Genomic DNA, 56,520 nt, shown 5'->3' with positions numbered 1-56,520 from the left:
GTCAGGCGAGAATTCGGCGATGAAGGTCGCGGCGCCGCCGTATTCGCCACCCGTCGAGAAACCCTGCACGAGGCGGGCGACGAGCAGCAGCACGGGCGCCATGATGCCGATCGACGCATAGCTCGGGATCAGGCCGATCGCGAACGTGCCGACGGCCATCATGATCATCGTCATCGCAAGCACGCGCTGCCGGCCGATCCGGTCGCCGAGCGGGCCAAATACCATGCCGCCGAGCGGGCGCACGAGGAACGCGGCCGCGAACGTGCCGAAGGTCGCGAGCAACTGCGCGGACGGGCTGCTGGACGGGAAGAACACCTTGCCGAGCGTGACGGCGATGTAGCTGTAGACGCCGAAGTCGAACCATTCCATCGCGTTGCCGAATGCCATTGCGCCGACCGCACGCTTGAGCACTGCGTTGTCGACGATCGTAATGTCGCTCAGCGCAACGGACGTGCGCGAAGATTGTGGGTTGCGTTTTCGCGAAGAGCTCAATGGACACACTCCTGGTATGGCACGGCCAATCCGCCGGATGGAACACGCAGGCGATCGGCCGCATGCGGATCGGCGGTGGGGGCTGGGGGTCTCTGGGGCGCCGCCGTGTCGAAGCGTGCATGGCGGTCGCTCGGCACGGGGCGCAATGTGCAAGGTGAGTGTAGAGATATGCCCGGAATCGACCATCACTCATGCGTCCCGAACACGGTCGTAAACGACAACGGACACAGGCTTGTGCACTTGCTGGCGCAACGCAGTGCCGCATACACTACGTTGGATTTCGAGCCATTCCGCGCGATAGCGAACGAGCGGCAAAGGCGGAAAGTCCGGTCGACTATCGGAAACTCAACGAAGCAACCAACGGCCCCGACGACAATTTCAGGCCGCCGCTTTCCGCGACGGTCATCGGATCGGGACGCGCGTATTTCCACTAGAAGGCGGGCTTGCCCGGCAATCCGGACGCGACTGGAATCGTGCCCGGTCGTCAATTCAAAGCGGAGCGGCAGCACCATGAACAGGGTTCCACGCGTGTCCGTCGTGATCCCGGCGTTCAACGCCGCGTCGTTCGTCGAGGAAGCGATCGAATCGATCCTCGCGCAGACGTTCAGCGCGTTCGAGGTGATCGTCGTCAACGACGGATCGACTGACGCAACGGCGAGCGCGCTTGCGCACTACGCTGCCCATCCGCAGGTGCGCACGATCACGCTCAGCGATAACGCCGGGGAAGCGATCGCCACCAATCTGGCGATCGTCGCTGCGCGTGGCGAATACGTCGCCCGCCTGGACGCGGACGATATCGCGCTGCCGGACCGGCTCTCCCGCCAGGTCGACGTGCTCGACTGCAATCCATGGGTGACCGTGTGCGGCGGGCAGGCGGTGATCTTCGAACACGCATCGTCTGCGGAACTGGGGCGATCGCGCGCGTTGCAGTCCGACGCGGATATCAAGACCGCGTTGCTCGAAGGCGGCGGGCATTTCATCACGTCGACGACGATGTGGCGCAAGACGTGGTTCGTCGAACGCAATATCTGGTGGCTGCCGCATTTGCGGTCGTCGCGCGATCATCGGTTCTGGGTCGATGCAATGCTGGCGGGCGCGGGTTTTGCAAATCTGGACCGCGATCTTGCCCGGCATCGGCGGCATGCGAGCAATGTCAGCCTGGACAGGGACGCCACGCGCGAGGCGACGCGGCTGAATCGCGACATCGTGCTGCAGGCGTTCTACCCGACGCTGACGAGCGACGACCGGGAAGTGCTGTTGCCCGTGCTCGAGATCCAGCATTTCGGCGCCGGGCATCTCGACGACGCAAAGCGCCTGTCGCAGGCAGTCGCGTTGCTCGCGGACATGGCCGGATGCGCCGAATCGCGCGTTGGTGAAAATCGCGCGATGCTGGCCGATTTCGTGCGGCAATGGATCGACCTCGCGTTGGCGCGGTTGCGTGACTTGTCCGGGGCGGCGTAATCGGCCACGTTCCCATTCGACTCGACGCAAGCTGAATTCGTTATCAGCGTGCGGGGGTGATGCATTGCAGCAATCGGCATTTTGCGTTCGGTCCAGGTTGATTAAGATCAAACCCTCAGGCGGACGCCCACCTCGATAACCGGTCCGCCTCGGCACGGATCATGGACAACCGCACAGACTCCCCCCCGCTCATTTCGCTGCCAGAGAGCGAGCACCGCCCGCTGTCGGTGCGTGCGAAGGCGCTCGTATTCGCGGATCCCGTGTCGCGCGCCGTGCTGCGCTTCGTCGAGCAGATCGGGCCGAGCGCCGCGCCGGTGCTGATCCTCGGCGAGACGGGCACCGGCAAGGAACTGGTCGCGCGGCACATCCATCACGTCAGCGGCCGCAAGGGCGCGTTCATCGCAGTCAACTGCGGCGCGATCAGCCAGCAGCTTGCCGAGAGCGAGCTGTTCGGCCACGAGGCCGGCGCGTTCACAGGCGCGCAGGGCCGCCGCGTCGGCTACTTCGAGGAAGCGCACGAAGGCACGATCTTTCTCGACGAGATCGGCGATCTCGCGCCGCCGCTGCAGGCGAAGCTGCTGCGCGTGCTGCAGGAGGGCGAGGTCACGCGCGTCGGCGCGACGCGCGCGCGGCCGGTCGACGTGCGGGTGGTCGCGGCGACCAACGTCGATCTCGAACAGGCCGTGATGGCCGGCAACTTCCGCATGGACCTGTTCTACCGGATCAATCTCGCGCGCGTGCGGCTGGCGCCGCTGCGCGAGCGGCCGCAGGACATCCTGCCGCTCGCCGAGCATTTCCGTGCGCGCTACTGCGCGCAGCTCAAGCGCGCGCAACCGATGCTGTCCGAGGGCGCCGTGCAGGCGTTGCACGCGTATCCGTGGCCCGGCAATATCCGCGAGCTGGAAAACGTGATGCATCTCGCGCTGCTCGTGTCGAACGGCAACCTGATCCGGCCCGAGCACCTGAAGTTTTCCGAAGCGCTCGCGGGCTACGTGCGGACCGACGACGCCGCGACGTCGCTGCCGCAGGACGACATCCGCGCGGGCGTGCGCCGCCTGTTCCGCGCGCCCGGCGAAAGCCTGCTGCGCGACATCGAGGCGCTGGTCGTCTGCGAGGCATTCGAGCATTGCCGGTTCAGCCAGGTGCGCACGGCCGCGCTGCTCGGCGTCACGCGCAACACGATGCGCACGCTGCTCGCGCGCCACGGGCTGCTCAGCGAGCCGCGTCCGGAATCGGCGTTCGACGACTGATCGCGCGGCGCGGGCACGGCTCAGCACGGCTCGACACGGCAAGGCAAGGCAACGCAAGGCTCAGCGCAGCAGGGCACGACCCGTGACCGGGGGCGCCGTCAGCGGCCCGTCACAGCAAGCTCGCGCGCGCGAGCAGCGCGCGCACGCGCGGCAGCACGTGCGTGCCCACGCGGGTCGCTTCCTCGAGGTTCGGATACGACGACAGCAGGAATTCCCCGATGCCGAGCATCCGGTACTCGTGGATGCGTGCAGCAACCTGATCGTAGCTGCCGACAAGCGCGGTGCCCGCGCCGCCGCGAATCAGCCCGACGCCGGCCCACAGGTTCGGGTACACCTCGAGTTCGCGCAGCGAGCGCAACGCGCCGCGGCTCAGCGCGGTCTGGCGCCGCTGGCCGACCGACTCGTATGCGGCGAGCTGGCGCTGCGCGTCGACATAGGTCTGGTCGGAAATCCCGCTCAGCAGCTCGTCGGCGCGCGCCCACGCGGCGCGTTCCGTCGCGCGCGCGATCACGTGCACGCGCAGCCCGAACCGCATCCGGCGGCCGTACATCGCGGCCAGCGCGCGCAGCCGCGCGACACGTTCGCGCACGACGTCGGGCGGCTCGCCCCACAGCAGGTACGTGTCGGCCTGGCTCGCGGCCACCTGCTCGGCGAGCGTCGACGCGCCGCCGAGATACAGCGTGGGCGGATCCGCGAGCGGCACGCCGGCATGCGCGGGATTCAGCATGTAGTAGCGCCCGGCGACCGAATGGCCGGCGCCCTGCCACAGCCGGCGCAGCACCCGCAGGCATTCGGACGAACGCTGGTAGCGCCGGTCGTGGTCGAGGAAATCGCCGAGCGCGCGCTGCTCGTAGGCGCTCGATCCGTTCACCGCGAACAGGCGCAGGCGGCCGCCGCACATGCGCTGCAGCGTCGCCGCCTTGTGCGCGATCTGTTCCGGTTGCTCGAGCCCTGGACGAAACGTGACGATGAACGCGATGCGCCGCGTCGCGCGCGCGAGCTGCGCGCCGACGAGCCACGGATCTTCGAAGCCCGCGGCCATCGGCAGCAGCAGGCTGCCGAAGCCGGCCGCCTCGGCCGCGGCGGCAACGCTGCGCAGGTACTCGGGCGTGGCCGGCCGGTAGTCCCGCATGAACGTCGGCGGCCGAGGCAGTCCGCTGTTCGCGAGATGCGGGCCGTCGCCGTTGGTCGGCAGGAACCACGCAAAATCGACACTCATGCTTCACTCCGGCGGTGGGCCGCGCGGCGCGCCGCCGCGCCGCACGCATCGTCGAATTCGGCGATGCGCGTGAACAGCGTGCGGGCCGGCGGCGGCGCGAGGCCGCGCGCGCGGTAGGCGCACTCGACGGCGGCGGTCGCCGCGCGGGACGCGCTCGCGCGCACGATCGCGCCGTCGCAGAACGGCGCCACCCACGCGAGCTCGCGCCGGTCGCCGACGCACCAGTAGACGGGCGGCCGCTGCAGCGTGAGATCCGGCAATTGCGCATGGTCGACGCGAAAGTAGGTGCCGCGATGCCGCAGCGGCGTGCGCGTGGCCCACAGCGCGGCGAGGATCGACAGGAATTCGGCGCTGCGCGCGAGCCGCTGGTCGCGGTTCAGGTGCGCGTGCTGACCGCTTGCATCGACGCCGCGTGCATCGGCCTCGCACGCGAGCAGTGCGCGGCCGCGGCTCAATGACTGCAGGCTTTGCGCGAGATGCGCGGCCGCGACGGGCAGCATCGCGCCCGCCTGAAGCGACACCACCACCCGCAGGTCCGGCAGCGCGTCGACGAGCGCTGCGGCGGCCATCCACGGGTCCGGACCGGCAGTATCAGCGGGGAGCAGCACGGCATCGCAGCCGGCCGCGATCCCGGCCTCGGCGATCGCGATCCAGTCGGCAGCGGGATCGGGCCGCGCGTCGTCGCAGCGCGTGAGGAGGCGCAGCAGCAGACGCGGCGCGCTCATGCGGCGGCGCGGGCCGGCTGCCAGCCGAGCGCAGGCGCAATCGTTTCCGCGATCGTGCGCAGGCGGCGCAGCGCGTCGTCGAGCGACGAGCTTTCGGCATGCACGACGGGAAGGAAGTAGTCGGCGAACGGCAGTAGCGCCGGGTCGCCGTGCAGGCTCTCGATCACGTCGTCAGGGTGGCCGAGGTGGACGTTCAGCAGCCGCACGATCTCGTCGGGCGACGTCACGTCCGGATGGCCGGTCGCCGCGAGCCACGGGATGTGCCGCACGACGTCGGGCGCCAGTTCGGCGAGCGCGGTGCGCCGGTCGAGCGCCGGAAACACCGCGCGCACGACGCCGATGCGGGGCACCGCCGCGTGCGCGTCCGAGACGGTGCGTTCGCGCCACGCGTCGAGGTAGGCGTCGGCGAGCGGGCGCTGCACGGTGCGCGGATCGTGCACCGCGGTGCCGAGCAGCAAGCCGTTGCCGTGCCGGGCGGCGAAGCGTGCGCCGTCGGCCGACGCGTGCGAATGCCACAGGCGTTCGCGCAGGCCGGGCGCCGGCGGCTGCAGCACGAGCGGTGGTGCGTCGGCGGCGCTGTCGGCGACGGGGCGGCCCGACAGCGCCTCCTGCAACCGCTCGAGCGCCGCCGCGAAGCGCGCCTGGCGCGTATCGACGTCGAGCCCGAAAGCGGCGAACGCGTCGAGATTCGCGCCGCCGCTGCCGAGCCCGAGCTGCAGGCGGCCACCGGACAGCGCGTCGAGCACCGCGGCGTCCTCGGCAAGCCGCAGCGGGTCTTCGAGCGACAGCGTGACGATGCCCGTGCCGAGCTCGATGCGGTGCGTGCGTTGCGCGATGGCGGCCAGCAGCACGAGCGGCGACGGCAGTCGGCCGTACTCGGCGCGGAAGTGATGCTGCGCGACGAAGCCGCCGTCGTAGCCGAGCTGCTCGGCCGCGACGAACAGCGTCTCGAGATCGGCATACACGCGGCGCGCGTCGCCGGTGCCGTGCACGTGGGTGAGAAAGCCGAGCTTGAAGGGCCGGCGCGCGGCCGGTGCGGGAGAGGGCGAAAGGGTCATGTCGAAAGCGGAGCGGAAGTGGGCGGAACAGATTCGGGAGGCGAGCCGGCCGGCGTCCAGCCGAGCTCGGGCCCGACGTGGCGGGCGATGTCCTCGAGCCGCCTCAACGCGTCGCGATGCGGCGTGCTCGCCGTCTGCACCTGCACGACGAGCTCGGTCGCGCCGGCCAGCGCGGGATCGGCGCGCAGCGCGGCCACGATGTCACCGGGGGTGCCCCGCAGCACGCCGAACCGGTCGAGTAAGCCGGCGACGCCGGCCAGATCGGGCGCCGGCGCACCGGTGGCCCGCGCGAGCTGCGCCGCGTAGCGCACGATGTCGGGGCCGAGCACAGCGTCGACGCTCGCCGTGTCCGCGCCCGGCACGACCGCGCGCACGAGTGCAACGCGCGGTGCCTTCGGTTGCCGCCACGCGCCGCGAAAGCGCGCGATCAGCGCGGCTTCGCCGTCTGCTTCGGGACGCGTGCGCGCGACGATCAGCCCGTGACCGTTGCGGGCGACCGCTTCGGCGTCGCCGGTCGCCTGCCAGAGGCGCGCCGCGAGCGCTGGCGCGGGCGGCTGCAGCGTCAGGCCGGCCGCGCCGAGCGGCGCGCCGTCGAGCGCACGGCGTAGCGTGGCAAGCCCGTCGGCCTGCAGCGCCGCGCGCGCATCGAAGTCGCGGCCGAACGCGCGGAACACGTCCGGCTCGAAGCCGGCGCCGACGCCTAGCTGCAGGCGGCCGCCCGACAGCGCGTCGAGCACGGCGGCGTCCTCGGCAACGCGCAGCGGCGATTCGAGCGGCAGCACGATCACGCCGGTGCCGAGCGCGATGCGGCGCGTGCGGCGCGCGGCGGCCGCGAGCAGCACGAGCGGCGATGCCAGCCGGCCGGTTTCGCGGCCGAAATGATGCTGGGCCACCCACGCGCTGTCGAAGCCGAGCGCTTCGGCGGCCTCGATCAGCGCGAGCGTGTCGTGCAGCACGTGTGGCGACGCGTCCGGCGCATAGACGCGCGTCAGCATGCCGAGCCGGAAGCGTCGCGTCATGCCGTCTCTCCTCCGACCGGTGCCACCGTATCGCCGCGCAACGACGACGGCGGCCGCACGAACGGCGGCCGCGGCAGGCCGAGCTGGTCGCGCAGCGTTGGCCCTTCGTATTCGGTGCGGAACAGCCCGCGGCGCTGCAGCTCGGGCACGACCCGCTCGACGAAGTCGTCGAGGCCGCCGGGCGCCCACGCGAACGCGACGTTGAAGCCGTCGGCGCCATGCAACAGGAACCATTCCTCGAAATGGTCGGCGATGGTCTTCGGCGTGCCGGCCACCACGCCGGCGCTCGCGAAGCGCTCGTAGAGCTGGCGGATCGTCAGGTTCTCGCGGCGCGCGAGATCGACGATCAGTTGCTGCCGGCTCTGGCTGCGGTTGCTCGGCGGCAGGTCGGGCAGCGGCCCGTCGAGCGGATAGCCGGAGAGATCGAAGTCGCCGGCGTTGTCGGCGACGAGGCGCAGCCCGAGCACCGGATCGATCAGGTCCTGCAGCGCACGCAGCTTGTCGCGTGCGTCGGCCTCGGTTGCGCCGACGATTGGCATCACGCCGGGCAGGATCTTCAGATGGTCGGGCTGGCGGCCGTAGCGCGCGAGCCGGCCCTTGACGTCCGCATAGAACGCCTGCGCGTCGTCGAGCCGATGCTGCGCGGTGAAGATCACTTCCGCGCAGCGTGCCGCGAGTTCGCGGCCGGCGTCCGACGAGCCGGCCTGCACGAGCACCGGGTGGCCCTGCGGCGCGCGCGCGACGTTCAGCGGGCCGCGCACGCTGAAATGCGGGCCGCGATGATTGAGCACATGCAGCTTGCGGTGATCGAAATGCAGGCCGGCGGCCTTGTCCTCGATGAACGCGTCGTCTTCCCAGCTGTCCCAGAGCCCCGCGACGACGCGCCGGAATTCGTCGGCGCGCGCATAGCGATCGGCGTGCGCGAGATGCGGCGCCGCGCCGAAGTTTGCGGCTTCGTCGGGCACGACCGACGTGACGAGGTTCCAGCCGGCACGCCCGCCGCTCAGGTGATCGAGCGACGCGAACTTGCGGGCGATGTGGTACGGCGCGTTGTAGGTCGTCGTTGCGGTCGCGATCAGGCCGATGCGGTGCGTGACGGCCGCGAGCGCTGCGAGCAGCGTGAGCGGCTCGAAGGTCTCGGCGCGCGCGCTGCGGCGCAGCGAGTCGACGTGGCTGCCCTGCGTCGCGACGACGTCCGCGACGAACAGCGCGTCGAGCTTGCCGCGTTCGGCCGTCCGCGCCATCCGGCGGAAATGCGCGAAATCGCGGTTGCCGTTGGGTTGCGCGAGCGGGTGGCGCCAGCCGACGACGTGGCTGCCGGTGCCGTTCAGCATCGCGTTGAGCTTCATCCTGTCGGTACGGCGCGTCATCTCGCGAGCCTCCTCAGAACGTGTAGGTCACGCGCACGCCGACCGTGCGCGGCTGGCCCGCCGCGGCGACGTTCGTGCCGGGCAGGAAGAAGTTCTTCGTCAGGTCGTACTGGCGGTTGAACAGGTTGCGTGCCCACAGCGCGACGTCCCAGTGCCGGTCAGGCGACGTGACGGTGAGGCTCGCGTTGAAGAGCCAGTACGCGTCGGCGGTGTAGTTCGGGCCGAGCAGCAGCAGTTGCGAATACGCGTCGCGATAGCTGTAGTTCGTCTCCGCGCGCAGCCGGTAGCCGTCCGCAAGCCAGCTGTACGCAACCTGCCCGCCGTAGCTGAGGCGCGGGAAGCTGAGCGCGGTGCCGTTGTAGTCGGTGAACACGTTGTGGCCGCTCGCGGCCGATGCCTGCGTGTTATACGTGACGAACGGCGCCGTGTACTTGCCGCCCTTGTAGCCGACGTATTGCGAGAACTCGAGCCCGCGCACCGGCTGCCACTTCAGCTCGGTCTCGATGCCGTCGATGCGCGATTTCGGCGCGTTGACGAACGTGCCGATCAGCGACTGCGAGTTCGGGTCGAACGTCGCGGACAGCACCTGCTGGTCACGGTAGTCGTAGTGGAACGCCGACAGGTTCCAGCGCAGCGTGCGCGTGAGGTCGCTCTTGAAGCCGACTTCGTACGCGGTCAGCGATTCCGGCTTGAATGGTGCGAGCGCGCTCGAGTTGCCGGTGTTGTGCGCGGTGAAGCCGCCCGACTTGTAGCCGCGGCTCACGCTCGCGTACAGCAGCGTCGCCGGCGCGAGATCGAATTCGAGGCCGACCTTGCCCGACGTGCCGTTCGACGTCAGCGACTGGTTCACGTCGCCGCCCTGGAAGCCCGCGAACGGCACGAACGACGGCGTCAGCATGCCGGACGCGAAGCCGCGCAGCTCGCGCTTCTCGTGTTCCTGGCGCAGCCCGACGATGCCGCGCAGGCGCTTGGTGATGTCGTAGGTCGCCTGTCCGTACGCGCCGAGCGTATCGACCGACTGCCGGTAGCGCGACAGCGCGATGAAGCCGAGCCGGTCGCTGAAGTCGGAATAGAACTTCTCGTCGAGATCGTCGTGCGAGTAGAACAGGCCCGTGACCCAGCGCAGCCGCGTGTCGCCGCGCGACGATGCGCGCAGCTCCTGCGTGACTTCGTTGATGGTGTCGTCGAAGTACTCGTCGGAGTCGTGATACTGCGTCGCGTCCCAGTCCGCGTATTCGCGGCGGTGCAGGTAGTTGTACGCGGTGATGCTCTTCAGCTCGACCGGGCCGAGGTTCCACGTCGCGGTGAGATCGACGCCGCCGTTCACGTTGTTGCGGCCCGGCTTCGCATCGGTCGACAACCCCGTCACGCGCGAGAACGCGGGGCTCACGCCCCAGCCGGTTTTCGTGTGGTCGGTATCGGCCGGAATGACCTGGCCGGTCTTGGCCGACGTGTACGGGGTGAACAGGTAGAGGCCCTCGTTGTCGGACTTGTCGAAGCCGCCGTGCGCGCCGAAGTGCAGCTTGAAATCGCGGGTGACGTCCCAGTCGAGCTGGCCGCGCGCGGCCGCGCTGTCATGGTTGCCGAGCGTCTGGTTCGTCGCGCGGTTGTTCTGCCACGCACCGAAGTCCTGCGTCGTGAACGCGAAGCGGCCGCGCACGCGATCGCTCAGCGGCCCCGACACATAACCCTCGGTCGTGAACAGGTTGTGCGTGCCGTATTCGGCGGAGACGCCCGCTTCGAAGTCGCGGGTCGGCTGGTTCGTGATGAAGTTGATCGTGCCGCCCGTCGTGTTGCGGCCGTACAGCGTGCCCTGCGGCCCGCGCAGCACTTCGACGCGCGCGATGTCGAACAGTTGGCCCTGGGTCTGGATCGGCAGCGCGTACGCGACGTCGTCGACGTTCACGCCGACCGTCGATGCGTTGTTCGACGTGTAGTCGCTGAAGCCGACGCCGCGAATCCGGAACTGCGGCTGCCCGCCGCCGAACGCGGGCTCGACCTCGAGGTTCGGCGTCGCGTGCTGCAGGTCGTTGACGGTTTCGACGTTCAGCGTCTTCAGCTCGTCGCCCGAGACGACCGACACCGATGTGCCGACCCGCTGCGCCGACTGCACGCGTCGCTCGGCGGTCACGATGACGTCCTTGAGCTGTGCTTCCGCGATCGGTGTGTCCTTCTTCGTGGCGGGTTTTGCGCTCGGGTTCGCGCCGGGTTTTGCGCCAGATTTCGCGTCCGGACTCGCGTCCGAGAGCGTGCCTGGTTGCGCGCCGGGTTTCGCACGCGGCGACGATGCGTCCGGCGCGGCGGTCACGGCAGCCGCCGACGCGGCGGCCGGTCTCGTGGCCGCGGCCGGCGGCTCCTGTGCGTGCAGCGCCTGAGTGGCGGCCAGCAGCGCCGATGCGCCGATGGAGGCCTTCAACAACGTGTATTTCATCAGTAACCCCTGTCGATGCGCGCGTGATGCGTGTTTGATGTGTGTAGCCGGCGCGCAGCGTGGCACGCCTGGTCGATCGCGCCGCGTGCAGCAGCGCGTCGGGCAGCCTCTTCGCAACAGCCGTGCCAGCGGGCGCGCGGGCCGATGTCTCGTGGCATTGCCGTCGATCGGGGCGTGCCGGACGGGGGCAGACGGACGCGCATTTCGGCCGCTTTGCTGAAAACCCAGCAGCGCAGCGCGCGGCCGCACGGCGTGCTGCATTTGCGGCATCTCGCTGGAAATCCAGCGCGCGATTCGACGCGCGGTGGCCGCGCACGCAGGCAGGACGGTCGTGGCACGGTGCTTGCTCACGACACGGGCCATGCTTCTCACCACGAGGATTTTCATGAACGCGTTCACGTCCGCCGCCGCGCCTGCTCCCGCGCCGTCTCCGATTTCTTCCCGTCCGCCTGCGAGCCGCATCGCCGACGACGCGCATGCGCTCGAAACCGCGCGCCGCCTTGCCGGCGAGCTGTCGCGCGACGCGGCGCTGCGCGACCGCGAGCGGCGGCTGCCGTTCGCCGAACTCGACCTGTTCTCGGGCAGCGGCCTGTGGGGGATCACCGTGCCGCGCGCGTACGGCGGCGCGGACGTATCGCTTGCGACGCTCGGCGCAGTCGTGCGGACCGTGGCCGAAGCGGACCCGTCGATCGGCCAGTTGCCGAAGAATCATTTCCACGCGCTCGACGTGATCCGGCTGACCGGCGACGACGCTCAGCGCCGCAAGTTCTTCGGTCTCGCGCTCGACGGCGCGCGCATCGGCCATGCGGCGTCCGAGCGCAGCACGAAGAACGCGCTCGAGATCGGCACGCGGCTCACGCGGCGTGGCGGGCGCCTCGTGCTCGACGGCCAGAAGTTCTATTCGACCGGCGCGCTGTTCGCCGACTGGATCGCGGTGCTCGCGCTCGACGACGACGGCCGCTACGTGCAGGCGCTCGTCGAGCGCGACCGGCCGGGGCTCGACATCGTCGACGACTGGAGCGGCTTCGGGCAGCGCACGACCGCGAGCGGCACGCTGACGCTGTCGGAGGTCGAGGTCGATCCGGCCGACGTCGTGTCGATCCAGGCTGCGTTCGAGCGGCCGACGCTCGCGGGGCCCGTGTCGCAATACCTGCATGCGAACATCGACGTGGGCATCGCGCGCGCGGCGATCGCCGACACGATCGACTTCGTGCGCACGCGCAGCCGGCCGTGGGCCGACAGCGGCATCGCGCGCGCGTCGGACGATCCGTACGTGATTCGTGACGTCGCGGACCTGCAGATCCGGCTGCTCGCGGCCGAGGCCGTGCTCGACCGCGCGGCCGCGGAACTCGCCGCGCTGCCGGACGCGCCCGACGACGCGCAGGTCGCGCACGCGTCGGTGCAGGTCGCGGTCGCGAAGGTGCTCGGCACGGAACTCGCGATCCTCGCGACCAACAAGCTGTTCGAGCTGTCGGGCACGCGTTCGGTGCTGAGCGAATACAACCTCGATCGTCACTGGCGCAACGCGCGCACGCACACGCTGCACGATCCGGTGCGCTGGAAATACCACGCGATCGGCAACTACGTGCTCAACCACGTCAATCCGCCGCGCCACGGGTATCTGTGATGAACGACACGCGCTCGAATCCGCCACCGTTCGCGCTGCAGGACCCCGCGCGGCGCCGTTACCTGATCGCGTCCGCGTGGGCCACGGCCGGACTCGGCGGCGGCGCGCATGCGTTCGCCGCAGATGCCGCCGCCACTGCAGCGCCGGTGCGCGGCGGCACGCTGTCGCTGTTCGCGCAGCCGGAGCCGCCGTCGCTCGTCAATGCGGTGACGCCGCACGTCGCGTCGCAGTACGTCGGCGGCAAGATCTTCCAGGGCTTGCTCGTCTACGATCCGCAGCTCAGACCGGTGCCGGTGCTTGCGCGCAGCTGGAACGTGTCGGCCGACGGGCTGCGCTACACGTTCGACCTGCAGCCGGGCGTGCGCTGGCACGACGGGCAGCCGTTCGGTGCGCAGGACGTGGTGGTCACGCTGAAGGAGATCGCGCCGCAGGCGCTGCCGCGCACGAAGGTGACGTTCGACAAGTACATCGCGTCGATCGACGCGAGCGGGCCGCTGCAGGTGACGATCCGCCTGAAGAAGCCGTATGCAGGACTGATCAATCTGCTCGGCAGCGGGCTGCTGCCGATCTTGCCGGCTCACCTGTACCAGGGGAAGGACCCGCGCAGCAACCCGGCGAACCAGCATCCGGTCGGCACGGGGCCGTTCGTGTTCCGCGAATGGAAGCGCGGCGCGTATGTGCGTCTTGCGCGCAATCCCGACTACTGGAAGAAGGGGCTGCCGTATCTCGACGGGATCGTATTCAACATCGTGCCCGACGCGGCCGCGCGTGCGATTGCGTTCGAGCGCGGGCAGATCCATGCGCTGCGTGCGGGAGACGTCGACTACGCGGACGTCGCGCGGCTCGCGAAGCTGCCGGGCGTCGCGCTCACGACGCAGGGCTGGGAGCTGTTCACGGGGATGGCCTTTCTCGAACTGAACCAGCGCAAGCCGCCGTTCGACAACGTGCTCGTGCGGCAGGCCGTGCTGCATGCGCTCGACCGCCAGTTCATCGTCGACCGGATTTTCTACGGCTACGGGAAGGTGGCGAACGGCCCATTCGTGTCGTCGTCGCCGTTCTACGATTCGGGCGTGCCGCGCTTTGCGCACGACCCGGACCGCGCGCGGGTGCTGATCCGCCAGTCGGGCGTCGATGTCGGCCGGTTTCCGCTCGTGCTACTCAACGGCGAGAAGGGCGGTGCGTGGGAGCGCGTCGCGGAATACACGCAGCAGGCGCTCGCGCAGGCGGGCTTCCGCATCCGTGTGCAGACGACCGACGCGGCCGGCTGGTATGCGCGCGTCGCGAACTGGGATTTCGATCTGAGCTACAACTTCCTGTTCCAGAACGCGGATCCCGATTTCGGCGTGTCGCCGCTGTACCGGATCGACGGCATCTCGAAGGGATCGCCGTTCGGCAACGTCGAGGGCTATCGCAATCCGACGCTCGACGCGCAGTGGGACGCCGCCGCGCAATCGACCGACCCGGCCGCGCGCCGCGGGCTCTATGCGCAGATCCAGACGGCGCTCGCGAACGACGCGGCCATCGCCAACATCTTCGAGATGGTCAATCCCACGGTGTACCGGCGCAGCGTGCACAACCTGCTGCGCACGGCCACCAGCGTGAACGACAGCCTCGAGGACACATGGATCGGGTGACCCAATGACAAGCGGGTTGAGAAGCGCGCTGCGCGTGTCGGCGACGGTGCTCCGGGGGCTTGCGGTCGTCCTCGGCGTGCTGGTCGTCAATTTCTTCCTGGTCCGGCTCGCGCCCGGCGATCCGGCGCTCATGCTCGCGGGCGACGCGGGCGCGGGCGATGCCGCGTACGTCGAGCGGCTGCGCGCGCAGCTCGGGCTGAGCCGGCCGCTTGCAGAACAGTTCGCGCTGTATCTGCAACGCGTCGCGCACGTCGATTTCGGCTTCTCGTACCGCAACCAGCTCCCGGTGCTGCAGCTCGTCGCGGAGCGCCTGCCCGCGACGCTGCTGCTGATGGCGGCCGCGTTCGCCGTGTCGGTCGCGGCCGGCGTGACGGCCGGCGCCGTCGCCGCGTGGTGCGAGACGCGCGACGGCACGTGGGCACGCCGCGTCGCGCGCGCGATCGGCGCGCTGGCCGTGATCGCGTATGCGACGCCGCTGTTCTGGCTGTCGCTGACGAGCGTGATCGTCTTCTCGGTCTGGCTCGGCTGGCTGCCGTCGTTCGGGATGGAAAGCGTCGGCGCCGGCTACACGGGCGTGCGTCACGGGCTCGACGTGGCCGCGCACCTCGTGCTGCCCGCGACGACGCTCGGGCTCGTCTACGGCGCGATCTACGTGCAGCTCACGCGCGCGGCGATGCTCGAAGTGGTCGAACGGGAGTTCGTGCGCACCGCGCGCGCGAAGGGCGCGTCCGAGCCGCGCGTGATGATCCGCCACGTGCTGCGCAACGCGCTGCTGCCCGTCGTCACGCTCGGCGGCCTGCAGCTCGGGCAGCTCGCGGGCGGCGCGCTGGTCACCGAGATCGTGTTCGCGTGGCCGGGCCTCGGCGGCCTGATGTACGACGCGCTGATGCAACGCGACTATCCGGTGCTGCTCGGGCTGCTGGCCGTCGTCGCGGCGCTCGTCGTCGGGTTCAATGCGCTGACCGATCTGCTGTACGGGATCGTCGATCCGCGTGCCGCCGTGCGGGAGGCGCGATGATGAGCCGCTTTTCGAGCCGCTTTCCGAACAGCTTCCTGAGCCGCATCATGAGCCGTTTCCCGATCAGTTTCCCGCACCGCTTCCTGCACGGCTTCCTGCACGGCTTCCTGCACCGCTTCGCCCGTGCGCCGGGCGCGCTCGCAGGCACGCTGTTTCTCGCCGCCGCCGCGCTGGTCGCGCTGACAGCGCCGCTGTGGCTGCCGTCGCCGTGGCGGCTCGCGGCCGAGCCGATGATGCGGCCGCTGCTGGATGCGGCCCATCCGCTCGGCACCGACATGCTCGGGCGCGACGTGCTGGTCGGCCTACTGTGGGGCGCGCGCGTGTCGCTGTTCGTCGGGCTCGCGGCAACCGTCGCGACTTTCGCGCTCGGCGCGACAGTCGGCGCGCTCGCGGGCTGGTGCGGCGGCTGGATCGACAGCGTGCTGATGGGCGTCACCGCGCTGTTCCAGACGATTCCGCAGTTTGCGCTCGCCGTAACGATCGCCGCGGTGCTCGGCGCGTCGCTCGAATCGACGGTCATCGCGATCGCTACCGCGTCGTGGCCCGCGATCGCGCGGCTCGTGCGCGGCGAGTTCATCGGGCTCGCGGGCCGGGAATTCGTGCTGGCTGCCCGCGTCGCCGGCGAGACGCCCGCCGCGCTCGTGCGGCGCCAGATCCTGCCGCACGTGCTGCCGCCGCTCGCGGTGCTGGCCGCGCTGATGGTCGCGACCGCGATCCTGACCGAGTCGGCGCTGTCGTTCCTCGGGCTCGGCGACCCGGCGCAGATGAGCTGGGGCTTCATGATCGGCGCCGCGCGCAACGTGATCCGCGACGCGTGGTGGCTGAGCATCTGGCCGGGCCTCGCGATCGTCGCGACCGCGCTCGCGATCAATCGCGTCGGCGAAGGCTTGCGCGTGGCGTCGGCGCTCGCGCGGGCGACGACGGAGGGCGCGCGATGAGCGGCGCGCCGCTGCTGTCGATCGAGCATCTCACGCTCGCGCTGCCGCCGGGCGCGGAGCGTCGCGAAGCGGTGCGCGACGTGTCGCTGACGATCGCGCCCGGCGAAGTGCTGTGCGTGGTCGGCGCATCCGGATCCGGCAAGTCGCTGCTCGCGGCGGCGATCGCGGGGCTGTTGCCGCATGGCGTGCGGCGCGAGCGCGGCCGGATCGTGCTGCGCGGCCGGGACCTGACGCGCGGCAGCGACGCCGAATGGCGCGCGGTGCGCGGGCGCGACGTGTCGATGATCTTCCAGGAGCCGCTCGCCGCGCTCAATCCGCTGATGCCGGTCGGCGCGCAGGTCGACGAGGTGCTGCGCGTTCATCGCGTGCTGACCGGCCGCGGCGAGGCCGCCGCGCGCGCCGCGCGGGTGACCGCGCTGCTGCGCGACGTCGGGCTGCCCGAACCCGAGCGGCTGCGTCATGCGTATCCCGACGCGCTGTCGGGCGGCCAGCGGCAGCGCGTGCTCATTGCGATGGCGCTGGCGCTCGAACCGGCGCTGTTGATCGCCGACGAGCCGACGACCGCGCTCGACGTCACCACGCAGTCGCGGATTCTCGCGCTGATCGCGCAAGCGACCCGCGCGACGCGCACTGGCGTGCTGCTGATCACGCACGATTTCGGTGTGGTCGCGCAGATCGCCGATCGCGTCGCGGTGCTGCGCGACGGCGAAATCGTCGAAAGCGGCCGCGCGGCCGACGTGCTGCGCGCGCCGCGCCATCCGTACACCCGCGCGCTGCTCGATGCGGTGCCGCACGGCCGGGCCACGCAACGCGCGGTCGCGCGCAGCGGCGTGCCGCTGCTCGACGTGCGCGGCCTGCGCAAGCGCTACGCGGCGCGCCGCGTGCTGCCGTCCCTGCCATTCCTGCCGGACCGCGGCCGGCGCGGCGTCGATGCGCTGGACGACGTCGGGTTCACGCTGCACGCCGGCGAAACGCTCGGCATCGTCGGCGAATCGGGCTCCGGCAAGTCGACGCTCGCGCGCGCGCTGCTGCGGCTCGCTCGCGTGGACGACGGCCACATCGTGCTGCGCGGCGAGCACGATCTCGCGCGCCTGACCGAGCGTGCGTTGCGCCCGCTGCGGCGCGAGATCCAGATGGTGTTCCAGGATCCGCACGCGTCGCTGAACGCGCGCCAGACCGTCGCGGATATCGTCGCGACCGGCATGGTCGCCCACGGCGTCAAGCGCACGGACGCCCGCCGGCGCGCGGCCGACCTGCTCGCGCGGGTCGGCTTGCCGCCGGACGCGCTCGACCGCTATCCGCATCAGTTTTCCGGCGGGCAGCGGCAGCGCATCAGTCTTGCGCGCGCGCTCGCGCTCGACCCGTCGATCCTCGTGGCCGACGAGATGGTGTCGGGCCTCGACGTGTCGGTGCAGGCGCAAGTGCTCGCGCTGCTCGAATCCGTGCAGCGCCGCCGCGCGATGGCGATCGTGTTCGTTACACACGACCTGCGGGTTGCCGCGCAGATCTGCGACCGGATCGCGGTAATGCGCGCGGGGCGCGTGGTCGAGCTGGGCGACGCCGCGCAGGTGTTCGGCGCGCCGCGCCATCCGTATACCCGCGCGCTGATCGACGCGATGCCGGTGCTGCCGGCGCGTCCGGCAGCAAACACCGACGGCGCGCGGCACGCGCATCCGATCGACGAGGAGCACCCGTGACATCCCATTCGACTTACGCCGCCGCCGGCCCGGTGGTCGTGACCGGCACGCCGGTCGAAGTCCGCACGGGGCGCACGCTGAGCGTCGCCCATCGCCCGGCACCGCCGGATTCGCCGCATGCGGACACCGTCGTGTTCTTCGCGCACGGCGGTGGCGGCAACAAGAACCAGTGGCGCCGCCAATGGCGGACGCTGGCCGACGCGGGCTACGGGCTCGTCGCGTGGGATTTTCTCGGTCACGGCGACAGCCCGCGCCCGGACACGCGCGACGGTGCCTATCGCGGCGCCGAGACGATTCAGGACTATCTCGCGCTGTTCGATCGCTACAAGGGCGCGCGCAACGTGCTGGTCGCGCATTCGCTCGGCACGGGCAGCACGCTCGTGCTGCTGCAACACCTTGCCGACCTCGGACGATTGCACGAAGCGAGCGCGGCGCTGCTGCTCGGCACCCGGCTCACGCGCCCGGCCATGCAGCCGTCCGCGCTGCCGGCGTGGCTGCTCGAATGGCTCAAGCCGGTGTTTGCGCGGCGGTTCCGTCGGCTTGCGTGGCACCCGCAAGCGGACCGCGCGCTCGTCGCGTACGAATCGCGCATCGCGCGCCGCAACCGGATGGCGACGTTCCAGGCCGTGCTGCGCGACGCACCGTGGCCCGATGCCGCGCGGCTCGCGGCGCTCGACCTGCCGGTCGTCGTGCTCGCGGGCGACGCGGACGGCCTGACGCCGGCGGCGGACGGACGCGCGCTGGCCGATGCGCTGCCCGACGCGACGTTCGGCGTGCTGCGCGAATGCGGCCATCAGCTCATGCTCGAGCGTCCCGAGGCCGTGGAGGCGGCATTGCGCGCGCTGCTCGACAGGATCGAGAGGCCGGCCGATACGGCGCGATAGTCAGGTCTCGAAACGAATGAACTGCGCGGACGACCACACCTTGCTGTCGTTGCACTGCCGCCCGAAGAAATACACGGGGCGGTGCCCGAATTGCGTGTTGCCGGGCGCGACGTCGATGCTGCCGGCGAGGTCGACGGGCAGCGGCTGGTCCGTGAGCCGCTCGAGCGCGACGAACAGCTCGGTGCCGCCGAGCGCATGCGTCGCCGTGCCGCGCGCGAGCAGTTCCGCGCCGCTGATCTCGAAGCGGAACGCGGGCGCATGCGCAAACGGATTGCGCTGCAGCGGATCGCCGACCTTCGCGAACCCGTCGATCGTTCCTTCGACGACGATCGTCGCGTCGGCGAGATTGCCGACGTCGATCTCGATGCTGTCGGCATCGCCATAAGTGTCGCTGCGGAACTCGATGTCGGTCGCGCCGGTGCGCCACGCCGATTCCTCGACATGCTCGAACCCGTTCGACCCGAAGCGATGGATCGTGCCGTTGACGATGCTGATCCGGCCGCGCCATGTGGCCCAGCGGTAGCGATCGCGGATGCGCGCGCCGCCCCAGCGCACGCGGATCAGGCGTTCCGCATAGCCGAGTTCCGCGTGCAGGTTGCGCTCCCACAGCAGGCCCTGGTGATCGTAGGCGGCCACGTATTCCCAGCCCGCCTGGCCCAGCAGCCGGTAGTCGAGCCGCGCGGGCCCGCGCTGCGCGAACGCATCGCCTTGCCAGTGATCGCCGCAGCGCACGAGGATCGCGCTGTGCTCGCCGGTGGTCGCCCACGTGCGGCGCGCGCGCAACGCCGCGCCGACGCTTTGCCGGTCGAGCGCCGGCGCGAGCACGCCGGTCAGCCCGCCGTGCACGCCGAACACCTGCACGCCCGGCGCGCCGCCGCCCGGCCGGCCGCGATGCTCGTCGCCGCTCGCGGCCACGCCGAGCCGGTAGCCGCGCGCGATCACGTCCTGGTACAGCCAGCCGAAATGCCCCCATGACGACGCGATCTCGACGAGCCGTTCGAGTTCCGGATGATGCCAGTCCGGAATGTAGCGGCGGCCGCCCACGTGCGGCATCACGAGGTGCTGCGCGGCGTCGTCTGCATACGCGTCCCACAGCTCCTCGACGGGCCAGCGGCCGAGCTCGACCGCGTGGCCCTTCATGTCCTCGTTCCAGACGAGCGTGCGGTTGTGCTCGCCGCGTGCGTTGTACGGAAAACCGGGCCGCGCGTCGCCGAGGAACACGACGTTGTGGTCGCCGCCCGCGGTCGAGCTGCCGCACCATTCCTGCACCGGATAGACGACGAAGCGGCCCGGCTCGTTGAAGCGTTCGACGGCATCGACACCGAGCTGCCAGTTCTCGTCGGTGATCTGGAAATCGTTCGCCGTGTAGCCGAGCACGTCGATGCCGCCGATATCGCGCGCATAGCGTGCGTTGTACTCGGGGCTGTTGGTGCCGACCGTGTCGTGCGCATGGACGTGCAGGTCCGCGTACAGCGCGCGCGGCGCGGGCAGCGACGCGTCGACCGTGAGCCACGCGTGCGCGGCGCGCACGTCCGGCCGCGCGGGCACGTCGGCCACGATGCGCAGCGTGCCTGCGTCGGCCGGCAGGTCGTCGACCGCGCAGGTTGCAAACCCCGCATCCGGCAGCGCGTGGTCGCGATGGTAGACGGCTGCGCCGCGTGCGTCGTACGCGATCACGCGCGCGGTGCCGCCGACATCGCGGCACGCATTGCCCCAGCGGTCCTGCAGCGACAGCCGGAACGGCGCGCGCGTGCCGGGCCGCACGAAGCGCGGGCCGTTCAGCAGCACGTCGGCAGGCGCGCCGGCGCGGATGTCGATCGACACGTCGCCGGGCACCGCGACGAAGCGCGACGTGCCGAGCGGATCGACGTAGAGCCGGAACCGGAAGTTGTCCTCGGCGAACGTCTGCACGCGCGTGCCGGGGCCGCGGCGGCGGTCGCCGAGACGGATCACGATGCGATCGCCGGCGTTCACGTAGCCGTCGACGATGTCGACGATCACCGCCTTCTGGAACGGCCGCTCGTGTCCCTTCTGGTCGAAGCGCACGTTCAGCGCCTGCACCGTGGCCGGGCTTTGCCCGGGCACGAGCGGTGCCGCCTGGTATTCGGCGCTGATGTAGTTGGCGGCGCTCGGGTCGCTCGTCTGGAACAGCGCCCAGTCCGAGTAGAACTTGAAGGTCGCCTTCAGCCAGCCGCCGTCGGCGATGCCGGACGAGCCGACTTCGTAGTCGAGCACGATCTCGCTCCAGTCGCCGGCTTCGACGCGCGCGACGTTGCAGCGCACGCGCCCCGCGAACGGCAGGCGCTTGTGCCGTTCGTACAGGCCCGCTGGCGCGACGTGCGGGCCGAGCCGGTCGCGCAGCGCGGCGGCGCGCGCTTCGATGGTGTCGGGGGTGCCGAGGGTGTCGTTGGCTTCGTTCATGCGTTGTCCGTGAAATGTCGGGAGGAAGCGGCGCGCTTCAATGCGCGAACGGCCAGGGTGCGGCCGGATCCCAGACCGGGACGCCGAGCCACGCGTACCACGGCGCAATCACGCACAGGCCGTACACGATCGCGATCAGCACCGACACCGCGCCAACCTTCGCGTAGTCGGCCGTCGAGAACGCACCGCTGCTGTACGCGATCACGCCGGCGGTGATCTGCGTGGGCAGCAGGTACGCGAAGCTGTCGGTGTCGCTGACGAGCATCGTGAATGCGACCGGATGCAGCCCGAGACGCGGCGCCAGCGCGAGCGCGATCGGCGCGATCATCGTGACGGCTGCGACGTTGGACAGCATGCCGATGCGGATCACGTGGGTGCCGAGCATCACGATCGCGATCGTGAGCCACCAGCCGTGCCCCTGCGCGGCCGCATAGATGTGATCGGCCGCCCAGCTCGCGAGCCCCGACGCGCTGATCGCCGCCGACAGCGACAGCGCGCCGGCCAGCAGGAACAGCGTGCCCCAGATCGTGCGCTGCTCGATTTCGGCCCAGCCGAAGCGCAGCACGCCTGGCGCGAACAGCAGCGCGAGCGCGAGCAGCGCGACGATTTCCGACGGCAGGTGATGCAACGGCTCGGTCGCCCACAACGCGGCGACGGCCGCGAACAGCGCGAGCACGGTCCAGTCGTTGCGCAGCGCGGGCGGCTGCGCGCGGCGCATCGCCGTGATCGCGCCGGAGCCGCCGGGAATCGCGACCGCACGCGAGCGGAAGTAGAACTGCACCCAGCACTGCGTGATCGCGAACATCCCGAGGTACGGCCACTGCAGCTTGAGCCACGTGAGATACGAGATCCGGATGCCGAGCTGCTTCTCGAGCAAGCCGGCGACGACCAGGTTCGGCAGGTGGGCCGTCAGGATGCACATGCCGCTGATCATTGCGCCATACACGAGCGTCTGGATCACGATCGCCTTTCTGGCGGCACGCTCGCGCGGCGAATCGCCGAACAGCCGGACGATGCCGTTCGTGACTGGCAGCAGCGTGGCCGCGCGCGCGTTCGCGGCCGGCACGACGAGCGCCATCAGGCAGTTCACCGCGAACATCGCCCAGATCACACCGTTCGCCGTGCGCACCTTCAGGCGATCGAGCAGCAGCAGTGCGATGCGCCGGTCGAGCCCGCACGCCTGCATGATCGCGGAGAACAGGAACGCGGCGAGACACAGGAATACGACCGGCGCGGCGAAGCCGCTGGCCGCCTTCGGAAACGACGGGCTCGCGTGCGAGAGCACGAGCAGCATCGGCAGCAGCAGGCCGCTCACACCGACCGGGATCGCCTCGGCGATCCAGACGATCGCGACCCACGCGACCACGGCGAGCGTCGCCTTGCCTTCGGCGGACAGATGCGCGGGGGTGGGCAGCCACCAGGCGATCGCGAAGAATGCGAGCCACGCGGCGGCGAAACCGATCCGCGCGCGCCACGGCGCGCGGATTGCGTGCCCGGCTGCGTGTGGATCGGCGCGCGACGGTGCCACTGCGGGTTCGGCCCGTGGCGGCCGGCATGCAGGCGCGCCGTCGAGCGGCGGCGTGCCGATAGCGTTTTCAGTCACTGATATGCTCCCCGTGCGTCCGGCCTTCATGCGGCTCACCGGACCGTCTGTCGAGATGTGATAATACGTATTAATACAAGTTGGGCGATCCAATTGCTTTTCATATCGATATCCGGAATACCGCTGAAGGCGGGCCGGGCACGGAGAGGGAGAACCGATGACGCTGGTGCGTGACGATGCGACGTCGCTTTACGAGCAGATCGCGGCGACGCTGCGCGGCGAGATCGAGCAGGGCATCTACGAACCGACCGGGAAGCTGCCGTCGGAGGCGCAGTTGAGCGAGCGCTTCGCGGTGAGCCGCGTGACCGTCAGGCTCGCGCTCGCGCGCCTGACCGACGCGCACATCGTCGAGCGCAAGCAGGGCAAGGGCACGTTTGCCGCGAAGCAGCGGTTGCGGCATCGGCTCGATGTGCTGCGCGGGTTCTACGACTCGATCGCGGGGCAGGGTGCGCACGCGCGCATGGAACTGCTGCGGATGGAAGAGTGCGATGTGCCGCCGGGATTGCGGCATGCGTTCGCCGAGGACGTCACGCGTTGCATCTACCTCGAGCGCCTGCATTGGGTCGACGACGAACCCGTTGCGCTTGCGCAGACGTGTCTGCTGCCCGACGCGCGTGCCGTCGCCTATGCGCAGGCCGAGAGCCTGCCGACCTACGAGATGCTTGAGCGGCAGCTCGGCTGGCGGATCACGGACGCCGACATGTCGGTCACGGCCGTGAGCGCGCCTGACGATGTGGCGGATCGGCTAAGGATCGGCGCGAATGCGCCGCTGCTCGTGTTGCGGCGCACGTCTCGCCTGGCGGATGGCCGCACGTGCGAGTCGACCGTGTTTCATATCCGGCCCGAGCGTTTCGACCTCGTGGTGAGGAGTGGCGTCGAGGCGCGGTTCGTTGGTTGATGTCGTCGACGAAATGGCACGGCCAAGAGACACATAGCCCTGATGCAGCATCGACTCGATCGTTGCCGAATCGTTTTCGTTGACGCTGCCGGCATCCTCCCGGGCATCGCGCAGCAGCATCGCTTGCGCCCGCAACCGACCGAATTCGGACGTCGAGTGCGCGGAGCGGGAGTTCACCGCTGTGGATGTGCCCGGGCGGCTTCATCGCGAATCGGCTCAATGTCGAACGTGTAATGGGCAAGTTACTTCAGTACGCGTCCGAAGACCTCTCCGAGCTCGGCATCTTCGACCACCGGCGCGATGTCGAGCTCCATCAGGTCGCTCCACATATACGCGAATTCGGTCAACGTCTTCACGTCATCCGTTTCAAGCAAGTCGAACCCGCCGCGCAGATCCGCGCGCGTCCATCTGCCGAGCAGCCTGACGCCCTCCGGCGGCAGTCCCCCCGTTTTCTGAAATCGCTCAATGGCTTCCGCCCGGGATAGCGTGTCCGGGGCCCAGGTGAATGTCAGCATGAATTTCATGACGTACCTCCCGACGGAGCAATTGGGCTGAATTCATTCTAGGCAATCGAATTTGTTCGCCTTATAGGGGAAGGTACTTGTTGGGATATTTTTCGTCGCTCGCGATTCGGGATGCGGGTCGAGCTGGTCGGGTTGGGTAATCTGCCGATGAATCACATTCAGCCGATGAATCGAGGATATTGGCGTCACTGCTGCAACCCATGGCGTGTCTGTCGGCAGAATGGCGGTGGACGGGGCACCGTTGATCGCGATCCCCAAGCCGGCAAACGCACCTGTTTCTTCAACGACAGTTGCCATTTGGTCGCGGGCGGGAGTTCGGCCGAAGCTGTCATCGGGTCGAACGCCGGTCACGGGCCGCTAATGGTCGCCCTGCAGGCGTCGGACTAGCGGTTACGTCGATTGACTGCTTTGTTTCCTGCGCGAGGACGGCTGACGACCCCTAGCAGCCGTTGCTACTTGCAAGAGCGGACCTTCACCGACCGGCTCAGCCGTGAGCCCGTGAAGCAAGGGTGTCAGATGGAGGATCTCGTCGGGCTTTACGGCGCGTCAAAAGCCAGAAGACATACGCGGTCGAAGCTCCGGCAATCCATACGGGGAGAATGGAAATTGTCCATTGCGTCTGCCAGAAGGGAAGACTCAGCGCTGGCAGTGAACTCGCAACCAATAGATAGCTGATTTGGTACCGGTTCACCCGCTGAAGAATGACTGCCAGCGGCAGCCCGTAAAACCAAGTGAAGAAATAACCAACGGCCGTGCTGTTGATCGACACGCCGATGAGTGATTGAAGCGGCGGCAGGCCCCACACCGAAGGATAAAACCACTCGTGCAGCAGGAAGAACAGCCATCCGCTCGTGAACGGAATAATCAGTGGGGCGACAGCTGCAGCAACAAGATGGGCCAGAACATCCTTCACGATCTTCGCCCGGTGATGTCCGATAATCTGTCTGCTCATGTCCGCTAACCCCTTTTGGCCAGTGCGCCCTACGTGCGGCTTGGCAATCATGCATACGCCAGGAGCAGAAGTAAATTAGACGAACAGGACAGGGAAGAGACGCGAGCGGCAGCTAAGCGGAACTTTCCCCACTGACCGCTTCTGGCGGGCTACTGCCCGATGCGGTCGGCCGAAGCCGACCCGAAGCGGTCATACGCTCTTGTACAACCTCGAAGACCGCATTGAAAGTTACAGCAGTCATTCGTGTAGCTCCTTTGCGATGTACAGGAATCGATCGGCGGATCTGCGCGTCAGTTTCGTGCGTTCGAGAGCTGTCACGATGGCGTCCGTCGAGCGACGACATCGAAGATGATTAGCTCAATACGATCCAGTGCGCGGAGCGGTTCCCCTAGCACGATCAGCGATCGGGCTACGGTGAAAGCGGTGTGAACGTGCACGTAGCGAGGCATATCGCGCTCGACCATGTTGAAAAATCTCGCCAATTCAATCCGAACGTACGCCTTGTCATCGTCCCAATGATCTGTCACCCGTTCTCGCAGGGTTTCAAGGAGCACACGATAGTCGCTTTGCGTGAGCGCTACGCCTTTGCAATTCATCTCGCAATCCAGGCCGGCCGAAAACGATTTGCACTGGTTCATCCTTTGTCAGCATAGCGCTGTCGGGACCAGTGGTCATCGATGGCAGATTGTCCGAAAGTTGAGCGCACCGTGCCCAAGGCCGCGTGTATGGTGGCCGGTTCATCCTGACACAGGGTGTATAGAGGTTGAGAATCCTCTGCCCAAGGCGACTAAAATTCAGTCATGGTTGCGTCCCAGAAGGAGGCTGCCATGACTCAGTCAATGATTGGGTGGTTGGTTGTGTTGCGGTTGCCGTTGATGCGTTCGCGTTGGCGCGCCGTTACCGGAGCGAACATCCGGGCGTGGGAATGATTCAGTGGTTGGCTTCCCATCACATGGGGTGGATACATCGCAAACATCGACATCTTCGCGTAGTCGGCGAAAAAACCGCCTTACAGGAATTTACTGGGGGCAAATCGCGTAGACATGGACAGGCGCGCGCAGTTGAGCGCGGAAGACCCCACCTCGGGTCTTTGCATGGACAGCATCGTGGACGACGAAGTGTGTAAAACTCTCACACATGTGGCACGCCTTCGCGTGATGAAGACGATGTCCGGGCGCTATCGAGGAATCGTCCATCTGCACCGTATCGGGGAGGAGCCTGGCTCCTACGAGAAACACAATACCGAAAGGGATTTCGCGACGGACATTGAGGCGCGTTACGCCGCTCGAGCACTCGCGCACAAATTGTTTGAAGAGCAGGCTCCAGACCGTGAAAAGGCGCAAGGAATCGATTGAAGCTACGTTCGCGACTGGGTCATCACGCATCGCCGATTGGCAACGCGACGTCCGTCAACCCGTCGCGCGACACTCGAAAAATGTGGCCACTCGCCCGTTGGTCTGCTTCAAGAAGCCTGCACAGAAATGACTGTTGGCGTGTCGACGCACGTTTCCCTTTGACCGGTGGCATGGTGTCGGCTTGTGCAACTTCCGGTCGGGAAGCGCGTCTCCGGTCGTTGCGCGCCCCCGTGCATTGCTGCTCCGCAAAGCGCCATATCAAAGAACCGCGTCGAGCATCCACTGTTCGCCACGGTTCTGGTCGATGACGCCTTCCGCGTAGCGTATCGAGGCTCGGCGCGCATCTCCCGCGCTAGCAAACGGCGAACCGTCGAGAAGTCTGAAAGTCTGGCTCCGGGTCACCGTGGTGTTGGTGCCGCGAAGGCAAACCTTGACTGCCGCGTCGAAACCGGATTCGTAGTTGTGAGTACAGCCAGCTTCGGCCTGAAAGTGAGGGTAAATCAGCGGATATATTTCGAATCCACGATAGATATGCATACTCATGATGAACTCCTGGCGATCGATGCCAACGAAATGCGCAGACGAACGCAGTCAATCCTGTATCGGCATTACACACCGCGACAGATGGGGGAGAAGGGATCAAATAAAACGCGCGGAGGGGGCGGGCGCGCCGCAACAACACGGTTGGCGGTGCTGAGTGTAGTCAGGAGGACTGGTCGGCAGACGACTACGCTCTGATGGGTTCATCATACGCGCGTCGCCCGGCGTGTGTCCAACGCTCGATTTCCGAGACTGAAGCACTTCCGACTCGCATCGAGCGCCGTATAGCGTCGATCGATTTTCTTTCATGAGCGCGGCAACGGATCACGCCCAGTCACCAGAGTTCGGCGACACGCAGTACTGGCGCATTGTGGATGCAAGACGCCCGGTCGGCCACGATCAGCGCTTCGATTCGCGTCTTGCCATGAAATGCTCCCGCGCCGCGGAGATGATCGGGCGAACACCCTGCACGGACACTGGTTCTACGTCGCGGCCGAATCTCGATGAACCACCGCCTATCAGGGTTGCCCACGTCGATTGGCGAGACGGAGTTCAATGCTTCGCCGCGATGAGCAAGTCGACTACCGTGGCCTCCGACCTCGGAGATGCTTCGAATTTCTAATTGAAGTGCTGACGATTCCATCCGGGCGCCATCGTCCCGCGCATCGGAGATTGTTCACACTTGACTGATTCGGCCCGCCCTTCGCACGACCGCTGCGGCATGCCGGGTGGCAGTTCACGCAGAACTTTCGCTGTACAAGTGCACCAATGAGCGTAAGATGCATTCGTTGACTGACTCGCTACCGATTCCTGCGCCGCTCAAGGCGTGTCCCCCCTCCGAACGTGATCGGGCCTCTCATCGAAACCGCGCAATGCGGACGAGCGCGACGTGTATCGACTGCGTATGCGAAGCGCCTGATCGATGCGTGTCCACAGGACACGAGCGTTCTGGATGAAGTGTCCTGATATCTTCATCGGTCCATCCTGCATCTGCGACGGCTGTGTCACCACATGCCCACACACGCCCAGCGCATCGCGCGCCGGCGACCTCGGGAGGTTGCATATGGACAGGAAGGACCTATTGAAATGGATTCGACACGATGGCTCCGGTGTCGTCGAGCAGTTTCTGCCGACTGACGCTCGCGCCGAACTGGACGGCGTCATCCGCGACCGTCGTCATGAAATCGATGCGAACGCTTTCCTGATGTTCGTCTCGATCCGTGCGATGTTGCGCGATAACGGGATGACGAGCTGCGAATCGGACCTGGAAGCCGGTCAGATCATGGCACTCCTCCAGCTTTGACATTCCTGGTCGCAATGAAATGCTTCGCGACGGGCATCGGTCGCGCGCTGACTGAGAGGGAGAAAGAAAATGCAAATCGACTCAACCCGATACCATATCGACCCGACACCGCGCAGAGCGGATGGGGAATACATGGCACATGCGAGGATCAGCACCAATCGTGCGGATGGTGGTGAGCTTGACGTTTATCTGAGCGACGATCTGGCTGGTTTCGACGAGCGCGAGGATGCAATTGCCTTTGCGAGAAACTGGGCGCAAGAATGGCTTGACGCGTATTTGGCTGACGATCGCCGTGTTGCGACGAATCGGACATCGGGTGGCGCGCCAACCGCACAGCAATCAGGAGGCGGTCGGGAGCGAAGCTGACAGCGAGATGTAGCTCGCCCGAGTCAGAATGACGCTGGATCGAAGATCGGTCGAGGGTATCGATCCAGTCGGGCGCCACGAAAGTGGGGGGCGTGAAGCACTTCGGCTTCACTGCCGCGTGTAATGAAATCCGCGTACGTTGCACTATCGACAGGTGCAGTCAAATCAGGATACGAAAATCTCGTGCCATTTCTGACTGCGAGAACATGCGCTACACGATTACCCGCATGGGTGTCCGGTGAAGGTTCAATGTCGTGTTCGCCACCCTGATCAGGCACAAGGGCGGCGAACATTCGCAGATCCTGGCGCGCAAATCCTGCGCCATCTCATCAGCAGACGATACCTTTTTCGACGGAATGATCCTGGCACACCGTCGTTAATTTTCAGTCGATCCGCCGTGCCAATGGCGGTCGGTGAATGCGGTCAGCATTGCATTTGTCGCCGCCGTCAGGATCGCCACCAGGGTTGAAATTGACTACCGTAATCCCGAAACCGAATGAGCCCGTGGAAGTCGCACTGCGCCGTTTTAGACGATCCATCGAAAGCACTGGCCTGTTGCAGGAGTTGCGTGCGCGGATGGCATATGAAAAGCCGACATCGGCCCGGAAACGAAGGAAAGCCGCGGCCGTGGCGAGATTGCGCAAGCAGATACGCCGCTCGTTACCAGCCAAGAAGATGTACTGACGGCGAATATGCCCGACGTCGATCAGCGACGTCGGGCATCGTCGGAAAGTCGGCAAAGGCCGATGATGCGACGTGCATCGTTAATCCGCGATTGGCTGATAACTGATGCGGATATATCAAGTATTCCGTTTGTGGAAAGTGGTTTTTTCCTTCAACACTGGCTGAAATCCTCGGGAATTCTCGGCTCGCCATGTTGCCTGCGGTTTTGGGTGCGGCGCCGCTTATTCGTCGTATGGCAAGGTGCGGGTGCCTGGGGCACATCCAGCGTCACGCACGGCATCACCCTCTATACAAGGGCCAGCTCTTCTCGCGTTTCCGCAAGCGGACTGCCCTGTTTTGAAAGTCGGCGTAGTAGGCCGCCAGATCCCTGATGTCCAGGCCGGACCGTTTTCGCGGACCATGGAATCGACGCGTGCGCGGTCGGATGTGTGCTGCCGAGCTTCATTCACCGCTTTCGCGGCATCGGCATGACTCAACCAACCCGCCACCGCAGGCATACGGTCCAGGCACTTGCATGTGGCGACGGCAGTCATTGCACCACAGTCGGAGTGTCCACCGATGACGACGTCAGTTACGTTCAGGCCTGCGACTGCGTATTCGATGCTGGCTGACATGCCACCTTGCTGCATGCCGTAAGCCGGAACTATGTTGCCGGCGTTGCGAATGACGAATGACTCGCCTGGCTCTTGCGGTGTCAGCAGCTCCGGCACTACATGGCTGTCTGAGCAAGCGACGAACAGCGTTCGCGGATTCTGAGTGGTTGCAAGCTGCTTAAACAACTCCGTGCGCTTGAGAAACTCTTCGCGCTGTAACTTCAGGAGGCCTTATCAGATCTTGCATGATATCGCCCGTTTGGTTGTGTACTCGATGTGCGAAATGGATGATCTGAGCTCTATCGGTTCTGGTCGCGTAGATGCCAATCACCGTGAGCATCCCCAACGAGTTGCTCACGCCGATGCCGAACAGCGCACCCGCACGCCAAGGCGCGACAGCGTCTCACCCAACTCGCCCGGACCGAACACGGCCGCGCTTTGCCGCAGGTCTTCCCATTCGAAGACATCATCGTTGACGATCAGGCGGTCACCGAACTGCCGCGATATGCGTCAAACAGCTGTGAGCACAGGGCCGCTAGGGCAGCAAGATTCACGGCCTGGTCGGCGTGCTCGACTTCGCCGGCATTAAGCACGTCATCGAGGACAGGAGCTAGGCGACGCAGTTTTCGGAAGGTAGCGGCGTCAAGTTTCATGTGATGATGCGCGACGGGGCACGCTGCACTTCTGCCAAACTCTTCGCACTGGAACTTCGGGAAGCCTTCGATCAGGTCTTGCATGATGTCGCCCGTTGGGTTGTATGGGAACTCGATGTGCAAAATGGATGATCTGAGCTCTATCGGTTCCGGTCGCGTAGAAGCCAATCACCGTGAGCAGCCCAAACAAGTTGCTCACGCCGATGCCGAACAGCGCACCCGAACGCCAAGGCACGACAGCGCCTCAGGCGGTCACCGAACCGCGTGCAGGTCTCGCGTTGGCGTGAGCGGTATGCGCAATCGGAGCTGGCCGATATCGAATGCGCTAACCGGCTCGCAACATACTGCCATCGAGGTAGCCTCGAAAATATGCCTGCGCTTTATGCTCAGATCGTGCACCCCCGACATCCATGACCGGGGGGCGCCTAGGCTGGGAATGCTTCAGACCGACTTACCTTCTAGCATCTTTACCGTATCGTCTGTGGTCCAGACCGCATCGGCGATGAAGCGATAATTGACTAGCGCAGCGCCATAGCCATCGCCTTCCGGCAGCTTCGGTCCTGCTACGGCGTCACGCACGACTGCCACCTCGAAGCCATTCTCGAGCAGATCGCGCAGATGCGACTCCACGCAAAGGTTGGCCAGCATGCCCGCCAGAATGACCTGCTCCACGCGCTGCTTGCCCAGTTGGAGCTTCAGGTCGTTGACCTGGGGGCCATAGAGCTTGTGCGGCGAGCAGATGATTGTCTTGTCATCCTCGATGTACGGTTTGAACTCCGGAAGGAAGTCCGAGCCTGACCCGCGGAAGCCTTCAAGCGAGAGCGCACTCGGACGGTCGAACAGGCCGAGGTTGTGCTGAAATATCTCCGCCCCACCCTGGAACTGCCACCGATGGTCCTGCGGATAGTAGTAATGGGGGGAAATCGCTATCGTAATTCCGGCCTTCTTGGACGCCTGAAACAGTCGCACCAGGTTCGGCACCATATTCTGTTCGGTCACGCTTTCGCCGACCACCGGCCACGCCTTGCCCTTCGGGCTCATGAAGTCAATCTGCGGATCGATCACGACGAACGCAGTACGGGTGAGGTCAAGCTTCATGCCCGTCTTGGGCAGTGCCGGTTTGGCCGGATCCGCGTACTTGGCACCGCCACCGGCGGGCGCTGAGTTGGCCAGCGAGGGTAGTTGCGCGGAGGCCACTGCCGCGGCGGCAGCCATGCCCTTGAAGAAGGTACGGCGGCCATGAAATTTTGAGGATTCGCACATAATAATTCTCCGGTTGGCTGCGCGGGAACGCTAGCAGGTGCGGCAGACGCACTGTCATGGGTCCGAAGCGCACGTTCGCTAAAGCAACTTCCAGAATCGGGAATAGACGGAGTGATCGTCACAGCCGCCAGGTTTCATCACCGCCTGGAAAGCTCACTGCGGCTACCCGAACTCCTTGTCAGACGAGCCGGGCGATACAGGACGCAACGTTTACGGGGTTCCAGTTGTTGATCGTCCCCACGAGGCAGGTGAGGATCGGCAGCTCCTGCTAGCTGTATTGGGTGTGCACGCGTTCTCGCGAATAGGCCCTTCGATCGTAATCTTCTGAAACAGCAGGCCGAACTCCATGCGCTTCGTGGTCAGTTATCGGGACTACTGAACGTAGGTAGGAAATTGAGTCATGAGGTTTCCTGGATGAGCTGACTGACGGCGTGTTTCTCGACCATGGCGGTGCGTTCCAGATCGAATGTCATCGTGGGAACGGGCATGGCGCGCTCGCTCGGATCGGTGTACTACGCCGGTTGTTCTGCTGTTGGCAGTTGCTGTGTTGGGTCATGATGGTTCCTGTGACTGGGGTGGACAACGAACACGCCGCATGGCCCTCGAGCCGATGCATCGATGCTGACGTGATGCGTTGAAATCTAGAAGCAAATGCCTGCCTGAACTAGGGGCCGGGTGCGGATAGTTCTGTCAATCGCTACGCACCAATCGCGTTCAGCGAGAGTTCATCAAGAATGAGCCGGCGCATTTGAAGATCCTGTCGTGCGGATGGCTGAGCTCGGTGAACGACCCAGCGGCACGCGCTGGATGCGTTGCCGCAACATTGGTGAAGCACCTGCAACATCGAATTGCACGTGATGCATATCGCACGGCGAGGAGACCGTGACTAGACTGATCGCGTCTCCACTCAGGTCTATACCCATGAAGATTGATCCCGCGCCAATACAGCCTAGCGTCGCTGGCGTCACGCGCCGTCAGTTTTTGGTCATCGGGGCAGGCACTGCAGCAGCAGTGGCTTTGCCATTCGCAGCGTCCGCTGCTCCTACTGCGCCGAATGGCGCCGAAACTCCGGAAGGAAATCCACCCATGAGCTATATCACTACCAAAGACGGGGTCCAGATCTTCTACAAGGATTTGGGTCCCTCCAATGGCACCCCGATCGTCTTCTCGCACGGATGGCCTCTGAGCTCCGACGATTGGGACGCGCAGATGATGTTCTTCCTCTCCAAGGGCTATCGTGTCGTCGCGCACGATCGGCGCGGGCATGGCCGCTCGGCGCAAGTCTGGAACGGCCACGACATGGATCACTACGCCGACGACCTCGCCGCGGTCGTGAACCATCTCGACCTCAAGGGCGCGATCCACGTCGGCCACTCCACCGGCGGCGGCGAGGTCGTGCGCTATCTGGCTCGCCACGGCGAGAAGCGAGCCGCGAAGGCCTGCCTCATTAACGCCGTGCCGCCGCTGATGGTCAAGACCGCGTCGAATCCAGACGGCCTGCCGAAGGACGTGTTCGACGGCCTGCAACGGCAGACGGCCACGAACCGGGCGCAGTTCTACCGCGACATTCCGGCCGGGCCGTTCTACGGCTTCAACCGGCCGGGCGTGAAGCCGCAGGAAGGCATCATCCAGAACTGGTGGCGCCAGGGGATGATGGGCAGCGCCAAGGCGCATTACGACGGCGTCGTCGCGTTCTCGCAGACCGACTTCACCGATGACTTGAAGAAGATCGGACTGCCGGTGCTGGTGATGCACGGTGACGACGACCAGATCGTTCCCTACGGCGATTCCGCGCCACTGTCGGCCATGCTGCTGAGGAACGGCACGCTGAAGACCTACAAGGGCTTCCCGCATGGCATGCCGACCACACATGCGGACGTCATCAACGCGGACCTGCTGGCTTTTATCAAGGCCTGATTGGGTCCGAATCAGCCGGCACCGTCGATGGCCGGTCCACCCTTGGGGTGGAGGCCATCGACGCGACTCCCACTCTGGACTTCCAGTCCCCCCTCCTGAAGACGCTCCGCTGAACCCTTCTTCTTGCCCACATTGCCATGACCAAACTCACTTTTGCCAACGGCGCCCCCGTTGTCGACAACGTCAACATCGAGACCGCCGGTGCGCGCGGCCCCGCGCTGTTGCAGGACATCTGGCTGCTTGAGAAGCTCGCCCACTTCGACCGCGAGGTGATCCCCGAGCGGCGCATGCACGCCAAGGGCTCCGGCGCCTTTGGCCACTTCACGGTGACGCACGACATCACAGCGTTCTCGAAGGCCAGGCTCTTTTCCGGCATCGGCAAGAAGACGGACGTCTTCGTGCGCTTCTCCACGGTGGCCGGCGAGCGAGGCGCGGCGGATGCCGAGCGAGACATCCGCGGCTTCGCGGTGAAGTTCTATACCGAGGAAGGCAATTGGGACCTGGTGGGCAACAACACGCCTGTGTTCTTCCTGCGCGACCCGCTGCGATTTCCTGACCTGAACCACGCCGTCAAGCGCGACCCGCGCAGCAACCTGCGCAGCGCCCAGAACAACTGGGACTTCTGGACGCTGCTACCTGAGGCGTTGCATCAGGTGACCATCGTGATGAGCGATCGCGGCCTGCCCGATGGGTATCGCCACATGCACGGTTTCGGCAGTCACACGTTTAGCCTCATCAGTGAGGATAACGAACGGCACTGGGTGAAGTTTCACCTGCGCAGCCGGCAAGGCATCCGTAACCTCACCGACGCACAGGCCGCCGCGATCGTCGCCAACGACCGCGAGAGCGCGCAGCGCGACCTGCTCGAAGCGATCGATGGCGGCGACTTCCCGCGCTGGACGTTGTGCATCCAGGTGATGACCGAGCAGCAGGCGCAGGTCTGCCCGTTTAATCCCTTCGACCTGACCAAGGTCTGGCCGCACGGCGACTACCCACTCATCGAGGTGGGTGTGCTGGAGCTCAATCGCAACCCCGACAACTTCTTCGCCGATGTGGAGCAGGCAGCGTTCTCGCCCGCCAACATCGTGCCGGGCATTGGCTTCTCGCCGGACAAGATGCTGCAGGGGCGGCTCTTCAGCTACGGCGACGCGGTCTGCTACCGGCTGGGCGTGAACGCGCACCAGATCCCGGTGAACGCCCCGCGCTGCCCGGTGCACAGCTATCACCGCGACGGCGCGATGCGTGTGGACGGCAACCAGGGCGGGCTACCCGGCATCGTGCCAAACAGCCGCGGCGAGTGGGCCGATAGCCCGCGGCTGGCGGAGCCGCCGCTGGTGCTCTCGGGCGCAGCCGCGCACTGGGACCATCGCGCGGACGAGGACTACTACTCGCAGCCGGGGGCGCTGTTCCGACTGATGTCGCCCGAGCAGAAGCTGCAGCTCTTCGACAACACGGCGCGCTCGCTCGGCGGCGCGAGCGAGGACGTGCAGCAGCGGCATATCCGCAATTGCACGATGGCCGATCCCGCCTATGGCGCAGGAGTTGCCGAGGCGCTGAAGAACCGCTAGTCAGGCACCGGGCGCGTTGGTGCTGCAAGTTGCCCAACGCGCCCGTGAAAGGCGGGGCAGAGTGCGTACGCTTATGCGCATCAATGAAGAGGATCACTTGAAGCGACGGTCACAATGCTTAAACTGTCCTCCCTTGGCGCGGTGCACACCGCATTCGCCCTCGTGGCCGTTGTCTGCGGCTACGCAATGCTCCTGCGCTTCGGCCAACATACCAACGTCTTACCGCAATCTCCCAACTGACAGATTGTCACGTGCCGAACGTTCCCTTGATCCTCGCCACTTTCGCAGTGGCCGAACTCCAATACGTCTACAGCGCTCGCCGTCCGTTGGATACACCCGGCGCAAGGATGCTTTCATGAGTGCCCCGTCCATTGTCCGCTCATCGTCTCCGCTCCCAGCGACGAGTGCCTGTCCGACCCCGCTGCGCTTTGCCGTGCGGTATGGACGAGCCTTCTTAACCCGTACTCACATGTCCACGTCGACCTGGTCTGCCGCGCGGGTGGCGGCCAGACTGTCGGCAAGCTCGCCACAGTCACACGACCATCCTGCCGGTAGGCGCGGGGCGTCGCACGTGCAGACGCTGGAGCTCGTTGCCGCGCCGGCGCCCGGCCGCAGGTCGCGCCGAGACTGCTGGAAACCATCCTGTCGGCCGTACTTATGCCACATGTCAAGGCGCTTGTGTCCTTCAATGTCTACTGGACCACTATCCAGGGGCTACCGCTGATCCCTCTGAAACAGGCCCGGGTCACTATCAACTTCAAGCTGGACATCCAGAAGGTAGCGGATCCGGAAGGCGGTCACCGTGCGGTGACTACCCTTGACGGCAAGCATTTGCCGACCAAGCCGCTTTGACTGTATGCCATCCTAAGCAGCTAGGGACGCTGACCCGGTCACCGGAAGGATCGCCGATGTGACCTGCAGGCTGTATCGGCGGGCGAATTCGTTGGGGGTGGCCCAGTCCAGCGCAGAGTGGGGTCGACTCTCGTTCTGGTGGGTCCGCCAGGCAGAGATCTTGGCCCTGGCGTCGTCTACTCGTGGCGCAGCCGGTCGTTGAAGTCGCGTTGTCAGTCGTCCTGCCAAGTCTATTGACCCGGCAGGGGCACCAATGGCGCCGAGGCGGCCTGTTGATCATCACGCGTTGGCGAAAAAGCACCCGCGCATTGAAGGTCCAGCGCCCGGATTGCTGTCGTCATGTGATCGACGAACACGCGGATACGCGACGGCAGATGCTGACGACTCAAGTAGCAGATGTAGTGGCCGCGGTCATCGGGTGCGTACTGTGGCATGGAGTAAACCAGTTTCCCCTCGCGCAGCAGATCGCAGATCAGGTACCCTCCCAACTGAGCGATACCTTTGCCTTGGAGGACGGCCTCCAGCACTAGCCCGACATCGTTGAACATGAGGCGCGATGGCGGAGTCAGCTTGCGCGCCCCCCCCTCCACCTTGAACTCCCATTCGCAGACGCGGCCCGACGGCAGACGGACGTTGATGCAGTCGTGCTGCATCACCGCGTCCGGTGACTCGGGCATACCGCGCCTTGCGGCATACTCGGGCGAGGCGCATACCAAAGTCTGCATCGGGACGATCTTTTTTGCGACGATCTGGCTGTCGGCCAGGCGCCCGTTGAGAAACGAGACGTCGATGCGGTCCGACGTGAAGTCGCTCGCGACGCAGCTCAGGTGCAGCTCGATCTCGATGTCGGGGTACTTCTCCTGGAAGCCCCACAGCAGCGGCGCAACCACTTTGCGGCCGAAGCCCACGGAAGCGGAGACCCGCAGGCGTCCTCGCGGCGGACCGTCGCGCAGATCGCGCATGTCTTCCATCGCCTCTTTGATGAGAGCGACGCTGGGCTGGCAGCGGGCATGGAAGATCTCGCCTTCGCGCGTGAGCGAAATGCTGCGCGTCGTCCGACTCAACAGACGCAAGCCGACCTGCGCCTCCAGTTTCTGGATGACGCGGCTGACCGCGGAACGAGTGATCCCGAGCCGGTCAGCAGCCTTGCAAAAGCCGCCTTCGGCCACAACGGTGATGAAGGCGACGACTCCGGGATAGCTCGTCGCGAAACTCGATGCAAGCGCGTCCGAGTTGTCCGCAGCGGCAGTCGCCAAAAGAGGGGACTGCATGGCGAAGCAGGACTGAGCCTTGTAGCGATCGAGCCAGTCCTCGAACCGGATCGCGCCGATGCGGGGGTTCTCCCCGGGCGTGAGCGTCCGATCTGAGAGGAGGCCACCGAAGTAGCGCGCGTGGATGTCCGGCACGACCTTGCGCGTATCCTGCGTCGCCCGCAGGAAGCGCCTGACCAGTTCGTCCAGTGGCATCGCCTCCGGACCGGCGACTTCGACCGTGCCGTTGACCGGCGGCGCGACTGCGACCTCGGCAAGCGCCGCTGCCACGTCCGCTGACGCGATCGGCTGGATCAGCGCCGGCGACAAGCGAATCTCCTTGCCCAAGGTGGCCAACTGGGCAGCCGACTGGGCAATGTCGCCGACAGACTCGTAGAACTGCGTCGCACGCACGATGGTGTATGGAATGCCGGATGCCTTGATGAGGCCCTCCTGCGCGACCTTCGCCCGGAAATAGCCGCAGTCGGTAAGCCGTTCGCTACCAACGATCGACAGGGCCACATGGTGGCGTACGCCGGCGGCAGCGCCCGCAGCCAGCAGGTTGCGGCCCGATGTCTCGAGCAACTCGATGGCCGCCTTGTCTTCCCATACTGGCGCGTTCGCCGCATCGACGACGACCTCGGCACCGTCGAGCGCTTTTGCCAAACCCTCGCGGGTGCTGGTGTTGTCGCCGGTGTCAGGGGCGGCTGCGAGCACGTCATGGCCGCGCTTGCGAAGGTCCTCCACAAGCATCGTTCCGATGAGGCCGGTGCACCCGATGACGACAATTTTCATGTTTTCTCTCCGTTTCTCGACCGCAAACCGTTGTCGTCGATGTGTATGGAGATTGCCTGCGCGCTCCGGGGAAGTCCTTGCCTTCGCCTTGAATTTCTCTGCAGGAGAGCTTGATTATTCGTCCAAGCGTTGCCCGATCGGGATGAGATGCTCTCACCTCCGGTTGCAGTATCATCCATGGACGGAATTCGCCAGTTTCCCCCTGGGAGCCGAATCGGCCACGGGATGTCAAGTGAAGTTCGAGTTTGGAGACTACGTGATCGACCCGGAACGCCGGGAGCTTTCGCATCGCGCGAAAGTCGTACCTGTCGGGCCGCAAGTCTTCGATCTGCTCCTGCATCTTGTCAGGAACCGCGACCGTGTCGTCAGCAAGGACGACCTGCTGCAGGCGGTATGGCGCGGCCGAATCGTCTCGGAATCGACGATCACCAGTCACATCAATGCGGTCCGCAAGGCCATCGGCGACACCGGCGGGGAACAGCGCTTGGTCAGGACTGTCGCCCGCAAGGGTTTCCGCTTCGTCGGCGAGATCGACGAACACATCTCCAGAGAATTGAGGGAGCCGCCGTCCGCGCTCCTCCTTCCGGGTAAACCCTCCATTACCGTATTGCCCTTCCAGAACCTGAGCGGCGATCCCGAGCAGGAGTATTTCGCCGACGGCGTGGTGGAGGACATCATCGCTGCGCTATCGCGCATACGCTGGCTGTTCGTCATCGCGAGCGACTCGAGCTTCACCTACAAGGGCCGCGCAGTCGAGGTGAAGGACGTCGGCCGCGAGCTTGGCGTGCGCTACGTGCTGGAAGGTAGCGTGCGCAAGACTGGCAACAAGGTGCGCATCACAGGGCAGCTCATCGATGCCAGGATCGGGGCACATCTCTGGGCGGAGCGCTTCGAAGGCACGCTGGACGACATCTTCGAACTGCAGGACCAGGTTGCGGAAAGCGTCGTCGGCGCCATCGCGCCGCAGCTCGAGCGGGCGGAAATCGAGCGTGCCAAGCGCAAGCCGACGGAGAACCTGTGCGCCTACGACTATTACCTTCGCGGCGCCGCGCACTTGCACAGCGGAACGCGCGAATCAATCGAGGCGGCGCTGCCCTTGTTCTACAAGGCCACCGAGCTCGATCCGGATTTCGCATCGGCCTATGGCATGGCGGCCTGGTGTTATTTCTGGCGCAAGATGAATGGCTGGATGACCGATCCGCCCCGGGAGATTGCCGAGGGCACTCGCCTGGCGCGACTGGCGGTGGAGCTTGGCCGGGACGATGCTGTGGCGCTCACGAGAGGAGCTCATGCACTCGGGCATCTCACCGGCGACCTCGACGGCGGTATCGCGCTGTTCGACAGAGCTTTGCTGCTCAATCCGAACCACGCCCCTGCATGGTCCCTGTGTGGGTGCCTGTACGCTTGTCGCGGTGAAACAGACGTTGCGATTAAGTATCTGGCGCGTGCCATTCGCTTGAGTCCATTGGATCCAGAAATGTTCAGGATGCAGGCTGGGATGGCGCTGGCACATTTCTTTGCAGGACGCTTCGACTCCGCTTCGGATTGGGCCGAAAGGGCCAAATGGAATCTACCAAGTTTCCTTGCCCCGGTCGGCGTTCTGGCGGCAAGTCATGCGTGCGCTGGACGCATGGACAAAGCGAAGGAGGCGATGCAGCGCCTGCGCACGCTCGATCCGTCACTCCGCGTCTCCAATCTCAAGGACTGGCTTCCGATCGGTCGCCCAGAAGACCTGACCCAGTTTGCGGAGGGGCTGCGGCTGGCCGGATTGCCCGAGTGACTACGGTACGATTGCTCCTCGTCGATGGCGCATACCGTGCCGAGCAGAGCGTGCTCTCGAACGGCCGCACCGATCGCATGGATGAGACCGCGAAGGCCTACCCTGTCGAGCGGTGTGCCGCCTGGTGCGACCGGTGCTGCGATCATGCAGACCCATGGATGAGCGTCGGATCGGATCGATGCCTTTCGACCCGCGAGCCACCGCCAGGCCGCGGGTGTCCATGCCTGACTTGTTAACGGCCATTCGCAGCATGCAGCGCAATGTCGCCAACTGGCCGACTGCCGCCGGATGCATCCGGCCGAAGCCGACCCGAAGCGGTCTCATGGTAGCTGGTCAAGCGGACGGCCGGTTCCAGTGATTAAACGGTCATCGGCCCGGCGACAAGGACAGCCGAAGTCTGGTCCGGGAGCGCGTCGTCAACTGCGTCTGAAAGCGAGGAGGCGGGCAACAGATCGCTGGCACACTTCGCCATGCTGGTTCAACGTGTCGCTCTGCACCGTCACAATTCCTCGGTCATGCTTCGATCTGGATGGCGCAATCTCCACGATCGTGCTCACGACGTGCAGGATGTCGCCTGGCCGGGTTGGGCGTGGCCAACTGATCTCGCTTCCCGCACCGATCACTCCACCCGCCAACGGCAGGCTCTCGACCAGAAGCTTCATCGTGATGGCCGCTGTATGCCAGCCGCTAGCCGCAAGGCCCGCAAAGAAGGTCTCGCGCGCGGATTCCTCATCCAGATGGAAGGGCTGGGGATCGAAATGCTCTGCGAAAGCGCGTATCTGTTCGGCGTCGAGCCTGTGCTCCGAACTCGTGTATGTCGCGCCCGGCGTCAGGTCTTCCAGATAAATCGGCTCTGCTCTCATGTGACTTCTCCTTGCAAGTGGTTCCGGACAGTCCGCTCGTTGTTCGCTCGCGACATCGTGTGTGTCAATGCTGGCGTAATCTGCGTTACACCGTTAGATCTGCGTCAGTCGGCCCGGCCGCGGCTGGCACGTTATCGCCGTCATCGAGCGTTTGTGGAATGAAGTCTCTCAGAAAATCCACCCAGCTTCTGATCTTGGCATCCAGATACTCGCGAGACACATAAAGAACGCGGATGTGTGTCTCATTCATCCGATGTGTAGGCAGTACACGTAGCAGCGTGCCGTTGCGCAGCCACGGCATCGCAGTCCATAGCGGGAGCGCGCCGATGCCCCGGCCGTCGCGCAATGCGAGCGCCATGGCTTCCGCTACGTTGACCTGAAAGGGCGAAGGAGGAAGCTCAAAGGTTTCCGTGCCATGGGGACCATCCAGATTCCATCGGCTTTGCGGGAATACCGGACTACTGGTGCGCATGCAGGTGTGAGCGGCGAGGTCGGCCACCGTGGCAGGGGTGCCATGCCGGGTGAGATACGAAGGCGACGCGCACAAGATGTTGCAGGTCTTTGCGACCGGGACCGACACGAGACCGGAGTCCGGCAACTCAATCGCGCCTAGTTGAACCGACACGTCGTAGCCTTCTTCGATCAGGTCGGGAACGTGTTGTGAAAGCGTCAATTCGACGGAGACCTGCGGAAACATTTCCTGGTACCGCAGGACTGCGGGCATCACATAGTGCTGACCGAAGCTGGCGGTCGCGTGCACGCGCAGGCGCCCCGAGGGCTGCAAGTGCGCATTCGACGCCTCGGCCTCCGCCTGATCCACGAAAGCCAGAATCCGGTAGCAATGCTGCAAGTAACGCTGACCTGCTTCCGTCACTCCAACGTGCCGAGTCGAACGGTTTAGCAGACGCGTCTGCAGATGTGCCTCCAGTTCAGTGACGGCGCGCGACACCTGACCGGTAGATTTATCCACGGAGTTGGCCGCTGCGGTGAAGCTGCCAGCCTCAACTACGCGCACAAACATCCTCATGTTGCTTAGCGTGTCCATCGTATTTCCTTTATTGCGCCGCACAGCACGGGATGGGTGGCGGCAATGCCGCTCATGCCGGATCGGCATACCCGCGCGATGCGTCCATATACTCTTTTGCCGAAACCGCGATCGTTTGCAGAAGTGCCGCACCATCCAACAGATCGGGGCTGGCCCGATCGGCAGGGATCGAGGCCTGCCGCAGCAATCTGGCTGCAAGTGCGTCGCAAACCGTTGCGAGGCGCGCGAAATCCAGCGTGCGCAGGCGTCCCTGGATGACCGTCATCGAGCGGCGCAAGCCTGGATGCGACGAGGCACCCTGTTGCAGCGCGAGCACGCTGTCACCTATCGTCCATGCCGCAAGCAGTTCGCGCAGGCCGGTTTGCGCACCTGATCCCGGCTTCGCGCTGGAGGCTTCCGTGGCGAAACGGCGGCCGAGGCGATCGGCAGTGCAGCTAAGCCAGGCATCTCGCCGCCATCGTTGTGGGTTGCTGGCCAGGCTGGAAAGATCCCGCCGGACCGCGCGTTGCAGGCGCGCGATGCTCGACGCACGGTCCGCCGGAAACAAAACCGAAAACGTGAGCGTGGCCCAGGCGATGGCCAGCAGGGTGGACAGGGCGTCGTTCAGGAACGCCGCATCGTTAATACGCGTCACGTTGCTGGGTGAAGTGAAGTTCCAGAAGAACAGGGCAAATCCGCTGCCAATCGATGCCGTTCGAGGATTGCGCATCGCAAGACCGGCAGAGATCGTGAAGAAGCCAGCAATACACGCCAGCGGAACGAAGTCTGTCACCGCTGGCAGCAAAACGAAATTACAGAGGATGCCTACTAATGCTGCAAAGAATGCGCCCTTGAACCACCCCATTGCGGCGGCGATAGAGTTGGGGCGCGTGGCGAAGAGTGCGCTTACCACCCCAACTGTGGCGACGAAACCCGCGCCCGACGGCCACGCGCTAAATAACCAGAACATCGACGCGGCGACCACGGCGAAAAACGCCCGCATGCCGTTGTGCCAGGCAAGCACGTGGTCATGGTGGAAGGCAAATTTCACGAGCGATCGCGGAGGATTGACCTGATCCAGCCATGATTTTCGTGCGATAACCTGCTCCCACGCTGTGAGAAGCAAGGTTAGCCGGTCAAGAACGAACAGCCTGCCACTCTGCGAACTGTGCTGGCCGGATGCTTCCGAAGCAAGAGCGTGCCTGATTCTTGACTTCAGAGAGGCGATTCTGGACTTGGCACAGGAGAAATCGGTGTCATCGCCTGCCAACAGCGTTGCCGTCTCATCGACCACGTCAATCCGAAGATCGGGGTGGCGAGTCAGTTGCGCTCGCAATGCGTGGATGGCGCTCAGCTGCGTGAGTACTGCGACGATTGCGGCGCGTAGATGTCCAATGGAGAGACGGACTTCCGCGGATGCAGCGGCAGCATATTCGGCCGCTGTGTCCAGTTCGAGGGCCGCCGCAAACAGCTTGTGTATGGCGACTTCATCCGTCTCGCGGCGAAGCGCGCGTGCGCCGAACTGTGAAGCCTTGCTTACGTAGCCACGAAATTGTTCGCGTACCTCTCGTAACGGCGCCCCAGGGGCGAAGATCGCAGTGAGGGTTGCTTCGACCAGAATGCCGACGACAACATAGACAAAGCGCGCGAGCGCGATATCGAATGCATGAAGGGGCGCGGAAGCGGCATCCAGCCCGTTGATCGCTGCCGTATAGCCTGCCAGTACCGCTGCATATGCGCGAAAATTCCGCAGTGCCGTCGCAAACCCGGTGCAAAGTCCAATCCAGCCGGCGAGTCCCAACAGGAACAATTCCGGCGTCTGCGCAAACAGGGCGACGAGCACGAGTGCTGCGACTGCGCCCAGCGCAGTACCGAGGATCCGGTACTGGCTCTTCGAGACGCTCATGCCCCGACTATTCTGGGCGACGACCCACACGGTGATTGCGGCCCATTTCGGATCGTCGAGGTTCATGCAAAACGCGATGTACAGCGCGATCGGCGATGCGCCTGCGGTCCGGACGGCGTACGCCAGCCCCTCCCATGTAACGCGCGGGATGGGTAGTAGGGGTAGTTTCTTGAAGTCCATTAAACATGGAGTCCTAATTTATTGATGGCCAGTCTTCATACACCATCGGGGCCACGCGTTTTCCGGTCGGAACGCCCCGTTCAGGCCAGTATTGCGCGATCGATCTCGCGAATCGCTACCGTGCCGAGCATCGCCATGTTTCGATCGACTTCGTCCCTGAGAAGGCCGATTGCATGTCGAACACCCGGCGCGCCGCCCACCGCGGCGGCGTACATGAACGGGCGCCCCGCGAATACGAACTGCGCACCGAGCGCGAGCGCCTTCAGGACATCTCCCCCGCGCCGGATTCCGCTGTCCATCATGACGACGGTTTTGTCACCAACGGCATCACAAATCTGCGGCAATACAGCTAGCGGCTCGACCGCCCCGTCCAGTTGGCGCCCACCGTGGTTCGACACGATGATCCCGTCCGAGCCAATCGCGAGTGCGCGCCGTGCATCGTCCGCGTGAAGAATGCCTTTGATGACCAGATTCCCGCTCCAACGTTGACGAGTGCTTGCGATGTCCGACCATGACAGATGGTCGCGTCCGGTGGTGTCGCGTACCGCCGAAGCGGACAGCATCGGCGCCCCTCGTGTCGCGAACGAGTTCTCGAAGTGGGGCATCCCGTGATTGATCAGCGTCCGGGCGAACGTGCCGAGCAGCCAGCGCGGATGGGAAATACCGTCCATCGCGAGACGAAGCGACGGGCGCAACGGCAGCGAGAAGCCCGTGCGCACGTTGTCTTCGCGGTTCGCCCAAACGGGAATGTCGACGGTGAGGACGAGCGTCGCGAAGCCGGCGGCCTTGACGCGCTCGATCAGGGCGTCGCGGCGAGCGGCATCGCCGGGGAGATAGGCCTGGAACCAGGTGTCAGGTGCTTCGGCATGGACCGTCTCCATCGGAATGAGCGAGGAGCCGCTCATGATCGCAGGGATGTTTTCATCCTGAGCGACCGTGGCCAATGCGATGTCGCCGCGATATGCCGAAATGGCACTGATTCCGACCGGTGCGATTCCGAACGGGGACGAATAGGTGTGGTTGAAGATCGTTGTCTGCTGTGACCGGCGAGACACGTCGACAAGCACTTTCGTGCGGAACTTCAAGTGTTCGAACGCAGCCCGATTCGCCGCGATCGACATGCCGTCCTCCGCGGCGCCGGAAATATAGCCGAAGAGTGGGCGCGGCAGAACGCGCCGTGCCGCCGCCTCGAAGTCCGCGAGCGAGAGAATCTGGCGCAGCCGCCGGGGGAGATGTTCCTTGACCCCGTAAGCTGCGTGTTCAATTCGCCCGACGGGCGTCGTCTCCTGCACTGTCACATGCTCTGCGTAGTCGTTCATCTCACCGTCCCACTGAGTTACATCGAAATCGCTGCGTCGGCCCTCGGCGGTCGGTGTGCCCGACAACGCCAAAGAGCCGGCGACATCAAGACGCAAACGAACCGCGCTGGCGCATCAGCTCGCGGAACAGCGATTCGTTCGGCTGGAATGGCGCCCGGCCGTGAAGGTAGAAATAGTTGTTCAGCACCACCAGGCCACCGACCGGCAAAGACACTTCCTTCGTGCCAGCCGACGTTTCCATCGACTGGGACAGTGAGCGGAGAAATGCCGCTTCTTCACGGTTGGCCGGCTGGCGGCCAGAGGCCTTGCCGGTGTGGTGCGGATCGGGTCGGTGGCATCGGGCGTGAGCAGCGGCGTGCTCTCGAGGATGCTGCATCAGTTTCGGATCTCGCATGGCGACGTGCGAATCGAGGTCGTGGCCATGGAGACCCCGCGCCAGTTCGAGGCGCTCGTCAGCGGCGAGATCGATGTAGGTATCGTGAGACCGTGGCGCCAGCATCCAGCAGGTATCGTGGCGACAATCGTGCAGACCGAATGCCTGTTGGTCGCGATGGCCGAGGACCATGCATTGGCAGCAAGCGGGCACGTGTCGGTCAGAGACCTGAAAGATCAGCGTTTTATCGCCCCCCACTTCGACGACGACACGGGATTTAGCGAGGTGCTTACTGCGCTGGGCGTGGCGGGAGGCTTTGTTCCTTTTCTCGAACATCGCGTTCATGACTTCATCGCCGCGATCAGTCTCGCATCGGCCGGATACGGCGTGGTCGTCGTCCCGGAATCGATGCGCAACTTCACACAGCCAGGCATTTGCTATCGGCCGATCGCGGATTTCGAGTATCCGTGTCATCTCGCATTGGCCGGCAGGCGGCGAGAGCTTTCTCCCGCCGTTCGCGCATTCGTAAAGGAATCCCTCGCGCTGTTCACCGGTCGCGCCTTATCAGACCCAGCTTGAGTTGAACTCACGGGCCTGTTGGTGACGATCCAGAGAGTCGATCAGGATGGCTACGTAATTCTTTTAGTCAAGCTTGACCTCGAAGCCGCGACGCACCGCGGGGCGATCGAACATGGCGTCGTACCATCGCTTGACGTTTGGGTAGTCTGCAATATCGACCTTGTGCCGCTCGTGTCGCCACGCCCAGCCAATGATGGCAAAGTCGGCAATCGAAAGCTCGCCGGCCACGTACTCATGGCCAGCGAGCCTTTCGTTCAGCACCGAATAAAGCCGTCGTGTTTCGTCTGAGAAGCGCTTGAGACCGTAGCGTCTGTCGCCCTCGGAAGCGAGCGCGGCGAAGTGGTGCACCTGTCCGGGCATCGGTCCGAAACCACCCATCTGCCACATGAGCCATTCGATCACGGGCACCCGTTCGCGTAGACCGCGTGGAAGGAATCGGCCGGTCTTTTCTCCAAGATAGAGAAGGATCGCGCCCGACTCGAACACGCTGATAGGCTGACCATCGGGGCCGTCTGGATCGACGATCGCCGGAATCTTGTTGTTCGGGCTGATGGATAGGAATGACGGCTCGAACTGCTCGCGGTTGCCGATATTCACAGGCTGAACGACGTACGGCAACGCCATTTCCTCGAGCGCGACGCTGGCCTTGCGGCCATTAGGCGTGTTCCATGCATAGAGCGTGATCGGTTCGGTCTTCATGGATTCAGCTCAATTCGACATCGACATGTGTGTTGAAACCCGGACGCGTGGCGAGCGACGCGTACCAGCGCTCGAGGTCGGGCATTCGAACACGTTCTATGCCCGGCATGCCAAACCACCGCTTCGCGAACGCACCGAGAACGATATCCGCAATCGTGAACGACTCGGCTTCGACGTAGTCGCGACCCCTCAACTGCGCATCGAGCACTTTCCAGACTTCCGCGACCTTTACGACATCGGCGGCAATTTTCTCGATGTCCCGCTTGGCCTCGGGTGTGCGGACGATTCCCCAGAACACGGGACGCTCGGCCGGCTGCAAAGTCGAGAGCGACCAGTCGAGCCAGCGGTCGATGCTGGCCCGCGCCTTTGGATCGGCGGGATAAAGTGTGCCGGGTTCACCGTACTGCATCACGATATAGCGCAGGATCGAGTTCGATTCCCAAAGCACAAAATCGCCGTCAACGAGCGTGGGGACCTTGCCCATCGGATTCATCGCGAGGTAGGCGGCTTCGGTGTTGTGTCCGAACTGCAGACCGGCGTCTATCCGGTTATAGCGTAGGGAAAGCTCATCGCAAAGCCACAAGAGCTTCTGGACGTTGACCGAATTGGCACGTCCCCAGATGGTAAACATGCGTGCGTCCTTTTGGTGTTTGTTATTAGTGTGTTGACCGTTTCACTCCGTCGTCGTCGGCATAACGCTTACGCTGGCAATGCTGTCAGCAATTCGGCCGTCGTGACGATCGAATGAGCAAACGTGGGTCCGTTCAGTTCGTGGGCGGCCCGCATCAGTTCCGGCGTGAAGGCGGCGGTCGCGTCGCGTACGAGCGTCACGTGATAGCCGAGCTCCATCGCGAATCGCGCGGTGGATTCGATGCAGGTGTTCGCGAGCAGGCCGACGGTAATCACGTGCGAGATTTTGTGCTGCTTGAGCTGGAAATCGAGGTCCGTGTTGGCGAAGCCGCTTTGCGCCCAATGCTCGTGGATGACGATGTCGTTTTCCTGGGGAACGAAATCGGGGTGCCATTCGCCGCCCCATGTGCCCTTTGCGAAGGTCTGGCGCTTTTGCACGAGCCGTTGCGTCGGGTTCGGATGGTCCCAGTCTTCGTAGTCGCCAGGCTGCCAGCGGCGATGCGGCACATAGAACACCTGAACGCCAGCCTTGCGTGCGGCGCCCACCGTTGCGCGCAAATTGTCGAGGAGCCGAACGTCGTTGGCGACTGCCTCGATCATCGGAAAGATCTTGCCGCCATGTGACAGGAAGTCGTTGTACGGGTCGACCAGCAAAAGACCGGTGTGTTCGGCGTGATAGGCGAGGTCCGTCATGATGTTCTCCGGAAAAACGGTTCGGGATGGGGCACGACACAACCGACACCCGATGCGCGGAACTTCTGCACGACGTCGAGCACTTCGTTGCCTCACGAGTCGAGTATATATATGAATTTCATAGTTGCAACTGGAACATAAACACCATACCCACGGCGCGGGTATCGAACGCATGTCTTGCCCCGGATGCGGATGTCATCGCCGTGACGCAATCCGTGATACTATGAAAATAGTAGTTACGATGGAGGCAAAATGAAGCGCAGAGAGAAAGGGGTGGCCACGGTGTGCCCTGTGGCGCGATCGACCGAAGTTGTCGGCGACAAGTGGACGACGCTTGTGCTGCGCGAGCTGTACATGGGCGCGACCCGATTCGAGGAAATTCAGATTCAGACGGAGGCGACGCCCCAGATGCTGGCGACGCGGCTGAAGTCACTCGAAGCGGACGGGATGGTCGAGCGCCATCCGTATCAGGAAAGGCCGTTGCGCTACGAGTACCGTCTCACGGAGAAAGGCCGGGCGTACTATCCGGTGATCCAGGCGCTACGCACCTGGGGCGAGACCTGGTGCAAGAGCAAAGGCGAGGAAGTCGCGGTGCATTTTACGCATCGTGTGTGCGGGCACGAGGTTGGCCTCGACTATATCTGCCCGTCGTGCGGAGAGTACGTGGAGCGTCGCGACCTCGATGCAACCTTGAGTGCTTCGTTTGCGAAAGAGCGCGAGAAGAGGCGCGAGACATATCGGGCCGCGAAGGCCAGATCCGAATAGTTCAGTCAGCGCGCAGCGGGCTGTCGTCCAGTCTGTTCCGTGCGTCGCGCGTGCACCAGGAAGTCCGTGACGAAGGCTAGTGCGAGAGCGCCCGCACCGCACAGGAATACGAGCGCGTAGCCGGCGAAATTTGCCGCGCCGAGCGTGACGGTCTGCGAGGAACTGAACCAGTGCGCCAGGATCATTGAGGGAATGAGCGGCGTGTAGGCGAAGCGCGCGAGACCGATGGCGACCAGACTGCCGCAAAGCCCGGCGAAGGCTGCGAAGAGCGCGCGGGCATCGAGCGATGATGCATCGCTCACGTGGGACGTGGAAGGAACTGCAGACATTGCGAACTCCGGTATCACGGGTGTTGCGGGGGGAAGCGTCTACGCATTGACGTCTACGACTGTGCGACCCTGAATCTTGCCTTCCAGTATCTGGCCCGCGACAGCAGGAACGTCGGCGAGCCCGATCACCTTCGTCGCGCGGCCGAGTTTGCTCAAATCGAGGTCGCGCGCAAGCCGCGCCCAGGCATCGATGCGTACGGACTGGGGAGCATTGACAGAATCGATGCCTGCGAGGGTCACATTGCGTCGGATGAAGGGCAGGACCGAACCGGGGAGACCCGAGCCCTGCGCCAGGCCGCAGGCGGCGACGACGCCCCGGTACTGCGTCTGGGCCAGGACGTTTGCCAGCGTGTGATGTCCGACGGAATCCACGGCACCCGCCCAACGTTCGGTGGCGAGCGGCGTACCTGGCTCCGAGAGCGTTCGGCGATCAATCACTTCCGCGGCGCCGAGGCTGCGCAGATAGTCGGCTTCCTCGGGGCGTCCGGTTGATGCGACGACGCGATACCCGAGGCCCGACAGGACTGCAATTGCGATCGAGCCGACGCCTCCATTGGCGCCTGTGACGAGCACGTCGCCGCGTTGTGGCGAGAGTCCGCCATGTTCGAGCGCCAACACGGCAAGCATGGCCGTGTATCCGGCCGTGCCGATAGCCATCGCGTCGTGCGCGGAAAAAACCTCTGGGAGTTTGACGAGCCACTCGCCCTTCACGCGTGCCTTCTGCGCGAATCCGCCGTGATGGTTCTGGCTGAGTTCCCACCCGTTGAGGACGACACGGTCGCCGGCGGAGATGCCGGGATACGTGGATGCTTCGACGGTGCCAGCCAGGTCGATGCCCGCGACCAATGGAAACTCGCGGATGATCTCCGCGCGTCCGGAAATGGCGAGTGCGTCCTTGAAGTTCACAGTCGAATATTCGACCGCAACGGTAACGTCTCCGGGCATGAGGTCTTGCTCGCGCATATTGACGATGCGCGTCGAGATCGCGTCACGCGGTTTCGTCGCGAGCAGTGCTTTGAAGGTCATTCTATTCTCCTGAGCAAATTGATTCCCGATGGCCCGAGCTATTGAGCCGTTGCCGATCGGTGGGTGATGTTTGCGGGTGGCCGGGTCATGCGTGCCCGTCAGCAACGGCTGAACTGGATCGTGCGTATGCGAGCGTATTGACCACCACAGCGGCGAGCGAGAGCAAGGCGCCGATTGCAGCGAGGCCGAGCCAGGCAGCGTGCAGGGCCCCCGCACCGCCAAGTGCCGCACCGACTGCGCCGCCAAGAAAGTACGAAACCATGAAAACGGTGTTCAGGCGGCTGCGGGCTTCGGGCCGCAGTGCATAGATCCGCGCCTGGTTGGCAATGAAACTCGCGCGATTGCCCAGATCCAGCAACACCATCCCGACGATCAACCACGTCAGGCTGCGTGCGCCCGCTGCGACAAATGCAAACGCGATGGCGACCGTGAGTGCGCCTGCGGTTGCAACATGGCGCGCGCCGACGCGGTCGACGATCGCGCCCAGTCGTGGCGATACCGAAAGACCGACAAGGCCGATCAGCCCAAATGCTCCGATCGTGGCCGGGCCGTAATGGTAGGGCGCTCGTGCGAGTAGTACCGCGAGTGTTGCCCAGAGCGCGCTGAATGCGGCGAACACAAGAAACCCCATCGTTGCCGAGAGGCGTAGTAGCTGTTCCTTGCGGACGAGGCCAGCGAGCGAGTGCATCAACTCGCGATAGCGGATCGCCGCGAGTGCATTCGACAACGGCAGCTCCCTGATGACAAGCAGAAGGCCAATGTCGATGGCGGAAGCGATCACGAATATCGAACGCCAACCCCACAGCGCACCGACGATACCACTCAGCGTGCGTGCCAGCAGGACGCCAGAAGAGAGGCCGCCCAGCAGGGAGCCGACTACGTGTCCGCGCGTCTCGGGGGTAGCCATGCCCGAGACCGATGGGATGATGATTTGCGCTGAGATTGATGTCATCCCAACGAGGAAGCTGCATAGAGCCAGCGCGAAGAAGGACGGTGCCGCTGCGCAGGCGAGCAGCGCCACTGCGTTCGCGATGATCGCACGCGTTGCCAGTTTGCGTGGTTGGACACCGTCGGCGAGCGGGACGAAGAGCAGCAGTCCCATCGCATAGCCGAGCTGGGTGAGGGTGGCGATGAGGCTCCCACGCGCCGACGGCACAGCGAACGTCGATGCGATCTGCGGCAGCAGCGGCTGATGGTAGTAGATGGGCGAGACCGCGAGCGCGCAGCAAAGTGCCATCAGAAAGACCTGGCGCGGGGAGATCATGAGTGCCTTCGCTAAGGTAGGGGGCGGAGTTGGGCGGAATTCGCGGTATCGTCGGAATCGGACGAATTACGGGGCAAGGCGTGATCAGGCTTTGGGCAATGCGTCGAGGAACTCGCGAGTGCTCACGATACTGTGCGCGTAGGTCGGCCCGTTCAGCTCATGCGCCGCATGCATCGCTTCCCGCTTGAGAGCGGCCGTTGCGTCCTTCACGAGCGTCACGTGGTAACCAAGCTCCGTTGCATATCGCGCCGTAGCCTCTATGCAGGTGTTGGCCAGCAGGCCGACGATCACCACGTGCGTGATGCGATGCTGCTTAAGCTGGAAGTCGAGATCCGTATTGGCAAAACCACTGGAGCCCCAGTGTTCGAGCGCCACGACGTCACCTCGTTGCGGCGTGAAGTCGGGGTGCCATTCGCCGCCCCACTCGCCCTTCGCGAAGTGATGACCGTCCATGATCTTGCGCTGGCTCGGGCTCGGATGACACCAGCACTGATAGTCGCCAGGCTGCCACCGGCGGTGCGGTACGTAGACCACCTGGACCCCGGCATCGCGGACGGCTCCGTTGATACGTCGTAGATTCTCCAGCAGTCCGACTTCTTCAGCGACATCCTTGACGAAGGGCCAGACTTTGCCTCCTTCGGAGAGGAAGTCGTTAAAAGGATCGACGAACAGCAGTGCGGTTGATCTGGCCTCGTAGGTGAAGCGGCTCATTGCATTTCTCCGGAAGGGGTTCACACCAGAACGTTGAGCTGAAACGGCTCGCCACTCATCCGGACACGCGTGCGACTCGTGATGCCGGTACAGCTAGAGGTGAAGCCTCTCTTTTCCGGCATTGTATATATGAAAAACATAGTGTCAAGTTGGGCGTGAATCCCATACCGTGTTTGCGGGTTTATGCAGCTTTATTGTTTTATATGACCGGTTTACATGCGAGGAAAAATATTGTTACTATGAAGATCATATACAAAAGTCTGAGGCAACAAGCCCGGAGTTGTTCGTATTGTTCGTACGAAGCCGCCCACCTGATCGCAGTGCCATACCCTGGAGAGCAACATGCAATACCTCGTGATGATTTCCCGTTCCGAAAACGCATCTTCCATGTCCCCTCACAAGGAAGAGGTTGAGGCGGAGGCCGAGTTTGTCCGCCGTCTTTACGCCTCCGGGATAGTTCGGCAGGTATGGCTGAGGGCAGAAGGGGGAGCCTGCATGATTTCGGAAGCAGATGACGAAGACGGCCTCAGGCAACTCCTCGGCGAACTTCCTTTGGTCAAGACCGGCTATCTTGCGCCGCCACAGATCAGCCGATTGCGCTCGTATTCGGGGTTTGGTCCGCGTAGTCTCTGAGCCACTCCAGTTCTCACGCCGGTACGGGCCGGCCAATCGGTGGAGATGGCGACTTTCACATCATGTCGTCAAGCTGACAATCATCCTGGAACAATCTCAATGACACGCTGGAAACTATTCGGTATGCTAATCATAGTCGTTGCGCTGTTCGCCACGGTGTCCTCTGCAATAGCGCCGGACCGCGTGGCATCGCTGCAATACGCGATACGAGCAACGGCTCGCACGTCCTTTATCCTGTTTCTGGCGGTCTTCCTGGCCACCACGTTTGCGCGACTCGTCCCGTCGGCGCTAACCCGCGCCCTGGTCAGGGAGCGGCGGTTTATCGGATTGTCGTTCGCCGCCTCGCAATTTTTTCACGCAACGGCGCTCATCATCTACATCAGGACAGCGCCCGAGGCATTCTGGGAGGGGCGTACGCCCGCGACAAACATACCGGGCTCCATCGGCTATTTGATGATTCTGTTGCTGACGGTCACGTCGTTCGCAATGCCGGCGCGTCTCATCGGTCCTGCCAACTGGAAGAGGCTGCATCTCACGGGCGTATGGATACTCGCCGTCATTTTCACGGCTTCCTTCCTCACCCGAGTCCATCAACATGCCGCTTATCTCGTTCCCGGCATGGTCATGGTTGTCGCGATGTTGCTACGCATGGCCGAGCGGTTCGAAGCGTGAGGTCAGGGATTCGCCGCACCTGGAGGACGCCTCCCGCGCAATCCATTCAGGCTGGCGCAGCAGTCGAAACTCGCGATCTTGGAACGCGCATCAAGGAGGCCCCCATATCCGAGCGCGACACCGTTCGCAAGGTGTGCAACTCGCAACGCTCCATCACATTGCGTTATTTGGCCGCTGGCTACGACTTGCGCAGTTGAGAAGCGAGGTTGGATTTGTCATGGCAGTCCGTTACCTCTATAGGAACAGACGGTTCAATCGTCGCAAGGACGCTCCGGCGAATGGCTCCTACTGGCCGAATTCGGTCCGACGACGAAGGTCGTGCCCAACGTTGGGGGCCGTGGACGTCGACGACGGATGCCGACCCACCGCCGTGATACGTGCCTCCGCCGCTGCGACAACCGTTTCCAAGATGCAATGGCCCTTGCGGTCGACTCGCTCCCTATGTAGCATCTTCCGACGTGTCGACGACATGGAACCGGCAGGTTTCGGTACGGCCAGCCGAGTTGACAGCTTTCGGGCAGAGCAGTTGCCACCCCGTCCCGCTCGAAAACCGAGTGTGGGGTGTCGAGCAGTACATCTGGCTGAACCGACTCGCGAGTGCCTTGCTGGCTCCGCCGTTTGGCATTTTCGTCAATCCGATGCGGGGGGATGCGTGGACGACCAACCATTTCTATCCGGAATTCCCGTCAATCATGTGCTTGACCGCCTCGCGAAAGCCGGAGGCAAAGAGATTGAATCCGGCAAGTTTTCGAGCCCTGAAAGCTCCGCCGCACTCGCGGTCAATTGTTTTGGCTGGTTCATTGAGCGACCTCGCCAACTGCCACCACTGAAAGGCCTCGAGGACGCAGGCATTCCGGAGCTGGTAGACATCGAGTTCTGCGCGCGATTTCCTTGGGCCGGAGGGCGCCATCCTTGGCTCGACGCTGTGGTGCAGACGCCCAGGTTCCTCATCGGAATCGAGAGCAAGCGTTTTGAGCCCTTCCGGGACGCGAAATCGGTCAGCCTGTCAGACGCCTATGACCGCCCCGTGTGGGGCGCCAATATGAAGGGGTATGAAAGGATGCGAGACCGATTGCGGTCCGGAGATGTGAGGTATGTTCACCTCGATGCCGCGCAACTGGTCAAGCACGCGTTCGGTTTGGTGACCGAAGGCGGCCGACGCAACCGGGCGCCCAAGTTGTTCTATCTTTTCGCTGAACCCGCGGCGCGAGGCGGTCTTGCTATCGCGCCGGATAACCTCGCCCGGCACCGGGACGAAATTGCCAGATTTGCAGAGGCGGTGGCAGGTGACGCAGTGACGTTTCATTCCGCGAGCTACAGGGAGTGGCTTGGGACCTGGTCTCTGCTTGACAGCCGAATCGCGGCACATGGACAAGCATTCATCGAAGCGTTCGAACCATGACAGTAACGCGCGGAACGCATTGCATCACCACCGCCGTTGAAATGGCGCGATCGGCCAAGTGCAGCCCGACGATGCAGGCATACCGCATGGGCAACACGGGATGACGGCTGCCGTAATGCGTGCGTGTCGTGAAATCGAGAATCACCTGATCGTGGCTGATCACGACATGTTGACCCGGCTCCAACAGCAGCAACTTTAGTTTGAAAACCTTCCACGCTGTAGTGCCGCGCTGTTTGACACAGGCGATGACATTCATGGCGGCCTGGCCGGCTATCGATTCGCCCCTCGCTGAAAGCAATTCGAACCAAACACAATTTCGCCCCGGGGCGATCATAGTCGCGCGGCGGGGCGAGCCGGGTACGGCGCCTAACCGCAACACCGCTATTTACACAGTGTCGGGCCGGAGCTGTAGGTTGTCGCGGTGCTGCGGCCCGCGAGGCCCGTAGTCGAGCTCGGCCCCGAGATTGCTGCTCCGGGTGATTGGGGCGGGTGCGTCGCAGGGGCCCATGATCGACTCGACGAAAAGCAGCTTGTCATTCGGCGCCGCGAGCGCATCTTGCAAGTCGCCGCAGGTCCTGACCACGAACGAGCGCGCCGAGGCGCCGGGGTGCAGCACTTTCGGCAGTTCGGCATAGGCCCAGTTGGCGACGTCGTTATACGGCTCGGTCTTGCCGATGTAGCCGCGTTCGATGGTGTATCCGCCGTTGTTGATCAGCAGGATCGCCGGCTTGTGATCGTGCCGCAGAATTGTCGACAGTTCCTGCGCCGTGACCTGGAAGGAGCCATCGCCCACGAGCAGCACGTGACGACGGTCCGGTGCCGCAGTCAGCGCGCCAAGCAGCGCTCCGACCGAGAAGCCGATGGATCCCCAGTTGATCGAGCCGATGAAGGTGCACTTCGGCGGCAGCTTCAGGCCGAGGATGGAGAAGGACGTGCCATTGTCGACGTACACGACGTCACCTTCGCGCAGGTAGCCCTGGATGGCCTGCCAGTAGGCCGCCTGCGTCAACCTCGCGGAAGCGTCGGCTTGCTTGCCCGGCACCGCTGGGGCAGCGACAGGCCGCGGAGCGCGGTTCGTGACCTGCGGAACCGCTTCAATGACGCCGCGGAGGACTTCCTTGAGCGTGATGGCCTGATAGTTGTCTTCGCCGACGTCTACTGCGTGACCGCGGGCGTGGATCGTGCCGGCGGGGAGCGTCGCCGTGAAATCGCCCGTGGTCACTTCAATCGGCCGATAGCCAATGGCGAGCAGGCAGTCACTGTTCTCGATCGTCTCCTGGACCCCAGGCTCGCTGCCCTTGCCGTTGTAGAT

53 protein-coding genes and 3 pseudogenes (2 of these 56 only partly in view) are annotated in these 56,520 nt (G+C 64.7%); 23 read left to right on the top strand and 33 right to left on the bottom strand.

Annotated features, from left to right (window positions below):
• Positions 1-492, bottom strand: partial view of a glycine betaine/L-proline transporter ProP gene (gene proP, locus DID96_RS13730; protein ID WP_124599843.1) — the 5' portion only. Its footprint begins 975 nt before the window's first position; the window shows 492 of its 1,467 coding nt (coding positions 1-492); the start codon lies at positions 490-492; the stop codon falls past the left edge of the window.
• A 510-nt stretch (positions 493-1,002) separates the two neighbouring features.
• On the opposite strand from proP, the gene DID96_RS13720 reads away from it, so the two are divergent.
• Together DID96_RS13720 and DID96_RS13715 are read left to right on the top strand one after the other, a co-directional pair.
• Positions 1,003-1,953, top strand: a complete 951-nt coding sequence (locus DID96_RS13720; RefSeq protein ID WP_124599841.1) for a glycosyltransferase family A protein — start codon at positions 1,003-1,005, stop codon at positions 1,951-1,953.
• Between the two features lie 161 nt (positions 1,954-2,114).
• Entirely contained in the window at positions 2,115-3,203 is a 1,089-nt protein-coding gene (locus tag DID96_RS13715) for a sigma-54-dependent Fis family transcriptional regulator (protein ID WP_124599840.1), read from the top strand.
• Between the two features lie 109 nt (positions 3,204-3,312).
• On the opposite strand, the gene DID96_RS13710 is transcribed toward DID96_RS13715, so the two are convergent.
• Genes DID96_RS13710 through DID96_RS13685 form a run of 6 tightly spaced genes read right to left on the bottom strand, consistent with a single transcriptional unit; the run spans position 3,313 to position 11,025 of the window.
• The gene (locus DID96_RS13710; RefSeq protein ID WP_124599839.1) at positions 3,313-4,422 is read right to left on the bottom strand and encodes an LLM class flavin-dependent oxidoreductase; all 1,110 of its coding nucleotides are present in this window, start codon (positions 4,420-4,422) and stop codon (positions 3,313-3,315) included.
• The gene (locus DID96_RS13705; protein WP_124599838.1) at positions 4,419-5,147 is read right to left on the bottom strand and encodes an LLM class flavin-dependent oxidoreductase; all 729 of its coding nucleotides are present in this window, start codon (positions 5,145-5,147) and stop codon (positions 4,419-4,421) included. The genes DID96_RS13710 and DID96_RS13705 overlap by 4 nt, the downstream gene beginning before the upstream one ends.
• Complete coding sequence (locus DID96_RS13700) at positions 5,144-6,205, bottom strand: LLM class flavin-dependent oxidoreductase (protein WP_124599837.1); 1,062 nt, start codon at positions 6,203-6,205, stop codon at positions 5,144-5,146. Before DID96_RS13700 ends, DID96_RS13705 begins: the two co-directional genes overlap by 4 nt.
• Positions 6,202-7,224: an LLM class flavin-dependent oxidoreductase gene (locus tag DID96_RS13695; protein ID WP_124599836.1), complete on the bottom strand. Its 1,023-nt coding sequence runs from the start codon at positions 7,222-7,224 to the stop codon at positions 6,202-6,204. The genes DID96_RS13700 and DID96_RS13695 overlap by 4 nt, the downstream gene beginning before the upstream one ends.
• Positions 7,221-8,594 (bottom strand): LLM class flavin-dependent oxidoreductase, encoded by a 1,374-nt coding sequence (locus DID96_RS13690; RefSeq protein WP_124599835.1) that lies wholly within the window; start codon positions 8,592-8,594, stop codon positions 7,221-7,223. Before DID96_RS13690 ends, DID96_RS13695 begins: the two co-directional genes overlap by 4 nt.
• Before the next feature lie 13 nt (positions 8,595-8,607).
• Entirely contained in the window at positions 8,608-11,025 is a 2,418-nt protein-coding gene (locus DID96_RS13685) for a TonB-dependent receptor (protein WP_185732249.1), read from the bottom strand.
• A gap of 385 nt (positions 11,026-11,410) precedes the next feature.
• Here DID96_RS13685 and DID96_RS13680 point away from each other — a divergent pair, with 385 nt between their 5' ends.
• The 6 genes from DID96_RS13680 (at position 11,411) to DID96_RS13655 (ending at position 18,823) form a co-directional block, all read left to right on the top strand.
• Complete coding sequence (locus DID96_RS13680) at positions 11,411-12,652, top strand: SfnB family sulfur acquisition oxidoreductase (RefSeq protein ID WP_124599833.1); 1,242 nt, start codon at positions 11,411-11,413, stop codon at positions 12,650-12,652.
• Positions 12,652-14,286, top strand: a complete 1,635-nt coding sequence (locus tag DID96_RS13675) for an ABC transporter substrate-binding protein (protein ID WP_260463894.1) — start codon at positions 12,652-12,654, stop codon at positions 14,284-14,286. Before DID96_RS13680 ends, DID96_RS13675 begins: the two co-directional genes overlap by 1 nt.
• Positions 14,287-14,290: 4 nt before the next feature.
• Entirely contained in the window at positions 14,291-15,304 is a 1,014-nt protein-coding gene (locus DID96_RS13670; protein ID WP_185732248.1) for an ABC transporter permease, read from the top strand.
• A 95-nt stretch (positions 15,305-15,399) separates the two neighbouring features.
• Positions 15,400-16,242, top strand: a complete 843-nt coding sequence (locus tag DID96_RS13665; RefSeq protein ID WP_185732253.1) for an ABC transporter permease — start codon at positions 15,400-15,402, stop codon at positions 16,240-16,242.
• The gene (locus tag DID96_RS13660) at positions 16,239-17,939 is read left to right on the top strand and encodes an ABC transporter ATP-binding protein (RefSeq protein ID WP_124599832.1); all 1,701 of its coding nucleotides are present in this window, start codon (positions 16,239-16,241) and stop codon (positions 17,937-17,939) included. The genes DID96_RS13665 and DID96_RS13660 overlap by 4 nt, the downstream gene beginning before the upstream one ends.
• A complete protein-coding gene (locus DID96_RS13655) occupies positions 17,936-18,823 on the top strand; it encodes an alpha/beta fold hydrolase (protein WP_124599831.1) in 888 nt (295 codons plus the stop codon). Before DID96_RS13660 ends, DID96_RS13655 begins: the two co-directional genes overlap by 4 nt.
• Here DID96_RS13655 and DID96_RS13650 read toward each other — a convergent pair whose 3' ends face one another.
• Together DID96_RS13650 and DID96_RS13645 are read right to left on the bottom strand one after the other, a co-directional pair.
• Entirely contained in the window at positions 18,824-21,244 is a 2,421-nt protein-coding gene (locus DID96_RS13650; protein ID WP_124599830.1) for a hypothetical protein, read from the bottom strand.
• A gap of 37 nt (positions 21,245-21,281) precedes the next feature.
• Positions 21,282-22,847, bottom strand: coding sequence for an anion permease (locus DID96_RS13645; RefSeq protein ID WP_260463893.1), 1,566 nt, complete (start codon positions 22,845-22,847; stop codon positions 21,282-21,284).
• 157 nt (positions 22,848-23,004) lie between these two features.
• On the opposite strand from DID96_RS13645, the gene DID96_RS13640 reads away from it, so the two are divergent.
• Positions 23,005-23,745: a GntR family transcriptional regulator gene (locus DID96_RS13640; RefSeq protein WP_124599828.1), complete on the top strand. Its 741-nt coding sequence runs from the start codon at positions 23,005-23,007 to the stop codon at positions 23,743-23,745.
• A gap of 242 nt (positions 23,746-23,987) precedes the next feature.
• Here DID96_RS13640 and DID96_RS13635 read toward each other — a convergent pair whose 3' ends face one another.
• The 4 genes from DID96_RS13635 to DID96_RS13620 all read right to left on the bottom strand — a co-directional run bounded on the left by DID96_RS13635 (position 23,988) and on the right by DID96_RS13620 (position 25,859).
• Positions 23,988-24,269 carry a DUF3303 domain-containing protein gene (locus DID96_RS13635; protein WP_124599827.1) on the bottom strand — a complete coding sequence of 94 codons (282 nt, stop codon included), beginning with the start codon at positions 24,267-24,269 and terminating at the stop codon, positions 23,988-23,990.
• Positions 24,270-24,302: 33 nt separating this feature from the next.
• Positions 24,303-24,566, bottom strand: coding sequence for a hypothetical protein (locus DID96_RS13630; protein WP_124599826.1), 264 nt, complete (start codon positions 24,564-24,566; stop codon positions 24,303-24,305).
• A 187-nt stretch (positions 24,567-24,753) separates the two neighbouring features.
• Entirely contained in the window at positions 24,754-25,221 is a 468-nt protein-coding gene (locus DID96_RS13625; RefSeq protein WP_124599825.1) for a hypothetical protein, read from the bottom strand.
• A 314-nt stretch (positions 25,222-25,535) separates the two neighbouring features.
• Positions 25,536-25,859, bottom strand: a complete 324-nt coding sequence (locus tag DID96_RS13620) for a hypothetical protein (protein ID WP_124599824.1) — start codon at positions 25,857-25,859, stop codon at positions 25,536-25,538.
• Positions 25,860-26,327: 468 nt separating this feature from the next.
• Between DID96_RS13620 and DID96_RS13610 the strand changes: the two genes are divergently transcribed.
• Positions 26,328-26,576 carry a hypothetical protein gene (locus DID96_RS13610; protein WP_260463892.1) on the top strand — a complete coding sequence of 83 codons (249 nt, stop codon included), beginning with the start codon at positions 26,328-26,330 and terminating at the stop codon, positions 26,574-26,576.
• A gap of 258 nt (positions 26,577-26,834) precedes the next feature.
• Here DID96_RS13610 and DID96_RS13605 read toward each other — a convergent pair whose 3' ends face one another.
• Positions 26,835-27,119 (bottom strand): hypothetical protein, encoded by a 285-nt coding sequence (locus DID96_RS13605; RefSeq protein ID WP_124599822.1) that lies wholly within the window; start codon positions 27,117-27,119, stop codon positions 26,835-26,837.
• 1,060 nt (positions 27,120-28,179) lie between these two features.
• Here DID96_RS13605 and DID96_RS13600 point away from each other — a divergent pair.
• The 4 genes and pseudogenes from DID96_RS13600 to rpsU all read left to right on the top strand — a co-directional run bounded on the left by DID96_RS13600 (position 28,180) and on the right by rpsU (position 29,469).
• Positions 28,180-28,419, top strand: a complete 240-nt coding sequence (locus DID96_RS13600; protein ID WP_124599821.1) for a hypothetical protein — start codon at positions 28,180-28,182, stop codon at positions 28,417-28,419.
• A 69-nt stretch (positions 28,420-28,488) separates the two neighbouring features.
• Positions 28,489-28,689, top strand: a pseudogene (locus tag DID96_RS13595) (hypothetical protein); the annotation flags it as partial.
• A gap of 350 nt (positions 28,690-29,039) precedes the next feature.
• The gene (locus DID96_RS38890; RefSeq protein WP_260463891.1) at positions 29,040-29,165 is read left to right on the top strand and encodes a hypothetical protein; all 126 of its coding nucleotides are present in this window, start codon (positions 29,040-29,042) and stop codon (positions 29,163-29,165) included.
• Between the two features lie 91 nt (positions 29,166-29,256).
• Positions 29,257-29,469, top strand: a complete 213-nt coding sequence (gene rpsU / locus DID96_RS13590) for a 30S ribosomal protein S21 (RefSeq protein WP_124599891.1) — start codon at positions 29,257-29,259, stop codon at positions 29,467-29,469.
• A 386-nt stretch (positions 29,470-29,855) separates the two neighbouring features.
• Here the strand turns inward: rpsU and DID96_RS13585 are convergent.
• The 3 genes and pseudogenes from DID96_RS13585 to DID96_RS13575 form a co-directional block, all read right to left on the bottom strand.
• Positions 29,856-30,309 (bottom strand): annotated as a pseudogene (locus DID96_RS13585) (carbonic anhydrase); the annotation flags it as partial.
• Positions 30,310-30,541: 232 nt separating this feature from the next.
• A complete protein-coding gene (locus tag DID96_RS13580) occupies positions 30,542-30,799 on the bottom strand; it encodes a hypothetical protein (RefSeq protein ID WP_124599820.1) in 258 nt (85 codons plus the stop codon).
• 357 nt (positions 30,800-31,156) lie between these two features.
• Entirely contained in the window at positions 31,157-31,978 is an 822-nt protein-coding gene (locus tag DID96_RS13575; protein ID WP_409333777.1) for a cysteine hydrolase, read from the bottom strand.
• Positions 31,979-33,064: 1,086 nt separating this feature from the next.
• On the opposite strand from DID96_RS13575, the gene DID96_RS13570 reads away from it, so the two are divergent.
• From DID96_RS13570 to DID96_RS13560, 3 genes and pseudogenes are all read left to right on the top strand, one after another.
• The gene (locus DID96_RS13570; protein WP_124599819.1) at positions 33,065-33,895 is read left to right on the top strand and encodes an alpha/beta fold hydrolase; all 831 of its coding nucleotides are present in this window, start codon (positions 33,065-33,067) and stop codon (positions 33,893-33,895) included.
• 137 nt (positions 33,896-34,032) lie between these two features.
• Entirely contained in the window at positions 34,033-35,463 is a 1,431-nt protein-coding gene (locus tag DID96_RS13565) for a catalase (protein WP_124599818.1), read from the top strand.
• Between the two features lie 750 nt (positions 35,464-36,213).
• A pseudogene (locus DID96_RS13560) lies at positions 36,214-36,315 on the top strand (cyanate hydratase); the annotation flags it as partial.
• Positions 36,316-36,327: 12 nt separating this feature from the next.
• Here DID96_RS13560 and DID96_RS13555 read toward each other — a convergent pair.
• Together DID96_RS13555 and DID96_RS39400 are read right to left on the bottom strand one after the other, a co-directional pair.
• Positions 36,328-36,570, bottom strand: coding sequence for an integrase core domain-containing protein (locus DID96_RS13555; RefSeq protein WP_124599888.1), 243 nt, complete (start codon positions 36,568-36,570; stop codon positions 36,328-36,330).
• Complete coding sequence (locus DID96_RS39400; protein ID WP_311767741.1) at positions 36,546-38,360, bottom strand: LysR substrate-binding domain-containing protein; 1,815 nt, start codon at positions 38,358-38,360, stop codon at positions 36,546-36,548. Before DID96_RS39400 ends, DID96_RS13555 begins: the two co-directional genes overlap by 25 nt.
• A gap of 232 nt (positions 38,361-38,592) precedes the next feature.
• Between DID96_RS39400 and DID96_RS13540 the strand changes: the two genes are divergently transcribed.
• Positions 38,593-40,140, top strand: coding sequence for a winged helix-turn-helix domain-containing tetratricopeptide repeat protein (locus DID96_RS13540; RefSeq protein WP_124599817.1), 1,548 nt, complete (start codon positions 38,593-38,595; stop codon positions 40,138-40,140).
• Between the two features lie 416 nt (positions 40,141-40,556).
• On the opposite strand, the gene DID96_RS13535 is transcribed toward DID96_RS13540, so the two are convergent.
• From DID96_RS13535 to DID96_RS13515, 5 genes are all read right to left on the bottom strand, one after another.
• Complete coding sequence (locus tag DID96_RS13535; RefSeq protein WP_124599816.1) at positions 40,557-41,003, bottom strand: MaoC family dehydratase; 447 nt, start codon at positions 41,001-41,003, stop codon at positions 40,557-40,559.
• Between the two features lie 85 nt (positions 41,004-41,088).
• On the bottom strand, positions 41,089-42,048 hold the full coding sequence (locus DID96_RS13530) for a LysR family transcriptional regulator (RefSeq protein WP_124599815.1): 960 nt from the start codon (positions 42,046-42,048) through the stop codon (positions 41,089-41,091).
• Between the two features lie 52 nt (positions 42,049-42,100).
• Entirely contained in the window at positions 42,101-44,113 is a 2,013-nt protein-coding gene (locus DID96_RS13525) for an FUSC family protein (protein WP_124599814.1), read from the bottom strand.
• Positions 44,114-44,193: 80 nt separating this feature from the next.
• Positions 44,194-45,432, bottom strand: a complete 1,239-nt coding sequence (locus DID96_RS13520; RefSeq protein WP_124599813.1) for an alpha-hydroxy acid oxidase — start codon at positions 45,430-45,432, stop codon at positions 44,194-44,196.
• Positions 45,433-45,517: 85 nt separating this feature from the next.
• A complete protein-coding gene (locus DID96_RS13515) occupies positions 45,518-45,826 on the bottom strand; it encodes a carbon starvation induced protein CsiD (protein WP_260463890.1) in 309 nt (102 codons plus the stop codon).
• On the opposite strand from DID96_RS13515, the gene DID96_RS13510 reads away from it, so the two are divergent.
• The gene (locus DID96_RS13510; RefSeq protein WP_311767740.1) at positions 45,746-46,384 is read left to right on the top strand and encodes a LysR family substrate-binding domain-containing protein; all 639 of its coding nucleotides are present in this window, start codon (positions 45,746-45,748) and stop codon (positions 46,382-46,384) included. The genes DID96_RS13515 and DID96_RS13510 overlap by 81 nt on opposite strands.
• A gap of 63 nt (positions 46,385-46,447) precedes the next feature.
• On the opposite strand, the gene DID96_RS13505 is transcribed toward DID96_RS13510, so the two are convergent.
• The 3 genes from DID96_RS13505 to DID96_RS13495 all read right to left on the bottom strand — a co-directional run bounded on the left by DID96_RS13505 (position 46,448) and on the right by DID96_RS13495 (position 48,406).
• Positions 46,448-47,083 (bottom strand): glutathione S-transferase family protein, encoded by a 636-nt coding sequence (locus DID96_RS13505; protein ID WP_124599811.1) that lies wholly within the window; start codon positions 47,081-47,083, stop codon positions 46,448-46,450.
• A 4-nt stretch (positions 47,084-47,087) separates the two neighbouring features.
• Positions 47,088-47,714, bottom strand: coding sequence for a glutathione S-transferase family protein (locus tag DID96_RS13500; RefSeq protein ID WP_124599810.1), 627 nt, complete (start codon positions 47,712-47,714; stop codon positions 47,088-47,090).
• A gap of 68 nt (positions 47,715-47,782) precedes the next feature.
• The gene (locus DID96_RS13495; RefSeq protein WP_124599809.1) at positions 47,783-48,406 is read right to left on the bottom strand and encodes an isochorismatase family cysteine hydrolase; all 624 of its coding nucleotides are present in this window, start codon (positions 48,404-48,406) and stop codon (positions 47,783-47,785) included.
• A 252-nt stretch (positions 48,407-48,658) separates the two neighbouring features.
• Here DID96_RS13495 and DID96_RS13490 point away from each other — a divergent pair, with 252 nt between their 5' ends.
• Positions 48,659-49,171, top strand: coding sequence for a helix-turn-helix domain-containing protein (locus DID96_RS13490; protein ID WP_124599808.1), 513 nt, complete (start codon positions 48,659-48,661; stop codon positions 49,169-49,171).
• 5 nt (positions 49,172-49,176) lie between these two features.
• On the opposite strand, the gene DID96_RS13485 is transcribed toward DID96_RS13490, so the two are convergent.
• The 4 genes from DID96_RS13485 to DID96_RS13470 form a co-directional block, all read right to left on the bottom strand.
• On the bottom strand, positions 49,177-49,500 hold the full coding sequence (locus tag DID96_RS13485) for an MFS transporter (protein ID WP_260463888.1): 324 nt from the start codon (positions 49,498-49,500) through the stop codon (positions 49,177-49,179).
• A gap of 39 nt (positions 49,501-49,539) precedes the next feature.
• The gene (locus DID96_RS13480; RefSeq protein ID WP_124599807.1) at positions 49,540-50,526 is read right to left on the bottom strand and encodes an MDR family oxidoreductase; all 987 of its coding nucleotides are present in this window, start codon (positions 50,524-50,526) and stop codon (positions 49,540-49,542) included.
• 85 nt (positions 50,527-50,611) lie between these two features.
• Positions 50,612-51,790, bottom strand: a complete 1,179-nt coding sequence (locus DID96_RS13475; RefSeq protein ID WP_124599806.1) for an MFS transporter — start codon at positions 51,788-51,790, stop codon at positions 50,612-50,614.
• A gap of 84 nt (positions 51,791-51,874) precedes the next feature.
• On the bottom strand, positions 51,875-52,501 hold the full coding sequence (locus tag DID96_RS13470) for an isochorismatase family cysteine hydrolase (protein ID WP_124599805.1): 627 nt from the start codon (positions 52,499-52,501) through the stop codon (positions 51,875-51,877).
• A 342-nt stretch (positions 52,502-52,843) separates the two neighbouring features.
• Between DID96_RS13470 and DID96_RS13465 the strand changes: the two genes are divergently transcribed.
• From DID96_RS13465 to DID96_RS13455, 3 genes are all read left to right on the top strand, one after another.
• A complete protein-coding gene (locus DID96_RS13465; protein ID WP_124599804.1) occupies positions 52,844-53,134 on the top strand; it encodes a hypothetical protein in 291 nt (96 codons plus the stop codon).
• A 99-nt stretch (positions 53,135-53,233) separates the two neighbouring features.
• Positions 53,234-53,806: a hypothetical protein gene (locus DID96_RS13460; protein ID WP_124599803.1), complete on the top strand. Its 573-nt coding sequence runs from the start codon at positions 53,234-53,236 to the stop codon at positions 53,804-53,806.
• Between the two features lie 652 nt (positions 53,807-54,458).
• Positions 54,459-55,208 carry a PGN_0703 family putative restriction endonuclease gene (locus DID96_RS13455; RefSeq protein WP_124599802.1) on the top strand — a complete coding sequence of 250 codons (750 nt, stop codon included), beginning with the start codon at positions 54,459-54,461 and terminating at the stop codon, positions 55,206-55,208.
• On the opposite strand, the gene DID96_RS13450 is transcribed toward DID96_RS13455, so the two are convergent.
• Positions 55,186-55,464: a hypothetical protein gene (locus DID96_RS13450; RefSeq protein WP_124599801.1), complete on the bottom strand. Its 279-nt coding sequence runs from the start codon at positions 55,462-55,464 to the stop codon at positions 55,186-55,188. The genes DID96_RS13455 and DID96_RS13450 overlap by 23 nt on opposite strands.
• A gap of 129 nt (positions 55,465-55,593) precedes the next feature.
• Positions 55,594-56,520 carry the 3' portion of an alpha-keto acid decarboxylase family protein gene (locus tag DID96_RS13445; protein WP_124599800.1) on the bottom strand. The gene runs 804 nt beyond the window's last position, so only the last 927 of its 1,731 coding nucleotides appear in the window; the start codon falls outside the window, past its right edge; it ends in the stop codon at positions 55,594-55,596.

The organism is Burkholderia sp. Bp8963, assembly GCF_003854275.1.
Lineage (GTDB): Bacteria > Pseudomonadota > Gammaproteobacteria > Burkholderiales > Burkholderiaceae > Burkholderia.
The sequence above is the reverse complement of the archived record's forward strand: the minus strand, read 5'-3'. Positions and strand labels throughout refer to the sequence as shown.

Excerpts from the sequence above, each read along its gene's own strand:
- DID96_RS13520 (WP_124599813.1), bottom strand. The coding sequence starts at position 45,432 with ATGAACGACTACGCAGAGCATGTGACAGTGCAGGAGACGACGCCCGTC.
- DID96_RS13675 (WP_260463894.1), top strand. The coding sequence starts at position 12,652 with ATGAACGACACGCGCTCGAATCCGCCACCGTTCGCGCTGCAGGACCCC.
- DID96_RS13450 (WP_124599801.1), bottom strand. The coding sequence starts at position 55,464 with ATGAATGTCATCGCCTGTGTCAAACAGCGCGGCACTACAGCGTGGAAG.
- DID96_RS13670 (WP_185732248.1), top strand. The coding sequence starts at position 14,291 with ATGACAAGCGGGTTGAGAAGCGCGCTGCGCGTGTCGGCGACGGTGCTC.
- DID96_RS13720 (WP_124599841.1), top strand. The coding sequence starts at position 1,003 with ATGAACAGGGTTCCACGCGTGTCCGTCGTGATCCCGGCGTTCAACGCC.
- DID96_RS13620 (WP_124599824.1), bottom strand. The coding sequence starts at position 25,859 with ATGAACCAGTGCAAATCGTTTTCGGCCGGCCTGGATTGCGAGATGAAT.
- DID96_RS13500 (WP_124599810.1), bottom strand. The coding sequence starts at position 47,714 with ATGTTTACCATCTGGGGACGTGCCAATTCGGTCAACGTCCAGAAGCTC.
- DID96_RS13710 (WP_124599839.1), bottom strand. The coding sequence starts at position 4,422 with ATGAGTGTCGATTTTGCGTGGTTCCTGCCGACCAACGGCGACGGCCCG.
- DID96_RS13565 (WP_124599818.1), top strand. The coding sequence starts at position 34,033 with ATGACCAAACTCACTTTTGCCAACGGCGCCCCCGTTGTCGACAACGTC.
- DID96_RS13525 (WP_124599814.1), bottom strand. The coding sequence starts at position 44,113 with ATGGACTTCAAGAAACTACCCCTACTACCCATCCCGCGCGTTACATGG.
- DID96_RS13530 (WP_124599815.1), bottom strand. The coding sequence starts at position 42,048 with ATGGACACGCTAAGCAACATGAGGATGTTTGTGCGCGTAGTTGAGGCT.
- DID96_RS13535 (WP_124599816.1), bottom strand. The coding sequence starts at position 41,003 with ATGAGAGCAGAGCCGATTTATCTGGAAGACCTGACGCCGGGCGCGACA.
- DID96_RS13715 (WP_124599840.1), top strand. The coding sequence starts at position 2,115 with ATGGACAACCGCACAGACTCCCCCCCGCTCATTTCGCTGCCAGAGAGC.
- DID96_RS13690 (WP_124599835.1), bottom strand. The coding sequence starts at position 8,594 with ATGACGCGCCGTACCGACAGGATGAAGCTCAACGCGATGCTGAACGGC.
- DID96_RS13460 (WP_124599803.1), top strand. The coding sequence starts at position 53,234 with ATGACACGCTGGAAACTATTCGGTATGCTAATCATAGTCGTTGCGCTG.
- DID96_RS13465 (WP_124599804.1), top strand. The coding sequence starts at position 52,844 with ATGCAATACCTCGTGATGATTTCCCGTTCCGAAAACGCATCTTCCATG.
- DID96_RS13630 (WP_124599826.1), bottom strand. The coding sequence starts at position 24,566 with ATGGCAACTGTCGTTGAAGAAACAGGTGCGTTTGCCGGCTTGGGGATC.
- DID96_RS13490 (WP_124599808.1), top strand. The coding sequence starts at position 48,659 with ATGAAGCGCAGAGAGAAAGGGGTGGCCACGGTGTGCCCTGTGGCGCGA.
- DID96_RS13580 (WP_124599820.1), bottom strand. The coding sequence starts at position 30,799 with ATGCAAGACCTGATCGAAGGCTTCCCGAAGTTCCAGTGCGAAGAGTTT.
- DID96_RS13625 (WP_124599825.1), bottom strand. The coding sequence starts at position 25,221 with ATGAGCAGACAGATTATCGGACATCACCGGGCGAAGATCGTGAAGGAT.
- DID96_RS13660 (WP_124599832.1), top strand. The coding sequence starts at position 16,239 with ATGAGCGGCGCGCCGCTGCTGTCGATCGAGCATCTCACGCTCGCGCTG.
- DID96_RS13515 (WP_260463890.1), bottom strand. The coding sequence starts at position 45,826 with ATGCGAGATCCGAAACTGATGCAGCATCCTCGAGAGCACGCCGCTGCT.
- DID96_RS13605 (WP_124599822.1), bottom strand. The coding sequence starts at position 27,119 with ATGAGTATGCATATCTATCGTGGATTCGAAATATATCCGCTGATTTAC.
- DID96_RS13575 (WP_409333777.1), bottom strand. The coding sequence starts at position 31,978 with ATGTGCGAATCCTCAAAATTTCATGGCCGCCGTACCTTCTTCAAGGGC.
- DID96_RS13505 (WP_124599811.1), bottom strand. The coding sequence starts at position 47,083 with ATGAAGACCGAACCGATCACGCTCTATGCATGGAACACGCCTAATGGC.
- DID96_RS13475 (WP_124599806.1), bottom strand. The coding sequence starts at position 51,790 with ATGATCTCCCCGCGCCAGGTCTTTCTGATGGCACTTTGCTGCGCGCTC.
- DID96_RS39400 (WP_311767741.1), bottom strand. The coding sequence starts at position 38,360 with ATGAAAATTGTCGTCATCGGGTGCACCGGCCTCATCGGAACGATGCTT.
- DID96_RS13700 (WP_124599837.1), bottom strand. The coding sequence starts at position 6,205 with ATGACCCTTTCGCCCTCTCCCGCACCGGCCGCGCGCCGGCCCTTCAAG.
- DID96_RS13695 (WP_124599836.1), bottom strand. The coding sequence starts at position 7,224 with ATGACGCGACGCTTCCGGCTCGGCATGCTGACGCGCGTCTATGCGCCG.
- DID96_RS13480 (WP_124599807.1), bottom strand. The coding sequence starts at position 50,526 with ATGACCTTCAAAGCACTGCTCGCGACGAAACCGCGTGACGCGATCTCG.
- DID96_RS13685 (WP_185732249.1), bottom strand. The coding sequence starts at position 11,025 with ATGAAATACACGTTGTTGAAGGCCTCCATCGGCGCATCGGCGCTGCTG.
- DID96_RS13600 (WP_124599821.1), top strand. The coding sequence starts at position 28,180 with ATGGACAGGAAGGACCTATTGAAATGGATTCGACACGATGGCTCCGGT.
- DID96_RS13485 (WP_260463888.1), bottom strand. The coding sequence starts at position 49,500 with ATGTCTGCAGTTCCTTCCACGTCCCACGTGAGCGATGCATCATCGCTC.
- DID96_RS13570 (WP_124599819.1), top strand. The coding sequence starts at position 33,065 with ATGAGCTATATCACTACCAAAGACGGGGTCCAGATCTTCTACAAGGAT.
- DID96_RS13650 (WP_124599830.1), bottom strand. The coding sequence starts at position 21,244 with ATGAACGAAGCCAACGACACCCTCGGCACCCCCGACACCATCGAAGCG.
- DID96_RS13635 (WP_124599827.1), bottom strand. The coding sequence starts at position 24,269 with ATGAAATTCATGCTGACATTCACCTGGGCCCCGGACACGCTATCCCGG.
- DID96_RS13640 (WP_124599828.1), top strand. The coding sequence starts at position 23,005 with ATGACGCTGGTGCGTGACGATGCGACGTCGCTTTACGAGCAGATCGCG.
- DID96_RS13705 (WP_124599838.1), bottom strand. The coding sequence starts at position 5,147 with ATGAGCGCGCCGCGTCTGCTGCTGCGCCTCCTCACGCGCTGCGACGAC.
- DID96_RS13680 (WP_124599833.1), top strand. The coding sequence starts at position 11,411 with ATGAACGCGTTCACGTCCGCCGCCGCGCCTGCTCCCGCGCCGTCTCCG.
- DID96_RS13470 (WP_124599805.1), bottom strand. The coding sequence starts at position 52,501 with ATGAGCCGCTTCACCTACGAGGCCAGATCAACCGCACTGCTGTTCGTC.
- DID96_RS13495 (WP_124599809.1), bottom strand. The coding sequence starts at position 48,406 with ATGACGGACCTCGCCTATCACGCCGAACACACCGGTCTTTTGCTGGTC.